The organism is Amycolatopsis nivea, assembly GCF_004522235.1.
In the GTDB taxonomy this organism is placed as follows: Bacteria; Actinomycetota; Actinomycetes; order Mycobacteriales; family Pseudonocardiaceae; genus Amycolatopsis; species Amycolatopsis nivea.
On the sequence record NZ_SDLT01000003.1, the window covers coordinates 169,386 to 226,567 of the forward strand.

Annotated in this window: 49 protein-coding genes, 2 tRNA genes and 1 riboswitch (1 of these 52 only partly in view); of the genes, 32 read left to right on the plus strand and 19 right to left on the minus strand. The window is 69.4% G+C overall.

What is annotated here, in order from left to right:
* Positions 1-295 precede the first annotated feature (295 nt).
* Positions 296-1,129 carry a TIGR03620 family F420-dependent LLM class oxidoreductase gene (locus EIZ44_RS04820; RefSeq protein WP_037811761.1) on the minus strand — a complete coding sequence of 278 codons (834 nt, stop codon included), beginning with the start codon at positions 1,127-1,129 and terminating at the stop codon, positions 296-298.
* A 206-nt stretch (positions 1,130-1,335) separates the two neighbouring features.
* On the opposite strand from EIZ44_RS04820, the gene EIZ44_RS04825 reads away from it, so the two are divergent.
* The 9 genes from EIZ44_RS04825 (at position 1,336) to EIZ44_RS04865 (ending at position 15,176) form a co-directional block, all read left to right on the plus strand.
* Positions 1,336-1,935 carry a TetR/AcrR family transcriptional regulator gene (locus EIZ44_RS04825; RefSeq protein ID WP_037811760.1) on the plus strand — a complete coding sequence of 200 codons (600 nt, stop codon included), beginning with the start codon at positions 1,336-1,338 and terminating at the stop codon, positions 1,933-1,935.
* A gap of 80 nt (positions 1,936-2,015) precedes the next feature.
* Complete coding sequence (gene serA / locus EIZ44_RS04830; RefSeq protein ID WP_037811759.1) at positions 2,016-3,614, plus strand: phosphoglycerate dehydrogenase; 1,599 nt, start codon at positions 2,016-2,018, stop codon at positions 3,612-3,614.
* A gap of 251 nt (positions 3,615-3,865) precedes the next feature.
* Positions 3,866-7,198: a S8 family peptidase gene (locus EIZ44_RS04835; protein WP_037811758.1), complete on the plus strand. Its 3,333-nt coding sequence runs from the start codon at positions 3,866-3,868 to the stop codon at positions 7,196-7,198.
* Positions 7,199-7,460: 262 nt separating this feature from the next.
* Entirely contained in the window at positions 7,461-8,501 is a 1,041-nt protein-coding gene (locus EIZ44_RS04840; RefSeq protein ID WP_037811756.1) for a 3-isopropylmalate dehydrogenase, read from the plus strand.
* A 4-nt stretch (positions 8,502-8,505) separates the two neighbouring features.
* A riboswitch (cobalamin riboswitch) is annotated at positions 8,506-8,633 on the plus strand.
* A 759-nt stretch (positions 8,634-9,392) separates the two neighbouring features.
* Positions 9,393-10,466 carry a FecCD family ABC transporter permease gene (locus EIZ44_RS04845; RefSeq protein WP_134727911.1) on the plus strand — a complete coding sequence of 358 codons (1,074 nt, stop codon included), beginning with the start codon at positions 9,393-9,395 and terminating at the stop codon, positions 10,464-10,466.
* Complete coding sequence (locus tag EIZ44_RS04850) at positions 10,467-11,255, plus strand: ABC transporter ATP-binding protein (RefSeq protein WP_134727828.1); 789 nt, start codon at positions 10,467-10,469, stop codon at positions 11,253-11,255.
* Positions 11,256-11,439: 184 nt separating this feature from the next.
* Entirely contained in the window at positions 11,440-12,252 is an 813-nt protein-coding gene (locus EIZ44_RS04855) for an ABC transporter substrate-binding protein (RefSeq protein WP_240691222.1), read from the plus strand.
* Positions 12,253-12,462: 210 nt separating this feature from the next.
* A complete protein-coding gene (gene cimA / locus EIZ44_RS04860) occupies positions 12,463-14,127 on the plus strand; it encodes a citramalate synthase (protein ID WP_134727830.1) in 1,665 nt (554 codons plus the stop codon).
* A 278-nt stretch (positions 14,128-14,405) separates the two neighbouring features.
* The gene (locus EIZ44_RS04865) at positions 14,406-15,176 is read left to right on the plus strand and encodes a fumarylacetoacetate hydrolase family protein (RefSeq protein ID WP_037811749.1); all 771 of its coding nucleotides are present in this window, start codon (positions 14,406-14,408) and stop codon (positions 15,174-15,176) included.
* Positions 15,177-15,898: 722 nt separating this feature from the next.
* Here the strand turns inward: EIZ44_RS04865 and EIZ44_RS04870 are convergent.
* On the minus strand, positions 15,899-17,137 hold the full coding sequence (locus EIZ44_RS04870; protein ID WP_134665566.1) for an FAD-dependent oxidoreductase: 1,239 nt from the start codon (positions 17,135-17,137) through the stop codon (positions 15,899-15,901).
* A 1,197-nt stretch (positions 17,138-18,334) separates the two neighbouring features.
* Here EIZ44_RS04870 and EIZ44_RS04875 point away from each other — a divergent pair.
* The 3 genes from EIZ44_RS04875 (at position 18,335) to EIZ44_RS04885 (ending at position 19,366) form a co-directional block, all read left to right on the plus strand.
* Positions 18,335-19,081, plus strand: a complete 747-nt coding sequence (locus EIZ44_RS04875; protein ID WP_439098583.1) for an HAD family hydrolase — start codon at positions 18,335-18,337, stop codon at positions 19,079-19,081.
* Between the two features lie 49 nt (positions 19,082-19,130).
* A tRNA-Gln gene (locus EIZ44_RS04880) sits at positions 19,131-19,202 on the plus strand.
* A 91-nt stretch (positions 19,203-19,293) separates the two neighbouring features.
* A tRNA-Glu gene (locus EIZ44_RS04885) sits at positions 19,294-19,366 on the plus strand.
* A gap of 75 nt (positions 19,367-19,441) precedes the next feature.
* On the opposite strand, the gene EIZ44_RS04890 is transcribed toward EIZ44_RS04885, so the two are convergent.
* On the minus strand, positions 19,442-20,497 hold the full coding sequence (locus EIZ44_RS04890) for an FAD-dependent monooxygenase (protein WP_134665562.1): 1,056 nt from the start codon (positions 20,495-20,497) through the stop codon (positions 19,442-19,444).
* 85 nt (positions 20,498-20,582) lie between these two features.
* Between EIZ44_RS04890 and EIZ44_RS04895 the strand changes: the two genes are divergently transcribed.
* Positions 20,583-21,071, plus strand: coding sequence for a TetR family transcriptional regulator (locus EIZ44_RS04895; protein WP_134665560.1), 489 nt, complete (start codon positions 20,583-20,585; stop codon positions 21,069-21,071).
* Here the strand turns inward: EIZ44_RS04895 and EIZ44_RS04900 are convergent.
* The 6 genes from EIZ44_RS04900 to EIZ44_RS04920 all read right to left on the minus strand — a co-directional run bounded on the left by EIZ44_RS04900 (position 21,068) and on the right by EIZ44_RS04920 (position 28,253).
* Positions 21,068-21,568, minus strand: a complete 501-nt coding sequence (locus tag EIZ44_RS04900; RefSeq protein WP_167753965.1) for a MarR family winged helix-turn-helix transcriptional regulator — start codon at positions 21,566-21,568, stop codon at positions 21,068-21,070. The two genes, EIZ44_RS04895 and EIZ44_RS04900, sit on opposite strands and share 4 nt — an antisense overlap.
* A gap of 156 nt (positions 21,569-21,724) precedes the next feature.
* Positions 21,725-22,633 carry a glycine betaine ABC transporter substrate-binding protein gene (locus EIZ44_RS45075; protein ID WP_037811741.1) on the minus strand — a complete coding sequence of 303 codons (909 nt, stop codon included), beginning with the start codon at positions 22,631-22,633 and terminating at the stop codon, positions 21,725-21,727.
* Positions 22,634-22,666: 33 nt separating this feature from the next.
* Positions 22,667-23,551 (minus strand): ABC transporter permease, encoded by an 885-nt coding sequence (locus EIZ44_RS45080; RefSeq protein WP_037811739.1) that lies wholly within the window; start codon positions 23,549-23,551, stop codon positions 22,667-22,669.
* Positions 23,544-24,770 (minus strand): quaternary amine ABC transporter ATP-binding protein, encoded by a 1,227-nt coding sequence (locus tag EIZ44_RS04910; RefSeq protein ID WP_051728871.1) that lies wholly within the window; start codon positions 24,768-24,770, stop codon positions 23,544-23,546. Before EIZ44_RS04910 ends, EIZ44_RS45080 begins: the two co-directional genes overlap by 8 nt.
* A gap of 729 nt (positions 24,771-25,499) precedes the next feature.
* Positions 25,500-26,123 (minus strand): HU family DNA-binding protein, encoded by a 624-nt coding sequence (locus EIZ44_RS04915; RefSeq protein WP_037811736.1) that lies wholly within the window; start codon positions 26,121-26,123, stop codon positions 25,500-25,502.
* A gap of 1,428 nt (positions 26,124-27,551) precedes the next feature.
* Positions 27,552-28,253: an IclR family transcriptional regulator gene (locus EIZ44_RS04920; RefSeq protein WP_009074079.1), complete on the minus strand. Its 702-nt coding sequence runs from the start codon at positions 28,251-28,253 to the stop codon at positions 27,552-27,554.
* Between the two features lie 145 nt (positions 28,254-28,398).
* Here EIZ44_RS04920 and leuC point away from each other — a divergent pair, with 145 nt between their 5' ends.
* From leuC to EIZ44_RS04935, 3 genes are all read left to right on the plus strand, one after another.
* Complete coding sequence (gene leuC, locus EIZ44_RS04925) at positions 28,399-29,823, plus strand: 3-isopropylmalate dehydratase large subunit (protein ID WP_134727832.1); 1,425 nt, start codon at positions 28,399-28,401, stop codon at positions 29,821-29,823.
* A gap of 23 nt (positions 29,824-29,846) precedes the next feature.
* Positions 29,847-30,449 carry a 3-isopropylmalate dehydratase small subunit gene (gene leuD / locus EIZ44_RS04930; protein ID WP_037811732.1) on the plus strand — a complete coding sequence of 201 codons (603 nt, stop codon included), beginning with the start codon at positions 29,847-29,849 and terminating at the stop codon, positions 30,447-30,449.
* A 242-nt stretch (positions 30,450-30,691) separates the two neighbouring features.
* A complete protein-coding gene (locus tag EIZ44_RS04935) occupies positions 30,692-31,333 on the plus strand; it encodes an HU family DNA-binding protein (protein WP_037811731.1) in 642 nt (213 codons plus the stop codon).
* A gap of 1,015 nt (positions 31,334-32,348) precedes the next feature.
* Here the strand turns inward: EIZ44_RS04935 and EIZ44_RS04940 are convergent.
* Genes EIZ44_RS04940 through cofC form a run of 3 tightly spaced genes read right to left on the minus strand, consistent with a single transcriptional unit; the run spans position 32,349 to position 36,395 of the window.
* Positions 32,349-33,296 carry an NUDIX hydrolase gene (locus EIZ44_RS04940; protein WP_037811730.1) on the minus strand — a complete coding sequence of 316 codons (948 nt, stop codon included), beginning with the start codon at positions 33,294-33,296 and terminating at the stop codon, positions 32,349-32,351.
* Positions 33,293-35,707 (minus strand): RNA degradosome polyphosphate kinase, encoded by a 2,415-nt coding sequence (locus EIZ44_RS04945; protein WP_199817566.1) that lies wholly within the window; start codon positions 35,705-35,707, stop codon positions 33,293-33,295. The genes EIZ44_RS04940 and EIZ44_RS04945 overlap by 4 nt, the downstream gene beginning before the upstream one ends.
* Positions 35,708-35,762: 55 nt before the next feature.
* Entirely contained in the window at positions 35,763-36,395 is a 633-nt protein-coding gene (cofC, locus tag EIZ44_RS04950) for a 2-phospho-L-lactate guanylyltransferase (RefSeq protein WP_134665553.1), read from the minus strand.
* A 176-nt stretch (positions 36,396-36,571) separates the two neighbouring features.
* Between cofC and EIZ44_RS04955 the strand changes: the two genes are divergently transcribed.
* From EIZ44_RS04955 to EIZ44_RS04965, 3 genes are all read left to right on the plus strand, one after another.
* On the plus strand, positions 36,572-37,285 hold the full coding sequence (locus EIZ44_RS04955) for a lysophospholipid acyltransferase family protein (RefSeq protein WP_240691229.1): 714 nt from the start codon (positions 36,572-36,574) through the stop codon (positions 37,283-37,285).
* Positions 37,285-38,310, plus strand: a complete 1,026-nt coding sequence (locus tag EIZ44_RS04960; protein ID WP_043835439.1) for an NAD(P)H-dependent glycerol-3-phosphate dehydrogenase — start codon at positions 37,285-37,287, stop codon at positions 38,308-38,310. The genes EIZ44_RS04955 and EIZ44_RS04960 overlap by 1 nt, the downstream gene beginning before the upstream one ends.
* Positions 38,311-38,851: 541 nt before the next feature.
* Entirely contained in the window at positions 38,852-39,331 is a 480-nt protein-coding gene (locus EIZ44_RS04965) for a cysteine dioxygenase (RefSeq protein WP_134727834.1), read from the plus strand.
* Here the strand turns inward: EIZ44_RS04965 and EIZ44_RS04970 are convergent, their stop codons facing one another.
* Genes EIZ44_RS04970 through EIZ44_RS04980 form a run of 3 tightly spaced genes read right to left on the minus strand, consistent with a single transcriptional unit; the run spans position 39,332 to position 41,521 of the window.
* The gene (locus tag EIZ44_RS04970) at positions 39,332-40,318 is read right to left on the minus strand and encodes an asparaginase (protein ID WP_134727835.1); all 987 of its coding nucleotides are present in this window, start codon (positions 40,316-40,318) and stop codon (positions 39,332-39,334) included. It abuts the gene before it with no gap.
* A 10-nt stretch (positions 40,319-40,328) separates the two neighbouring features.
* The gene (locus tag EIZ44_RS04975) at positions 40,329-41,150 is read right to left on the minus strand and encodes a class I SAM-dependent methyltransferase (protein ID WP_134727836.1); all 822 of its coding nucleotides are present in this window, start codon (positions 41,148-41,150) and stop codon (positions 40,329-40,331) included.
* Positions 41,147-41,521: a VOC family protein gene (locus tag EIZ44_RS04980; protein WP_134727837.1), complete on the minus strand. Its 375-nt coding sequence runs from the start codon at positions 41,519-41,521 to the stop codon at positions 41,147-41,149. Before EIZ44_RS04980 ends, EIZ44_RS04975 begins: the two co-directional genes overlap by 4 nt.
* A 138-nt stretch (positions 41,522-41,659) precedes the next feature.
* On the opposite strand from EIZ44_RS04980, the gene EIZ44_RS04985 reads away from it, so the two are divergent.
* On the plus strand, positions 41,660-42,361 hold the full coding sequence (locus EIZ44_RS04985; RefSeq protein WP_134727838.1) for a response regulator transcription factor: 702 nt from the start codon (positions 41,660-41,662) through the stop codon (positions 42,359-42,361).
* Positions 42,358-43,812: a sensor histidine kinase gene (locus EIZ44_RS04990; RefSeq protein WP_037811722.1), complete on the plus strand. Its 1,455-nt coding sequence runs from the start codon at positions 42,358-42,360 to the stop codon at positions 43,810-43,812. The genes EIZ44_RS04985 and EIZ44_RS04990 overlap by 4 nt, the downstream gene beginning before the upstream one ends.
* Here EIZ44_RS04990 and EIZ44_RS04995 read toward each other — a convergent pair.
* Positions 43,784-44,458: a pyridoxamine 5'-phosphate oxidase family protein gene (locus EIZ44_RS04995; protein WP_037811721.1), complete on the minus strand. Its 675-nt coding sequence runs from the start codon at positions 44,456-44,458 to the stop codon at positions 43,784-43,786. The two genes, EIZ44_RS04990 and EIZ44_RS04995, sit on opposite strands and share 29 nt — an antisense overlap.
* Positions 44,459-44,547: 89 nt before the next feature.
* Between EIZ44_RS04995 and pdxR the strand changes: the two genes are divergently transcribed.
* The 4 genes from pdxR (at position 44,548) to EIZ44_RS05015 (ending at position 50,091) form a co-directional block, all read left to right on the plus strand.
* Complete coding sequence (pdxR, locus tag EIZ44_RS05000; RefSeq protein ID WP_037811720.1) at positions 44,548-45,918, plus strand: MocR-like pyridoxine biosynthesis transcription factor PdxR; 1,371 nt, start codon at positions 44,548-44,550, stop codon at positions 45,916-45,918.
* Positions 45,919-46,024: 106 nt separating this feature from the next.
* Positions 46,025-47,551, plus strand: a complete 1,527-nt coding sequence (locus EIZ44_RS05005; RefSeq protein ID WP_134727839.1) for a serine hydrolase domain-containing protein — start codon at positions 46,025-46,027, stop codon at positions 47,549-47,551.
* Between the two features lie 6 nt (positions 47,552-47,557).
* Positions 47,558-48,655, plus strand: a complete 1,098-nt coding sequence (locus EIZ44_RS05010; protein ID WP_134727840.1) for a D-alanine--D-alanine ligase family protein — start codon at positions 47,558-47,560, stop codon at positions 48,653-48,655.
* Positions 48,656-48,750: 95 nt separating this feature from the next.
* A complete protein-coding gene (locus tag EIZ44_RS05015; RefSeq protein WP_037811717.1) occupies positions 48,751-50,091 on the plus strand; it encodes an MFS transporter in 1,341 nt (446 codons plus the stop codon).
* Here EIZ44_RS05015 and EIZ44_RS05020 read toward each other — a convergent pair.
* Entirely contained in the window at positions 50,072-50,611 is a 540-nt protein-coding gene (locus EIZ44_RS05020; RefSeq protein WP_134727841.1) for a DUF3515 domain-containing protein, read from the minus strand. The two genes, EIZ44_RS05015 and EIZ44_RS05020, sit on opposite strands and share 20 nt — an antisense overlap.
* 19 nt (positions 50,612-50,630) lie before the next feature.
* Positions 50,631-50,864, minus strand: a complete 234-nt coding sequence (locus EIZ44_RS05025; protein ID WP_037811714.1) for an Lrp/AsnC ligand binding domain-containing protein — start codon at positions 50,862-50,864, stop codon at positions 50,631-50,633.
* A gap of 137 nt (positions 50,865-51,001) precedes the next feature.
* Here EIZ44_RS05025 and EIZ44_RS05030 point away from each other — a divergent pair, with 137 nt between their 5' ends.
* The 5 genes from EIZ44_RS05030 (at position 51,002) to EIZ44_RS05050 (ending at position 54,589) form a co-directional block, all read left to right on the plus strand.
* Positions 51,002-51,961: a thiamine-phosphate kinase gene (locus tag EIZ44_RS05030; RefSeq protein ID WP_037811712.1), complete on the plus strand. Its 960-nt coding sequence runs from the start codon at positions 51,002-51,004 to the stop codon at positions 51,959-51,961.
* A gap of 20 nt (positions 51,962-51,981) precedes the next feature.
* The gene (locus tag EIZ44_RS05035) at positions 51,982-52,470 is read left to right on the plus strand and encodes a GNAT family N-acetyltransferase (RefSeq protein ID WP_134727842.1); all 489 of its coding nucleotides are present in this window, start codon (positions 51,982-51,984) and stop codon (positions 52,468-52,470) included.
* A 17-nt stretch (positions 52,471-52,487) separates the two neighbouring features.
* Positions 52,488-53,018, plus strand: a complete 531-nt coding sequence (locus EIZ44_RS05040; protein WP_134727843.1) for a gamma carbonic anhydrase family protein — start codon at positions 52,488-52,490, stop codon at positions 53,016-53,018.
* Between the two features lie 31 nt (positions 53,019-53,049).
* Positions 53,050-53,727, plus strand: a complete 678-nt coding sequence (locus EIZ44_RS05045; RefSeq protein WP_037811706.1) for a uracil-DNA glycosylase — start codon at positions 53,050-53,052, stop codon at positions 53,725-53,727.
* A gap of 73 nt (positions 53,728-53,800) precedes the next feature.
* Positions 53,801-54,589, plus strand: coding sequence for an alpha/beta fold hydrolase (locus EIZ44_RS05050; protein WP_037811704.1), 789 nt, complete (start codon positions 53,801-53,803; stop codon positions 54,587-54,589).
* A gap of 196 nt (positions 54,590-54,785) precedes the next feature.
* On the opposite strand, the gene rpmB is transcribed toward EIZ44_RS05050, so the two are convergent.
* Positions 54,786-54,977 (minus strand): 50S ribosomal protein L28, encoded by a 192-nt coding sequence (gene rpmB / locus EIZ44_RS05055; protein ID WP_009074135.1) that lies wholly within the window; start codon positions 54,975-54,977, stop codon positions 54,786-54,788.
* Between the two features lie 134 nt (positions 54,978-55,111).
* Between rpmB and EIZ44_RS05060 the strand changes: the two genes are divergently transcribed.
* Both EIZ44_RS05060 and recG read left to right on the plus strand, forming a co-directional pair.
* Complete coding sequence (locus EIZ44_RS05060) at positions 55,112-56,698, plus strand: DAK2 domain-containing protein (RefSeq protein WP_134727844.1); 1,587 nt, start codon at positions 55,112-55,114, stop codon at positions 56,696-56,698.
* Positions 56,699-56,700: 2 nt separating this feature from the next.
* Positions 56,701-57,182: the start of an ATP-dependent DNA helicase RecG gene (recG, locus tag EIZ44_RS05065; RefSeq protein WP_043835411.1), read on the plus strand. Its footprint extends 1,672 nt past the window's final position; the window shows 482 of its 2,154 coding nt (coding positions 1-482); its start codon is at positions 56,701-56,703; its stop codon lies beyond the right edge, outside the window.

Sequence of the window (57,182 nt, forward strand, 5' to 3'; positions counted from 1 at the left end):
GCCGCTCGACGGCGAAACGGTCCCGCCGGGGTCGCCCGTTCAGGGGAAGTGTTCGGCGGGAGCACTGCGGCGGGCACGGACGCGGGAGAATGTCGGTGATGGATGGAAAAGTGCCCATATGCAGGGGATGAGCGGATTCGCCGTTTAGTGGCGAATCCGTGGTGAGCAGGGGATTCGGCGTCTGGGGACGGCTTCGGCGAGTGCGGGGTCGAACCGGTAGCCGGGTTTCAGCGGAGATCTCGTGAGTAAGCCGAGTGGGGCTTTCGCGGGAAGCGCCGAAAGCCCCACCGGGGAATCAGGGAACCAGGTCGGCGAGGCGACACCAGCCGTCCACTGGGATCTCCGGTCCGTCGCCGAGAACTTGGACGCAGACGTGGTCCGCGCCGGCGTCGAGGTGTGCGCGGATTCGGTCGGCGACTTCCTGCTCGCTGCGGTAGGCCACGATCGCGTCGACCAGGCGGTCGCTGCCGCCGCCGGCTAGGTCTTCCTCGGTGTAGCCGAGGCGGCGCAGATTCGCTCTTTGGTGTGGGGCGAGCCGCACGTAGCCGGCGACGTGTTCGCGGGCGATTCGCCGCGCCCGCAACGGGTCCGGGTCGAGGACGACGGCTTGTTCGGCGGCGAGGTACGCGTCGGGTCCCATCGTTTCCCTGGCGAATGCGGTGTGCTCTGGAGGTACGAAGTACGTGTGTGCGCCGTCGGCCTGGGTCGCCGCGAGTTTCAGCATTTTCGGGCCGAGGGCGGCTAGAAGCCGACGTGGCCGGGCGTTGGAAGCAAAGTCCAGGTCGGCTGCGTCCATGGCGTCGAGGTAGTCCTGCATCGCGCTGCCTCCGCCGCCGGGCCGATGTCCGCCCAAGCCCAGCGTGAACCGTCCTGGGTGCGCCTCGGCCAGCGTCCGTCCAGCAGCTTCGGCGGACGCTGCTGACCGTTCGGAGAAGCGTGCGATCCCCGTCGCCACAGTCAACGTCGTGGTCGCCTCGAGCAGTAGCGCGGCCTGCGTGAGCGCCTCTCGGCCGCGGTATTCGCCGAACCACAGGGCAGTGAAACCCAGCGATTCGACCTCGCGGGCGGCCGTGCGTAATTCGCCGACTTCCTTGCCGTCAAAGGCAAACGTCCAGATCCCGACGGTCATCGGGTCCCGCCTTCCGCGGCGGCGGGAAGCTTCGCGAACAGATCCACATCAGACTCCAAGAAGGTCCTGGCCGCGGAAGCGCGGCGTGATCCCGGCGCAGCCAAGGCTGATACGTCCACTGAGGACGCACCGCAGAACCAGAGGCTGCCTCCGGTTAATGTACGGAGGAGGCCTCCGATTTGTCACGGGATAAACTCGGACCCGAGATGACCGACGTCAAGCCGATGCGCGCGGACGCCCGCCGCAACTACGACCGCCTGCTGGCCGAAGCGAGGCGCGCCTTCGCCGAACGCGGCGTCGACGCCTCGCTCGAAGACGTCGCCCGCAGCGCCGGCGTCGGGATCGGCACCCTCTACCGCCACTTCCCGACCAGGGAAGACCTGATCGAGACGCTGCTGCGGGACCGGTTCGACACCCAGGCGGAAAAGGCGCGTGAGCTGCTGCTCGCCGACGATCCGCTCGACGGGCTGTACACCTGGCTGATCGGCTTCGGCGAAACGTCCGCCGTTTACCGCGGGCTTACCGAAATGCTGGCCCACGCGTTCGACGATCCGAAGTCGCGGCTGCACGCCTCCTGCGAAGCGATGCGGGAAGCCGCGTCTCACCTAGTGGACAGGGCGCAAGCGGCCGGCGTTTTCCGCGCCGACGTGACGGTCCGGGAGCTGCTTTTGTTGCTGCACGGCGCTTCCTGGGCCGGATCCCACCTTCCGGGAGAAGGCGGTACAGAGCGCCTGATGGGGCTTGTCTTCACCGGATTACGAACAAGTGAACAGCGGGGGCAGCGGGCTGTCAGTGCCCCGCGTTAAACTCCCGCCAGTCCGGGCACAACGACGTGCGCCGCGAGAGAGCGTCCTCGATTTCGTGACCAGATAGTGGGAGCCGCATCGTGACCAAGCCCAGCAAACCCGTAGTCCTCATCGCGGAGAAGCTCGCGCCCTCCGTGCTGAGTGTGTTCGGTGACGAGGTAGAGGTCCGGCACGTGGACGGCACCGACCGTCCCGCTCTGCTCGAGGCGGTGAAGAGCGCCGACGCGCTTTTGGTCCGATCCGCCACCAAGGTCGACGCCGAGGTGCTCGGGGCGACCACTCAGCTGAAGGTCGTCGCCCGCGCGGGCGTCGGCCTGGACAACGTCGAGGTCCCGGCTGCCACCGAGCGCGGCGTGCTCGTGGTGAACGCGCCCACGTCGAACATCGTCTCCGCCGCCGAGCACGCGGTCGCGCTGCTGCTCGCGGTCGCCCGTCGCGTTCCCGCCGCCGACCAGAGCCTGCGCGGCGGCGAGTGGAAGCGCAGCTCGTTCTCCGGCGTCGAGATCAACGGCAAGACGGTCGGCGTCGTCGGGCTCGGCAAGATCGGTCAGCTGTTCGCGCAGCGGCTCGCGGCGTTCGGCGCGAAGCTCATCGCATACGACCCCTACGTCTCGGCCGCGCGCGCCGGCCAGCTGGGCATCGAGCTGGTCACCCTCGACGAGCTGCTGGAACGCGCGGACGCGATCTCCATCCACCTGCCGAAGACGCCGGAGACCAAGGGCCTCATCGACGCCGAGGCGCTCAAGAAGACCAAGCCAGGCGTGATCATCGTCAACGCCGCCCGCGGCGGTCTGATCGTCGAGGAAGCGCTGGCCGACGCGGTGCGCAGCGGCCACGTGGGCGGCGCGGGCATCGACGTGTTCGTCACCGAGCCGACCACTGAGAGCCCGCTGTTCAACCTGCCGAACGTCGTCGTCACGCCGCACCTCGGCGCGTCCACCGCCGAGGCGCAGGACCGCGCGGGCACGGACGTGGCGCGTTCGGTGCTGCTGGCGCTGCGCGGCGACTTCGTGCCGGACGCGGTGAACGTGTCCGGCGGGGGCGCGGTCGGCGAGCACGTGCGGCCGTACCTGTCGCTCACCCAGAAGCTCGGCCAGGTGTTGACCGCGCTGAACCCGAAGGCTCCGACGTCGCTGACCGTCGAGGTCAAGGGCGAGATCTCCAGCGAAGACACCGCGGTGCTGCAGCTGGCGGCGCTGCGCGGGCTGTTCGCGGGCGTGGTCGAGGACCAGGTCACCTTCGTCAACGCGCCGCGGCTGGCCGAGGAGCTCGGCGTGCAGGCGGAGCTGGTTTCCGAGTCGGAGAGCCCGAAGTTCCGCAGCCTGGTCACGCTCCGCGCGGTGCACGGCGACGGCGGGACGCTCACCGTGTCCGGTTCGGTCACCGGCAAGGACGAGGTCGAGAAGATCGTCGAGGTCAAGGGCAGGCACTTCGACCTCCGCGCCGAGGGCGACGTGCTCGTGATCGAGTACCCGGACCGCCCGGGCGTCATGGGCCGCGTCGGCACGCTGCTCGGCGAGGCCGGCATCAACATCGAGGCCGCGCAGATCAGCCAGAGCACGGACGGTTCCGACTCGATCATGCTGCTGCGCGTCGACCGGCACGTGGACGCTAACGTCCTCGAGCCGATCGGAGCCACCGTCGGCGCGCACACCATCCGCGCCGTCGACTTCAGCTAGTCCCGATTTCGCCGAACGGCCCCTTTCCCGGACTCCCGGGGAAGGGGCCGTTCTGTCGTTCGCCCACACCGGCAACATTCGGGTAACGGAGCTTTTTCCGCACGAAAGTAGGGGTTTCGGACAGTTAGGTTCTTGCCGCGAGGCTGAACCACGCGCCGTGAGAGCACGGTGCGGCGCCGGTGCTCACCGTCGGGGGTGCGAATGGGGAGCGCGGGCAGGTTCGTGATCCGGGCCTCGAGAAGGGGTTACTCATGAGCAGAACCCGGTTGCCCGGGTGGGCTGCCCGCTCGGTGGTCGTGGGTTCCGCGGTGGTGCTGGCGGCGGCTGTCGCCGTGCCCGCGGCGTCCGCGCAGGGCGCGCCGCTTGCCGAGCCGGTCGCTCCGGTGAAGGTCGACGCGAGCAAGGTCCAGGGCAAGCTTTCGCCCCGGCTGAGCGCGGCCCAGGGGCAGATCACCGCGTTCGTCGAGCTGGCCAAAAAGCCCGCGGTGGACGCGTTCAAGGAGGAGCAGGGCAAGGGCAAGGAGAAGGCCAAGCAGGCAGCGAAGGCGGCCAAGGCCGACGTCGCCGCGGCGGTCAGCTCCGTCGTCGGGCAGCTGCGGTCCGCGGACGCGGGCACGAAGCTGGTCACCCAGACGGCCAACGCGGTGCCCGGCGCCGTCGTCACCGCGGACGCGGCCAAGATCCGCCAGCTCGCGGAACGGCCGGACGTCGTCTCGGTGCGCACGGTCGTGCCGAAGAACCGCACCAACGCCAGCGCCGAACAGCTCACCAACACGCTTGCCAGCTGGCAGAAAACCGGCAAGTTCGGCGACAACATCCGCGTCGGCGTGATCGACGACGGCATCGACTACACCCACGCCGACTTCGGCGGGCCGGGCACGCCCGAGGCGTACAAGGCGGTCGACCGCGCCAAGCCGTCGCCGCTGTTCCCGAGCGCCAAGGTGGTCGGCGGCACCGACCTCGTCGGCGACGACTACGACTCGGCGGGCAAGACCGGTTCGCCGACGCCGGTGCCGGACCCCAACCCGATCGCGTGCGGCGAGCACGGCACGCACGTCGCGGGCACGATCGGCGGCTTCGGCGTGAACGCCGACGGCAGCACGTTCACCGGCGACTACAAGAAGCTGAACAAGAAGACGCTCGACGCCATGCGGATCGGGCCGGGCACCGCGCCGAAGGCTTTGCTGTACGCGATCAAGGTGTTCGGCTGCAAGGGTTCCACGAACGTCACGTCGCAGGCGCTGGACTGGGCGCTCGACCCGGACGGCGACGGCGACTTCACCGATCACCTCGACGTCGTGAACCTGTCGCTGGGCAGCGACTTCGGCGCTCCGGACGACCCGGACTCGCTGTTCGTGCGCAAACTCGCGCAGAACAACGTACTGCCGGTGATCTCGGCGGGCAACGGCGGCGACATCAACGACATCGCCGGTTCGCCGGGCAACACCCCGGAAGCGCTCACCGTGGCCAGCAGCCGCGACGCGGGCGAGCTGCGGGACGCGATCGAGGTCAAGGCCCCGACCGCCGGTCAGCAGCCTGGCCAGTACAGCCAGGAGTACACCGGCTACGACACCCTCGACCTCACCGCTCCGGTGGTGCCGATCTCGGCGAGCAACAACGCCGGTTGCGCCGCCTATGCGGCTGAGGACAAGGCAAAGGTCGCGGGCAAGATCGCGTGGCTGGAGTGGGACGACAACGACGCCACCCGTCCGTGCGGTTCCGCGGCGCGGGCTAACAACGCGCAGGCCGCGGGTGCCAAGGGCGTGCTGCTTTCGTCCACTGTGGAGCATTTCGGCGCGGGCATCGCTGGCAACGCGGCCGTTCCGATGTTCCAGCTCACCGGCAAGGCCACCCAGGCCGTGCGGGCGGGCCTGAGCGCGGGCACGCTGACCGTGCGGCTGTACGGAGCCGGCCGGACCACGCTGCAGACCTATGACCAGTCCATCGTGGACACTCCCAGCTCGTTCACCTCGCGCGGCGGACGCGGTCCGTCGGTGAAGCCGGACGTCGCCGCGCCTGGCGACACGATCACGTCGGCGTTCCGCGGCAGCGGCAACGAGCGGCTGGTCATCTCGGGCACGTCGATGGCCGCGCCGCACACGTCGGGCATCACGGCGCTGGTCCGCCAGGCGCACCCGGACTGGAGCGTCGAAGAGGTCAAGGCCGACGTCGTGGGCACCGCGGTGCACGACATCACCGACGGGGCCGGGCATACCTACGGCCCGCAGCGGGTCGGGGCCGGCCGGATCGACGCGAAAGCCGCGCTGGACAACCAGGTTCTCGCGTATGTGCAGGACGACCCGGGCGCGGTGAGCGTCACGTTCGGCACCGTCGAGGCGGCTGGGCCGGTCACCTTGAGCAAGACGATCAAGGTGGTCAACAAGGGCGTCAAGGCGGCCGAGTACTCGGTGGGCTACGAGGCGGTCAACAGCCTGCCCGGCGTTGAGTACACAGTGGACAAGAGCTCGGTGAAGCTGAACCCGCGCGGGGTCGCGACGGTGAAGGTGACGCTGAAGATCACTGACCCGAAGGCGCTGCGCAAGGTTCTCGACCCGACCATGGCGGCTTCGCAGGCCGGGCTCGCCCGGCAGTTCGTGGCGGACGCCTCGGGCCGGGTCGCGTTCACCCCGAAGAACGGCGCGACCGTTCCGCTGCGGGTGGCCGTGTACTCGTCGCCGAAGCCGGTTTCGGCGATCACCACCCCGGCCGGCGTGCGCTTCGGAGCGAACGCCGACCAGGCCGTGCTGAACCTCGGTGGCAAGGGCATCGACCAGGGCAGCGGCTCCCAGCGGTACCGCTCGCTGATCAGCGTCCTCGAGTTGCAGGCCGAATCGCCGCAGCTGCCGGAATGCGACTCGCACGTCACGTCCGACTGCACCCTCAACCGCACCGCGAAGGGCGGCGACCTGCGCTACGTCGGCGCGGCGTCGACGGCCCCGCTCGCCAAGGCGCAGGGGGAGCCGGAGAACGCGACGCTGGCGTTCGGCATCACCACCTGGAGCGATTTCGCGAACCTCGGCAGCAATACGGTGCCGTTCGTGGACATCGACACCACCGGCGACGGCAAGCCGGACTTCGAAACCTTCGTGACGAAGGCGACGGGGTCGGACGTGCTGCTCGTCAACACGGTGTCGCTGACCAAGCCGGGCAACCCGTCGGTGGACCTGCAGGCGATCAACGGGCAGCTCGGCGACGTCGACACCAACGTGTTCGACTCGAACGTGATGGTGCTGCCGGTCAGCATCGCCGCGCTCGGCATCGACCCGAAGGAGGCGTCGCACCGGATCAGCTACACGGTCGGCACCGCCGGGTACTACGTCGCTCCGGGTACCTCGAACGGGTTGATCGACCAGGTCAGCACTCCGCTGTCGTTCGATGTGCTCGCACCGGCGTACTCCGCGCAGGGCGGCGGCGACGCGGCGCTGGGCTACGTCGCCAAGCCGGGCACGGCTCTGGTGGTCAACCGCAACAAGGCCGCTGTCGCCGGGGACAAGGCGAAGGGCCTGCTGGCGATCGAGCACCACAACGCGGCCGGGCAGCGCGCCTCGGTCGTGCGGATCGAATCGCAGTTCCCGCGCGGCTGACCTGGTTCACCCTTTGAGGGGAACTTGAAGGGTGCCGCGCAGGCGGCCGCATAGCGGGACGCGGGGGCTTGCCCAGGCTGTCCGGCCTGGGCAAGCCCCCGTTTCCGTTCGCCCGAACGGGTGTCTCACCCTGTGGGAGGATGCGGCATAAGGGTGGTGCGGCTACGGCACCTTGTCTACGGCCGGTAACCTTCCGCTGCTGGCGTTTTTGTGCGAATGGGCCATCGGTGCGCCCGGTGGCCTGGGCTACGGAGGTGTGTGGATGCGGCTCGCGGTGATCCCAGGGGACGGGATCGGGCCCGAGGTGGTCTCCGAGGCGCTCAAGGTGCTCGGTGAGGTAGCACCGGCGGCGGAGATCACGAACTACGACCTCGGCGCCTCGCGGTGGCACGCCACCGGGGAGCTGCTCCCGGAGTCGGTGCTCGGCGAACTGCGCCAGCACGACGCGATCCTGCTCGGCGCGGTCGGCGACCCGACGGTGCCCAGCGGAATCCTCGAGCGCGGCCTGCTGCTGCGGCTGCGGTTCGAGCTGGACCACCACGTGAACCTGCGCCCGGCGCGGCTGTACCCCGGAGTGCGCGGCCCGCTGGCCGACGCCGGGGACGTCGACATGGTCGTGGTGCGCGAAGGCACCGAAGGCCCGTACGCGGGCAACGGCGGTCTGCTGCGCAAGGACACCGAGCACGAGATCGCCACCGAGGTCAGCGTCAACACGGCCTTCGGCGTGCGGCGCGTGGTCGCGGACGCGTTCAACCGCGCCGAAGAGCGGCCGCGCAAGCACCTCACGCTCGTGCACAAGACGAACGTGCTGGAGCACGCCGGTTCGCTGTGGTCGCGGATCGTCGAAGAGGTTTCGCTGGAGCACCCGGACGTCACCGTCGCGTACTCGCACGTGGACGCCGCCACGATCCACCTGGTCACCGACCCGTCGCGGTTCGACGTGATGGTCACCGACAACCTCTTCGGCGACATCATCACCGACCTCGCGGCCGCGGTGACCGGCGGCATCGGCCTCGCGGCCAGCGGGAACCTCGACATCACGCGCCGGAACCCGAGCATGTTCGAGCCGGTGCACGGCAGCGCTCCGGACATCGCCGGCCAGGGCCTCGCGGACCCGACCGCCGCGGTGCTCTCGGTGTCGCTCCTGCTGGACCACCTCGGCCAGAAGGAAGCGGCGCGGCGGATCGAGGCCTCGGTGGCGTTCGATCTCGCCACGCGCGACCAGTCGTCCCCCGGCGCGACCCAGGCGATCGGCGACCGCCTCGCGGCGCTCGTTTCGTCCAACGCGCGTCAGGCCGGCTGACCGCCTGACTTTCTCGGACCCCCGCCGCGGAAGCCGGTCGAATTCCGGCGCTGACCCGCAACGGTAGGCCTTCGGCTCCCTCTCCCGGGAGCCGAAGGCGAGCCCGATACCGGCGGAGGTTCCTCGAACCTCGTCCCCTCCCGTCGTGGTCTGCGGGAGACGACACTCCCGCCGCCGGCGGCTGCCGTCTTTTGCGGGCCCAATGTCTCGATTGGGTCGTCGCCGGTGGTTTCTTCTGAAGGACGTTCTGCTTCCCCCGAGCCTGTGGTCGACGAGGCCCGGGATTCGCCGGTTTCTGGCGACGGTGGTTCTGGTGTTTCGCCGTCCAGTGGCGATGGCGGTACGCGCGGCTTGAGCCGACAGGGTGGTCCTCCTGCTACGGCGGATTCGCCACTTCGCGGCAACTCGGAGCAGTGCGGTGGGCCGCCGATCGGTGAGTTGCAGGCCGACAACTCGGCTCGCCGTGAGTTGGGTGGCTCCGGGGCTCGCGATGTCTCGCCGTTGGATGGCCAATCCTCGGGGGAGGGGCGGGGTTCGCCGTTGAGTGGCGAACCTCAGAGCAGGCCGGATGTGTCGCCGCGGACGGGCGAATCTCAGAGCCAGCGGGTGACGTCGCCGTTGGTTGGCGAATTCGAGAGCGAGCGGGTCGCGTCGCCGTTGAGTGGCGAATCCCCGAGCGAACGGGCTGTATCGCTGTCGAGTGGCGAACTCGAGAGCCAGTGGGTTGTGTCGCCGCAGATTGGCGAACCTGAGAGCCAGCCGGTTACGTCGCCATTGAGCGGCGAATTCGAGAGCGAGCGGGTCCCGTCGCCGTCGAATGGCGAACCCCAGCACAAGCAGGTTGTGTCGCCGCGGATTGGCGAATCTCAGGGCCAGCAGCCTGCGTCGCCGTTGAGCGGCGAATCCCAGGTCGGGGCCGTAGCCGTTCAGCGGCGACGGCCGTTGACGCCGGTGCTGCTCGGGCTTGGGGTGGCGTTGCTCGGGTCGATTGTCATCGCTGTCGGGTTCGGGACGGTGGCGGTACCGGTCACTCACACGTGGGCCTTTCTCCGCGCGGGGCTGTTCGGCGGGACGATCAGCCCGGACGAGGTCGGGGAGTACCGGATCATCTGGGACCTTCGGCTTCCTCGCGTTCTGCTCGCGGTGGTCGTCGGTGCGGGGTTGTCGACAGTGGGCGTCGCGATTCAAGCGATGGTGCGCAACGCGCTCGCCGAGCCGTACGTGCTGGGGATTTCTTCTGGCGCGTCCGTCGGCGCGACTGCGGTGACGTTGTTCGGCGTCTTCGCGTCGCTCGGGATCTACGCGTTGTCGGTCGGGGCGTTCGTGGCCGCGCTCGCCGCGACTTTGATCGTTTATCTCGTCGCCCGTACGCGGCAAGGACTCACACCGCTGCGTCTGGTGCTCACCGGAACGACGTTGTCTTATGGGTTCTTCGCGATTACCACGGTCATCGTCTTCCAAGCGCCGAACGGCGAGGCCGCGCGGTCGGCGCTGTTTTGGCTTCTCGGCAGTCTCGCCGGCGCGAATTGGGGCACGCTGCCGGTCGCCGCGATCGTGGTGGTCGGCGGGGTTTTGTTGTTGCTGGCGCTGGCCGGTCGGCTCAACGCGCTCGCCATGGGCGACGAAGCGGCGACGACCCTTGGCGTTGACGTCGGGAAACTGCGGATCCTCCTGTTCATCGTTTGCGCCGCTATGACGGGGGTTCTGGTGGCGGTGAGCGGGGCGATCGGGTTTGTCGGGCTGATTCTTCCGCATCTGGTGCGGCTGGTCGTCGGTGCCGATCATCGCCGGGTGCTTGCCGTGGCACCGCTGGCCGGCGCGGTTTTCCTGGTGTGGGTGGACGTCGCGGCGCGGGTGCTCGCCGCACCCGAGGAGTTGCCGATCGGGGTGCTGACCGCGGCGGTCGGGGTACCGGCCTTCCTGCTGTTGATGCGTCGTCGCGCCTACGTGTTCGGAGGTGCGTGAATGGACCTCTCGCTCGACGGCGTTAGCGTGACCGCGGCCGGTCGCACGCTGGTCGAAGACGTGACCCTCGAAGCACGGCAGGGCCAGTTCGTCGGACTGCTCGGCCCGAACGGCAGCGGAAAGTCGACGACCTTGCGCGCCGTCTGCCAAGTGCTCAAGCCGTCGGCCGGAGCTGTTCTGGTCGACGGCCGGCCGTTGGACGGTCTGGCACCGCGGAAGCGGGCGCGCGCGATCGCCGCGGTCGCGCAGGAATCGCACGCGGAGTTCGACTTCACCGTCGCCGAAGTGGTGGCGATGGGTCGAATGCCGCATCACGGCCTGCTCGACCGTATGAGCGCGGCCGACCACCGGTTGTGCGCCGACGCGCTGGCTCAAGTGGGCCTGGCGCACCTGGCCGAGCGAGGCGTGCTCACCTTGTCCGGCGGCGAACGGCAACGGGTGCTGATCGCGCGTGCACTCGCGCAGCAGCCCCGGATCCTGGTGCTCGACGAGCCGACCAATCATCTCGACATCCGGCACCAGCTCGAAGTCCTCGCGCTCGCACGCACCAGCGGGCCTACGGTGCTGGCCGCACTTCACGACTTGAACCTCGCCGCCGCCGTGTGCGACGTGGTGCACGTGCTCGACCACGGCCGTCTCGTCGCGAGCGGAACCCCGGCCGAGGTGCTCACGCCCGCTCTGCTCGCCGAGGTGTTCGGCGTGCGCGGGCATGTGGTGCCGCATCCCGCTACGGGCCGTCCGCAGTTGTTGTTCGACCTGCTCGAGTCCCAGGAGGACAGTCATGCGTAGGACAGTCGCATTGCTCGTGACGGTCGCCCTCGTCGCCACCGGATGCGGCGCTCAAGTGTCCGAAGGGGACAGTCGAGCGGCCCCGGCCGGGTTTCCGGTGACGGTGACCAATTGCGGTTCGTCGTTGACCGTGTCCAAACCTCCTTCTCGGGTCGTGACGAATGACATCGGCATCACCGAGTTGATGTTCGCGCTCGGCCTGGGCGACCGGATGGCCGGTTACGTGGTCGACAAAGGACAGTCCGGCGGCGTCGCCTCGTCGCCGTGGAAAGCCGATTTCGCCAAGGTGCCCAAGCTCGCGGAGAAGATCAACCGTGAGGTGGTGCAGGGCGCGGGAGCGGACCTCGTGTTCGCGGGCTGGAACTACGGCTTCTCGGAAGCAACCGGGTTCACTCCGGACTCCCTCGCGAAGCTGGGCATCTCCAGCTACTTGCTCACCGAGGCCTGCCGCAACGGCAATGGCAAGCAACGGGGCATCATGCGACCGCTCGACGCGCTGTACACAGATATGCGCAATCTGGGGAAAATTTTCGGAATCAGTGATCGTGCAGAACGTTTGATCGAAGAGTACCGCGCACGGGTCGCCGCTGTCACGAACGCGGTCCCGGCGGGACGGCCGAAACCCAAGGTGTTCCTCTACGACGACGGCCGTGACCAGCCATTCACCTCCGGACGCAACGCGGGCCCGGACGAAATCATCACCAAATCGGGTGGTGCCAACATCTTCGCCGACCTCAACGACAGCTGGACCAGTGTCAGTTGGGAAGCCGTGATCCAGCGAGCGCCGGACGTCATCCTCATCAACGACTACGGCGGCGAGGTCGGCAGTGTGGCCGATAAGGAGAACTTCCTCCGCTCGCGTCCCGGTCTGCGCGACATCCCGGCGGTGAAGGAAGGACGCTTCTTCGCGCTGCCGTACGCGGCTTTGGTGGAGGGGCCGCGAAATGCCGCTGCGGTCGAGGAATTCGGCCGCTACCTGGCGAAACTGCCCGGCTGACGACTCTCAGAAGGTGGGATGCTTCGCCCGGCGTTTGGAAGCCGGGCGAAGCTGTGGCATGATGGCCGACATGACCGCCATCTCCGTCATTATTGCCTTGCGCGCCGGATAGACGCTCCACAAGAGCTACCGGCGCGCAACCTCTCGCACCCATGCGGGAGGTTTTTTTGTTGCCTGGACCAGGTTCTGCCCCGCCACAAGGAGAACACCGTGACCCGCACGGAACCCGCCGGCACGCCGCTCGGCGATGCCTTCCACCTCTACGACACCACTTTGCGCGACGGTGCTCAGCGCGAAGGGATCACCTACTCCGTCACCGACAAGCTGGCCGTTGCGCGGCTGTTGGACGAACTGGGTGTCGGGTTCATCGAGGGCGGCTGGCCGGGTGCGTTGCCGAAGGACACGGAGTTCTTTTCCCGCGCGGCACAGGGAGAATTGCCGCTCAAGCACGCTGCGCTGGTTGCGTTCGGATCCACCCGCAAGGCCGGAACCGCGGCTGACAAGGATCCGCAGGTCCGTGCGCTCTTGGACTCGGCGGCCCCGGTCATCACGTTGGTGGCCAAATCGGACCTTCGGCACATCGAGCGGGCGCTGCGGGTCGATGTCGACGAGGCGTGCGCGATGGTGCGGGACACAGTCGCTTTCCTCGTCGGCGAAGGACGTCGCGTTTTCCTTGACGCAGAACACTTTTTCGACGGTTATGCCTTCTCTCCCGAAACCTCGCTGCGGGTGCTCGACGCTGCGGCGCACGCTGGCGCGGACGTTCTCGTGCTGTGCGACACCAACGGTGGGCAGCTGCCGCTGGGGCTTGCCGAAACCGTAGGCGAGATCAAGGAAAAGACCGGATTCCGACTCGGAATCCATTGCCAGGATGATACTTCCTGTGCCGTAGCGAACTCTGTCGCCGCGGTACAGGCCGGTGCGACGCACGTGCAATGCACCGCGAACGGCTACGGGGAGCGGGCCGGCAACGCCGACCTGTTCGCCGTAGCGGGAAACCTCGTGACCAAGCTCGGAATGGACGTCCTCCCGACCGGAGGAGCCGCCGAGCTCACTCGCGTCTCCCATGCTTTGGCCGAAATCGCCAACCTCGCACCCGACACCCACCAGGCTTACGTCGGGTCGTCCGCTTTCGCCCACAAGGCGGGGCTGCACGCGAGTGCGATCAAGGTGGATCCGTTGTTGTACAACCACATCGATCCGTCTTCCGTCGGCAACGGCATGCGAGTACTGGTCACGGAGATGGCCGGCAGGGCCAGTCTCGAGCTCAAGGGACGTGAACTCGGGGTCGACCTTGCCGGCCGGCCCGACGCACTCACGAACGCGGTGCGGAAGGTGAAAGAACTCGAATCGGAAGGCTGGTCGTTCGAAGCGGCCGACGCGTCGCTGGGGCTGTTGCTGCGCCGCGAGGTCGAGGAGGTTTCCGGCGAAAAGTCGGATCCGCCGCCGTTCGAGCTCGAGTCGTACCGGGTGGTGCTGGACCATCGCCAGGACGGCGAAGTCGTCTCCGAGGCGACGGTGAAGGTGCACGTCGCGGGCGAGCGAGTCATCGCGACCGCCGAAGGAAACGGTCCGGTGCACGCCCTCGACGCGGCGCTGCGCCAAGCGCTGACGCCGTATCTGTCCTGGTTGGACAGCATGGAGCTGGCTGATTACAAGGTGCGGATCCTGCCGTCGAACCCAGGGACGGACGCTGTCACTCGGGTGCTTCTCGAAACTAGTGACGGCGAACACGAATGGACGACGGTGGGAGTGCACGGCAACATCGTCGAGGCGAGCTGGCTGGCGTTGTGTGACGCGTTGGTGCACAAGAGCCTGGCAGTCGCGTCGGAACCGTCGGTGCCCGAGCTGGGGGTGGCTGCTGTGGGCGGGTGATTCCGGCTTTCCCGCTGGGGGCGTTGAGGCTTTCGGGTCTGGCCTTCGTGCGGGTGGTATTGCGGCTCACAATCGGGTCGTTGGTGGCCGTGCGTGCTGGTGGTAGGGCTGGTTTGTTCGTGCGGTCGTTTCTGGCGGGCGCGATGGGTCCTTTCGCCCCGGTTGTGTCACGGCCGGTCACCTGGTGCGAGGGGTCCGTTCGCGCGGAATTGAGCGAGGGGGACTGTCGCGCACGCTCGGGGTGCGCGACAGTCGGTGGGGGTACGTAGACTGGTGCTGTGCGTCTAGCTCGTATTGCTCATCCCAGTGGTGTCGCGTTCGCTTCGATCGAGGGGGACGGCGACGATGCCCAGGTCCTCGAGATCGCGGAACATCCGTTCGGCCAGCCGAACTTCACCGGCAAGCGCTGGCCGCTCGCCGACGTCCGGCTGCTCGCGCCGATCCTGCCGTCGAAGGTGATCGCGGTCGGCCGGAACTACGCGAAGCACGCGGCGGAGTTCGGCAACGAGGTGCCGTCCGCGCCGATGCTGTTCATCAAGCCGTCTACGACGGTGGTCGGGCCGAATGCTCCGATCCGCCGTCCGTCGGACGTCGGACGCGTCGACTTCGAGGGCGAACTCGCGGTCGTCATCGGACAGCCGGTCAAGAACGTGCCCGCGGCCCGCGCGGCCAGTGCGATCCTCGGCTACACGGTCGCGAACGACGTGAGCGCGCGCGACCTGCAGAAGTCCGACGGCCAGTGGGGTCGGGCGAAGGGGTTCGACACGTTCTGCCCGCTCGGTCCGTGGATCGACACGTCGATCGACCCGTCCGACCTGGCGCTCCGCAGCGAGGTCGACGGCGAACTGAAGCAGGACGGACGTACCTCCGACCTCGTGCACAAGGTGCCCGAACTGGTCGAGTTCGTGTCGCGGGTGATGACGCTCCTTCCCGGCGACGTGATCCTCACCGGCACGCCGGAGGGGGTCGGTCCGATCGTCAACGGGCAGTCGGTGTCCATCACGATCGACGGCATCGGGACTCTGACGAACCCGGTTCAGGACCTCTGAGCTGGGTGTCGCCGTTTTGTGGCGACATCGGGTTGGGCGGGTTCGGGTGTCGCCGTTTAGTGGCGACATCGGCTCGGCGGAGTGCGTTCGGGCGTTGCCGTTTAGTGGCGAATCCCTGGTCGGGGCTGGTTTTCTGGCTGCCGGGGTGATGCTGCGGCGGCTTGGGCTGTTGCCGCTCGGTGGCGAGCGGGTGGCTAGTGCCTGGGTTGGTGGCAGCCGTTGCCGTTGAGTGGCGAGAGGTGACCGCTGCTCTGGCGGGAGCGGCGGGTGTGGTTGCCGTTGAGTGGCGAATGGTCGCTGGCGAGTGGTCGGCGCTGTCGCCGCGGGGCGGCGAGAGGTGACTGGTGCTCGGGCTGGTTAGTGGTCAGCGCTGTTGCCGGTAAGTGGCGAATGACCGCTGGCGCTTCGCTTGCCGAGCGGTCGGTGCTGTTGCCTCGGAGCGGCGAAACACGATCGGTGCTGAGCTGGCTGGGAGTCGGTGCTGTTGCCGGTAGGTGGCGAGAGCGCAGCTGATCGTCAGTTGGCGAGTTGGTGGCGTTGTGGCCGCTGGGTGGCGAGAGCGCTGATGGTCAGTCGGCGGGTCGGTGGCGTTGTTGCCGTTGGGTGGCGAAACCCATTCCTGTTTCCGGCTTTGCCCACCGGCGGGTGATGCCGGTGGGCGGGTGCGTCGCGTGGGCGAGAGGTGCTCGGTCTTGCCGGTTGGTGGCGAGTCCAGTGAGGGCTTAGCGGCTGGCCGGTTCTGCTGGGCGGCGGGCGAAGGCTGGGGCGGATTCCCGGCGGATGCCTACGCCGATGAGGTACGCCGGGACTCGGGCGAGTTTCGGGAAGCGCCTGAGCAGGGCGATCAATTGTGCGGGCGGGCCGTCGGCGTGGCCGGTCATTACGGGGCCCATCACGCGGCGGTGAAGTAGGCGTTGCAGGCCCTGAACGGCGACGGTCGGCAGGAGGCGACGGCGGCGGACGGCGGTGAGGTCCTTTTCGGTCGGTTTGCCGCGGAGGAGCGGCTCGGCCAGTAGCCTCGCGGCCGCGACGGCGTCTTGGACTGCCAGGTTGATTCCGACGCCGCCGACTGGGGACATCGCGTGGGCGGCGTCTCCGATGCACAGCAGGCCGTCGACGTGCCAGCGGTGCAGGCGGTTGAGGCGGACGTTGAGGAACTTGACGTCGTCCATGGACTTCAGTTCGTGCACTCGGTCGGCGAATTCCGGGCAGACCTCGGTGACGTCGCGGCGGAAGCTTTCGATGCCGGCGTCTTTCAGGTCCTTGCCCTTCGGCGTGAGGTACGCGATCTGGTAGTAGCCCTTGCGTGGCAACGGCACTGCGAAGCGGTGGTTGCGCATCCTCGGCATGAGCGTGGCTTCCTGTTCCTCGGGCTTCCGGGAGAGGCGGAACCACCAGGCGTCGAACGGGGTGTAGTACTCGCGCGGGGTGAGGCCGGCTGAGCGGCGGGCCAGGGACCAGCGGCCGTCGGCGGCGAGGACCAGGTTGGCTTTCAGTTCGCCTTCGGTGCCGTCTGCGGTGCGGTAGCGGACGCCGGTGACTCGGCGGCCTGAGCGGAGCAGGCCGGTCATTTCGGTTTCGAGGCGCAGGGTGAAGGTCGGCTCCTTCTGCGCTGTCTCGGCGAGCAGGTCCAGGAAATCCCATTGGGGGACCATCGCCACGTACGGGCGGGGGACGTTCAGCAGGGACATGTCGGCGAGGGTCAGCGCGTCGCCGTCGGGGGTGGGGAGTCCGACGGTGGTCACCTTGGTGTGCGGGAGCGCTTCGAATTTCTCGCCCAAGCCCAGTTCGTCCAGGAGCCTGAGGGTGGACGGGTGGACGGTGTCGCCGCGGAAATCGCGGAGGAAGTCTGCGTGCTTTTCCAGCACGGTTACCTCTACGCCTGCTCGGGCCAGCAGCAAACCCGCCACCATGCCTGCCGGTCCGCCGCCGACTATGACGCAGCCCGTGTGCTCGGTCATCTTCCCCAGCTCCCTCTTATTCATCGCCTGTTGAATAACACCGAGGATGCACCTTGGGCGGAGGGCGCGTCAAGTCGGCCGATGGGGTGGGGGTCAGGCGTGGGGTGGGTGTCGGGGAGTGCGGTTGGGGCCGGAGCTGGTGGAGGCTCCGGGGCGGGGCGGGGCGGGACGAGGTAGGCGAGGCAAGGCGAGGCGAGGCAAGGAAGACGAGGCAGGCAAGGCGAGGCGCGGCAAGACGAGGCAGGCAGGGCAAGACGAGGCAGGCAGGGCAAGACGAGGCAGGCAGGGCAAGACGAGGCAGGCAAGGCATGGCGAGGAAGGGATGGCGAGGGAGGGATGGCGAGGAAGGCATGGCGAGGAAGGAGAGGGGGCAGGAGAGGGGCTGTCTCAGCGGCGATGGGCAGCAATGACGCGGTCGAGAGCATGTTTGCCAACCGGGGATCGTGATCAGGATCGGCTTTGCCCGCCCGGGATCGTGGGTGGGATCGGCTTTGCCCGCCGGGGATCGTGGGTGGGGTCGGTTCTGTCCACCGGGGATCGTGGGGCGGGATCGGCGGAGCGCGGTGTCTTCAGGGAGAACGCGGAACTGTCACTGGCCGGTGTCGGCAGCGGAGTTGATGCAGTCCGCGGGAGGCCAGAATGTGGGGAGTTTGCGTAATGGCACGTGGTTCGCGTATGTGGATCTCCGGCGGGATGACGGGTCGCTGCCATCTGGCCGGAAAGATCACGGCGACGGTATTTCCGGAAAGGATTTCGGGCGGTTAGTTCGGTCGCGGAACTTATGCGTGGTTGTTGTTGCTTTGAGGACAGTCACGGCTGAGGGCGGCCGACTTTGTGAGCGGGGAAAGGGTTGTGGCTACAGGGTTTCGCGGCGGAAGCGGGAGGGGGCAGTGGGCGGGCACCGAGGGGGACCGTTCGGAATTGGTAAGTTTTCGAAGGGGAGCGTGGAGTAAGCGGCTTTCACCTGCTCGGCCCTCTGGGGCGGTGGTGAACGTCACGGGGCGGACACTTTGTGCACCGGCGGTAGAGCCGGTCAGCGGCAACGGCTCTGGGGTAATCACCTTTTTGGCCGCGTTGCGAACGCGGCGAGTGCCCTAGCCTCACGGGGTGGATTTCGCCCCGGCCGCTCTGTCGCGTGCTCGTACTGCCCCGCCGGCCGCTGCCGGTCGCGAACCGTGGGCTCCTCCTGAGTTGAGTCTGGTTTGCCTCGACATCGATGACACGTTGATCGACTGCACCGCCGCGATCCGGCGTACGTTGCACGCGCTCACTGGGCGCGACGATCTTTGGCCGTTGTGGGATTTGATCACCGAGGAGCACGTCGCGCTCGTGGTGGCGGGGAAACTCGGTTACGACGTCATGCATCACCGGCGTACTGAATGTTTCCTCGCCGAGTTGGGGATCTTCGGCGACTCCGCGCAAGTGAGCGCGTTCGAGGCGCGCCGGCGGGAGATTCTGGCTCGGTCCTGGCGGTTGTTCGACGATGTTCTTCCTTGCCTGGAATGGCTGCGCGCCGCGGGGCTTCAGCTGGCCGCCGTGACGAACGCCTCAGGGGTTCATCAGCGGCAGAAAATCGCGGAACTCGGGCTGGCGCCGTATTTCGACCACGTCGCGATCGCGGGCGAGGTCGGGGTCGCGAAACCCGATCCGGTGATGTTCCACTCGGTCTGCCTGGCGCTGGACTGCCCGCCGGAACGCACGGTGCACGTCGGGGACAAGCTCGACACCGACGCGATCGGCGCGTTCGAAGCCGGGCTCGGCGCGGTCTGGCTCGATCGCGACGGGACCAGTCGCACCGGCGAGCGGGCGCCTGAGGGGGTGCACACCGTGGCGGGGCTCGGCGAGCTTCCTGAGCTGCTGGTTTCGGAGTACGCGACGGTCGGCGTGCCTGCCCCGCGCGCGGCGGGGACCCCCGCTGCGACCGGCCGCGGCGGGATGTTCTAGTATTTCTTCTCGTGCGGCACTGACCTGGGCAACCGGGAAAGTACCTCACTGGGGTATGGTGTAATTGGCAGCACGACTGGTTCTGGTCCAGTTAGTCTAGGTTCGAGTCCTGGTACCCCAGCTGCAGAGAGGACCCCCTCTCGGAAGTGTGAAAATCGCTTCTGGTAAGTTCTCTCTCGCAAGAAACGCCCCGGAAACGGGGAAGTTCCTAAGCCCCCGTCGTCTAGCGGCCTAGGACGCCGGCCTCTCACGCCGGTAGCGTGGGTTCGAATCCCATCGGGGGTACAGCCAGCCCGGTTGATCGATTAAAGATCAACCGGGCTTTGTTGTATTCAGCGGGAAAACCCGGGCAATCCACGATCACTCCTGCGCGCCGCCGAACATCGCTGCCGCCGCGCGGCCATTCGCCTGGTTTTCGGTCACATACGGCCGGAGTTCGGCCTCGTACTTGGCGAAAGCTTCCGGGTACGCCGCGTCCGCCAAGCGCCGGGCCAGCGAACGGGCGCCGAGCAGGGCCTGCGAGGTGCCCATGCCCGCCGTCGGCGCGGCGCAGTATCCGGCGTCTCCCACCAGGGCGATGCGGCCGGTCGACCAGTGGTCCAGGTGTACCTGAGTGCTCGAGCTGAAGTAGAAATCCGCGGCCTCCGACATCGCCTCGAGGAGGCGCGGCGTGTGCCAAGCGTCACCGGCGAAGGCGGCGCGGGTCGCTGCTTCCTGGTCGGCGCGGGGGAGACGGTCCAGGGCTCCTGAGGTCGTTCCGAAGGACAGGCTGACCGTCAAGCGGTCGGGGTCCGCTGAGTTGAACAAGTAGACCGCGGTGCCGTCGGCGGTGCGGAGGAGGCCGCTGTGGTCCAAGTTCAGGAAGTTCGGCATGGTGAAGCCCGCGCCCGAGAGGCCGAGGTGCTGCAGCACTGCTGAGTGCGGGGCGAAGGCCAGTTGGCGGACCTTCGAGTACACGCCGTCCGCGCCGAAGACCAGGTCGTAGGTCCCCGTGGAGCCGTCGGTCAGTTCGGCGGTCACGGCGGCCTCAGTTTGCGTCAGCGACGTGATCGAGGTGCCGAAGCGGTACTCGACATGATCGACAGTCAGGGCGTACAGCAGCTCGTTCAGGACGTGCTTGGGCACCTCCAGTTCGCCGGCGAAAGCTTCGGCGGGCAGCAGGTCTACCTGGGTGCCGTCGCGGTCGACGATGGCCGTGCCGGTCATTTTCGTGTCGTGCCGGCGGACGTCGTCGAGGATGCCCAGCTCGGCGAGGACATCGAAGGCGGCGCCGCGGAAATCCACGGCGTAACCGGTGTGCCGGAGGGCGGGGGCGCGTTCGACGATCGTCACGCGGTGGCCGGCGCGGGTGAGCAGCTCGGCGAGGGTGGTGCCGGCGACGCCGGCGCCGGAGATCAGGACGTTCGAGGAGGTCATGGGAGAGACCGTAGCCAAGGTTTGTCCATTTGGTCAAACCGTTTGGATAAACCATCTGGACAAGACTTCGGCTAGGCTGGGCGCCATGGGTAATCGCGAGGATCTGCTGGCCGGGGCGAAGCACTGCTTGATCGAGCGGGGCTGGGGCAATACGACGGTGCGCGACATCGCGGCCGCGGCGGGGGTCAGTCACGCGGCGATCGGCTACCACTTCGGGTCGCGGGACGCGTTGCTCACGCAGGCGCTGGTCGCGGCGGTCGACGAGCTGGGCGGTCAGGTCGCGGATTCGTCCTTCGACCTGTCCGAGCAGGGGCTGAGCCGGCTGATCGACAGTTTCGGCGAGCACCGGGCGCTGTGGGTCGCGCAGTTGGAAGCGCTCGTGCAGGCCGAGCGGTCACCGGACGTGCGCCGGCATCTCGTGCAGGGGCTGCGGGAGGCGCGCGCCGGGGTCGGCGGGGCGGCGCAGAGCGCGTTGGTGATCGGGCTGATGGTGCAGTGGCTGCTCGACCCGGAGGAGGCCCCGTCGGCGAAAGAAGTGACCGACGGGATTCGCGCGGTGGCGGCGGAAAGCTAGACCCAGACGGCGTCGGCCGGGTTTCCGGCGGGCGGTTCGCCGCCCGCTTCGGCGAACGCGGTCAGCGCGTCGACCAGGCCGCGGCGGGCCGATTCGGGCATTTTCTCCACGACGGCGGCGATTTCGCGTCGCCGCCGTTGGGTGACGACGCGGACGATCCGGTCGCCTTCCTGAGTGAGTTCGATGACGACCTCGCGCCGGGACGACGGGTTGCCCAAACGGGCGACCAGTTCGACGGCGACCAGCCGGTCGATCATCCGGCTCGCGGTGGACGGCGTGACGCCGAGATGTTCGGCGAGCGCGGCCTGTTTCAGCGGGCCGCGGGAATGCAGCACCACCAGGAGCCGGAATTGCGGCATCGTGATGAGGTCGCCGACGGAGGCGATGGACCGCGCGGACACCGCGACGAGCAGCCGCGAAGCGGTGAGCACGGCTTCGGTGACCGCGTCGACGTCGTCGGGTACGTCGGTGCGAGCGGAGATCGGCGCGCGAGACATATGCCCAGTGTGCCGCATCCCGCGGCGGATTCCGCTCGATAACGGTGCTGGGCAACGAATCAGGGGGAATCGGGCCGTCCCGGCTGCCCGACCGGCGGAAAAAAGAAACGACCCCGCGTCCCGGCGAACGGGAGGCGGGGTCGTTCCGGAGCCTGCTCAGAGACCGGCGAAAGCCTGGTCCACGAACTGCTTGTGCTGATCCGCCCACTGCTTGGCGGCGGTCTTTTCCTGGCCCTTCGGAGCCTTCTGGATCGCGTCCTCGAGCGAACCGAGGTCCTCGTCCGACATCTTCAGCTTCTTGGCCACGCCGGCGAGCGCCGGGAAGTCCTTCTCGAAGCCCTTGCGGCCCAGCGCGTGGATCTGCTCGCCCTTGCCCATCGCGCCCTTCGGGTCCTGGAGATCCTTGAGCTGGTAGCGCGAGTACGCCCAGTGCGGGTGCCACAGCGTCACGACGATCGGCTTCTTAGCCTTGATCGAGCTGTCGAGCGCGGCCAGCATCGCGGTGGTCGACGAGTTCTGCAGGGTCATCGCGCCGTCGAGGCCGTACTGCGGGATCGCGTTCTTCTGCACGATGCCCGTCTCGCCCGCGCTCGCCTCGATGCCGGTGATCTTGCCGCCGAACATGCTCGCCTTGTCCTTGAGGTCGGCGATGCTGTTGACGTCCTTCACGTAGTCCGGAACGGCGAGGTTCAGGGTCGCCTTGTCGTACCAGACGCCGAGGTCTTCGAGCTGGTTCTTGTACTGGTCCCAGTACTGCTTGTGCGTCGCGGGCAGCCACGAGTCGAGGAACAGGTCGACGTCGCCCTTCGCGAGGCCCGCGTAGATCGGGCCGACGTCGAGCATCTGCGTCTTGACCTTGTAGCCCTTCTCCTCCAGCACCGCCTGGTACAGGTTGGTGAGGGCGACGTCCTCGTCCCAGTTGATGTAGCCGATGGTGACGCTCTTGGCTTCCTGGCTGTTGCCCGACTGGGACTCCCGGCCGCCGCACGCCGCGGTGAGGCCGACCAGGGCCGTCACGGCGGCGCCGATGGCGATGATCCGGCCGAAGCGTTTCGATGTGCGCACTCGTTCGTCCTTTCTCGTTGCGGTGGAGGTGGATCAGGCCGCGTCGGCCCGGCGGAGGGCGCGGCCCACCGCCGAGCGCGCCCCGAGCGAAGAGGTGAGCCGGTCGAGATAGATCGCCAGCACGACCACGCTGAGACCGGCTTGGAAACCCAAGTCCAGCTTGAGGCTCGTGACCGCGGCGTACACCTCGGCGCCGAGTCCCGGAGCGCCGACCATGCCGGAGATCACGACCATCGACAGCGACAGCATGATGATCTGGTTGATCCCGGCCATGATCGACGGCATCGCGAGCGGGATCTGGATCTCCCGCAGGATCCGCCGCGGCGGCGAGCCGAACGCCTCGCCTGCCTCGACCATTTCCGGGTCGACCTGGCGGATGCCGAGTTCGGTCAGCCGCACGCCCGGCGGCAGCGAGAACACGACAGTCGCCACCACGCCCGGCACCGCGCCGATCGAGAAGAAGAAGATGACCGGGATCAGGTACACGAACGCGGGCAGCGTCTGCATGAAGTCCAGCACCGGCTTCACGATCCGACTCACTGTTTCGTTGCGCGCGGCCGCGATCCCGACCGGCACTGCGATCACCACCGCGACCACGCCGGAAATCAGCACCTGCGAAAGGGTCTGCATCGCGGAGGGGAACTCGCGGAGGCTGTCGATGAGCGCGAACCCGATCGCCGAGCCGAGGCCGAACTTCCAGCCTCGCAGCCACCAGCCGAGCGCCGCGAAGATCACGAGCAGCACGGGCCACGGCACCCAGGTCAGGGCCGAGGAAAGGCCGTTGATCGCACCGCTGACGACGGTTTCGACGAAATCGAAGAACGGGCCGATGTTGCCCTGCAGCCAGTCGATGATCGCCTTGAACCAGGTGCCGACGGGAATCTGCGGCAGATCGCCGAAGAGGACGCTGTCAGACACGGGCGTTCACCTCCTGTTCGTCGTTTTCTCCTGAGCTCAGCGCGTTCAGCAGCGCCTCCCGGGTCACCGCGCCGAGCAGCGCGCCCTCGGCGTCGACCACCGCGAGCGGCGCGGGCGCGGAAGCGGCGTGGCCGAACAGTTCGGCCATCTGGGTTTCCGGGCTGGTGCGCGCGGCGGAACGGTCGACGAGGCCGGCGATCGTTTCCGTGCCGTTGTCGGCGGCTTCGCTCACCGCGCGCCGGTCGACCGCGCCGGCGAACTTGCCGTCCTCGGTCACCAGCACGCCGGAGAGTTCGTTCCGGCGCATCGTTTCCAGCGCTTCGGCGACGGTCGTGGCCGGGGTGAACGAGATGTCCGCGGGCGCCATCACGGCGGACGCGGTGAGCACCCGGGAACGGTCGACATCGCGGACGAACTTCGCGACGTATTCGTCGGCCGGTTCGGTGAGCATCTCCTGCGCGGTCGCGACCTGCACGATCCGGCCGTCGCGCATCATCGCGATCCGGTCGCCGAGGCGCATGGCCTCGTTGAGGTCGTGCGTGATGAACACGATCGTTTTGCCCAGCTGCCGCTGCAGCGTCAGGAGCTGGTCCTGCATCTCCTTGCGGATCAACGGGTCCAGCGCGCTGAACGCCTCGTCCATCAGCAGAATCTCGGTGTCCGCGGCCAGCGCGCGGGCGAGGCCGACGCGCTGGCGCATCCCGCCGGAAAGCTGACCGGGCAACCGGTCCTCCCATCCGGTGAGCCCGACCATCTCGAGTGCTTCGGCGGTGCGTTCGCGCTGCCGCTCGCGCGGAGCGTTCTGCACGCTCAGCCCGTAGGCGACGTTCTCCGCGACCGTGCGGTGCGGGAACAGCGCGAAGTGCTGGAACACCATGCTCATCCGCCGCTGGCGCAGCTCGCGCACCTCGCTCGCGGACTTGTCGGTCAGGTCGATGTCGTCGACCAGCACCCGCCCGGAAGTGGCCGGGAGCAATCCGTTCAGCGTGCGCAGCAGGGTCGACTTGCCCGAACCGGACAGTCCCATCACCACGAAAATTTCGCCGCGCTCCACGGTGAAGGAGGCGTCGATCACCGCCGCGGTCACGCCGGGCAGCTCCAATTCGGCGCGGTCGGCGCCGTTCTCCAGCTTGCCGACCGCTTCTTCCGCCCGGCGGCCGAACACTTTGTACAGCTTCTCCACACGAACTATCGGCACAGTCGTCTCATGTTCTCGCATTCGGGGTCCTTGCCGGGCGTCATGATTGCATAGACCAACAGTGATCGGAGCCGATCGCGCGACCGCTTCACCGATGACGGCCGGTTTTCGTGGCCCGGCACCCACTTTCGCGGGCGCGGTGCGCGCGCCCGCGAGACACCGGTGCGGCGGCGGGGAAAAGACGGTGTGCGCTGGCGAAACCAGTCCGGATTCGCCGGTTCGCCCGACTGGATTACCGGTGGCGACAGTGCGTGGTTGTCACGTTCGCATAACAACCCGAAAGTCTGTTGTGGACCTTGCGCGGCCTGGGTGATCGCGGACACCTGGCGGCCACGCATGGTGCCGGGCCGGACACGGCAAGGAAACCCCGGAGACCGCTTCGCGCGGGCGTTCGCACTTGCTTGGGGGAACAGGTGATCGACTGGAGGCGGCGGCGAGATGGCCGGTGCGATCGGGAAAACGCAGAGGCGTTCCCTCGATTTCCTTCGCGCTGCGCGGTTGTGGTGCGGCGGGGACAATGCCCGCCGCTGCGACCCAGCTGTCGCTTCACGGTCCGGGAGAGCCGTACGGGCAAGCGTGCCAACGGATCTTGACGGTCGACGCGCTGCTGGGGAATCGGGGTCGTCCGTGCGCCGTTTGCTCCGAATGCCGGAGAGCGCATGCGGCGCGGGAAAAAAGGGCAGAGATGCGGCAAGCCCCGCCCGGGGAGAAGCCGGGCGGGGCTTGCGGTCTGCTTCCGGAGAAGCGGAGTTACTTCTTCTTCGCGGCCGAGGTGCGCTTGGCCGGAGCCTTCTTCGCGGTCGCCGTGGTCTTCTTGGCGGCCGGCTTGGCGGCGGCCTTCGCCCGCGTGGTGGTGGCCTTCGGAGCCGCCTTGGCCGCGGTGGCCTTGGTGGCGGTCGCCTTGGCGCGGGTGGTGGTGGCCTTCGCGGCGGTGGCCTTGGCGGGAGCCTTGGCCGCGGTGGCGCGGGTGCGGGTGGCGGCCGGCTTGGCGGCGGTGGCCTTGGCGCGAGTGGTGGTCGTCGCCGTGGCGCGGGTGGCGGTCGCCTTCGCGGTGCTGGCGGTCGCACGCTTCACGGCAGTCGCCTTCGGCAGCTTCTTGGAGCCGGAGATGACGTCCTTGAACGTGGTGCCCGCGCGGAACGCCGGAACGTTGGTCTTCTTGACCCGCACGGCTTCGCCGGTGCGCGGGTTGCGCGCGGTGCGGGCGGCACGAGCGCGCTTTTCGAAGACACCGAAGCCGGTGATGGTGACCTTTTCGCCCTTGTGGACGGTGCGGATGATGATGTCGACGAGACCGTCGACGGCTTCCGCTGCTGCCTTCTTGTCGCCGATGCGCTCCGACAGAGCTTCGATCAGCTGGGCCTTGTTGGCCATTCCAGTTCCTCCAACCAGAACTTGTTTTATACGGCCATACAGGCCGAACGCAGTCATTATCACCCATAGACTTCGCAAGTCCAATCGGGACCTGCCTTTTTCGTTGCCGTGTCGGCTAACCGGAGAGCGGGCGAGCCGCCCGAAGCGCCGGATTCTTTCACTGGCCGGAAGACCCGCGAGAGTGCTTGCGGCACCGGCAAAGTCGCATGTGGACAGCCGCTGGCCTGCGGTTTTGCCTTTTCTTGAGGTGTCGTGGCTGGGTCCGGCGGCGGTGCTCGGACGACCCGTGCAGCGGCCGGACGGTCTACTGAGGACGATCGAAGACCGCGCGAAAAAGGCTGCCTCGCACGGGCGTGGCGGAGCGGGGGCTGGGCGACAGAGGCGTTCCGCGGGGCGTCGTGGTTGGCGGCGGGGAGGGTCTGCGGGAGGGGCTCGAGGTCGTTCGATCGGGTGCGGCGGCGGGGGCGGGGAATCGTGCGGCGGGGCGGAATCGTTCGCGGTGCCGGGTTTGGGTTCGGCTGCGGGGTGCGTTGGGTTCGCGGGACGTCGCGTCGGTGGGATCGGTTGTGGGGGAAGGGCGGTTCTTGGCGGGGTGGCGGAGAGGCGGTCGGGGCTTTGGGTTCGTCGCGTGGGGCGAGGGGAGCGGCTTCGCGTTAGGGGAGGGCTGTCGGGGAAGGGTTGAGCGGCGGAGTCGTTCCTCGGGTGCTTCGGCGGTGGCGCTTGGGGTCTGGCTGTCGGGCGGGGTGTGTTCGCGGTAACCGCGTCAGGGTTGTCGATGGGAAAGGCTGCCTCCTGCCGGTGCGGTGGAGAGGCGGTTGGGGTGGGCGGGCTTTGGATTCGGGTCTGACAGGCGTCGATGTGAAAAGGCCGCCTCCCGCCGGGGTGGAGGAGAGGCGGTCGGGGCTTTGGGTTCGTCGCGTGGGGCGAGGGGAGCGGCTTCGCGTTAGGGGAGGGCTGTCGGGGAAGGGTTGAGCGGCGGAGTCGTTCCTCGGGTGCTTCGGCGGTGGCGCTTGGGGTCTGGCTGTCGGGCGGGGTGTGTTCGCGGTAACCGCGTCAGGGTTGTCGATGGGAAAGGCTGCCTCCTGCCGGTGCGGTGGAGAGGCGGTTGGGGTGGGCGGGCTTTGGATTCGGGTCTGACAGGCGTCGATGTGAAAAGGCCGCCTCCCGCCGGGGTGGAGGAGAGGCGGTCGGGGCTTTGGGTTCGTCGCGTGGGGCGAGGGGAGCGGCTTCGCGTTAGGGGAGGGCTGTCGGGGAAGGGTTGAGCGGCGGAGTCGTTCCCCGGGTGCTTCGGCAGTGGCGCTTGGGGTCTGGCCGTCGGGCGGGATGTGTTCGCGGTAACCCGCGTCAGGGGGCGTCGATGTGAAAAGGCCGCCTCCCGCCGGGGTGGCGGAAGGCGGCCTGGGGTTGGCGCGTGGTGGGAGGCGGGCGTTAGAGGCGTTCCTGGAGCGCGTCGGCGGCGGCGAGGAGATCGGCCGCCCACCGGGCGCCGGGCTTGCGCCCTATGCGTTCGATCGGGCCGGAGACCGATACCGCGGCGACGACGGTTCCGGAGGAATCGCGCACCGGGGCGGAAACGCTCGCGACGCCGGGTTCGCGTTCGGCGACGCTTTGCGCCCAGCCGCGGCGGCGGACTTCGAGCAGAGTGCGTTCGCCGTAAACCGCGTCGGCGAGGATCGTCCGTTGCGTGTGCGGATCCGACCACGCGGCAAGGACCTTCGCGCCCGAGCCCGCCGTCATCGGCAGGCGCGAGCCGATCGGAACCGTGTCGCGCAAACCGCTCGGCGGTTCCGCGGTCGAAACGCACACGCGCTGCACGCCGTCGCGCCGGTAAAGCTGAACGCTTTCGCCGGTGATGTCCCGGAGCTTCGGCAGCACCGAACTCGCCGCGTCGAGCAACGGGTCGGTCGAGCCGCCCGCGAGTTCGGCGAGCGCGGTGCCCGGCCGCCAGCGCCCGTCCGGGCCGCGCCGCAACAGGCGATGCACCTCGAGCCCGACCGCGAGCCGGTGCGCGGTCGCGCGCGGAAGCCCGGTGCGCGTGCACAGTTCCGCCAGCCCGCACGGGTCCTCGGCGACGGCCTGCAGCACGGCCACGGCTTTGTCCAGTACTCCGATACCGCTATGCTGTCCCACGACGCGATACTATCTTCCCGCAGTGTGGGAAGTCCAGAATCTGGGAAAAACGAAACCCGGGCCCGCGGCCAGCCGCGGCTCGCCCCTCCTCACCGGCTCTGTCCGGGTTCCGTGCTCCCGGCCGATCCCGTGGAAGGAGCCGGAGATGACCACCCCCACCGGCAAGGCTCGTACGCTGGCGGAGAAGGTGTGGGACAGCCACCTCGTGCGCCGAGGCGAAGGCGCCGAACCGGATCTGCTCTACATCGACCTCCACCTGGTGCACGAAGTGACCAGCCCGCAGGCGTTCGACGGACTGCGGCTGGCCGGGCGGCAGGTGCGCCGCCCCGACCTCACCATCGCCACCGAGGACCACAACGTCCCCACCGTCGACATCGACCTCCCGATCGCCGACCCGGTCTCCCGCACCCAGGTCGACACGCTTCGCCGCAACTGCAAGGAGTTCGGCGTCCGGCTGCACCCGATGGGCGACGCCGAACAGGGCATCGTGCACGTGATCGGACCGCAGCTCGGGCTGACCCAGCCGGGCACCACCGTGGTGTGCGGCGACAGTCACACCTCGACGCACGGCGCGTTCGGCGCGATGGCCTTCGGCATCGGCACTTCCGAGGTCGAGCACGTGCTCGCCACCCAGACGCTGCCGCTGCGGCCGTTCAAGACGATGGCGATCAACGTCGACGGCACGCTGCAGCCGGGCGTCACCGCGAAGGACGTGATCCTCGCGGTGATCGCCAAAATCGGCACCGGCGGCGGGCAGGGCTACGTCCTCGAGTACCGCGGCAAGGCCATCGAAGACCTGTCGATGGAAGCCCGGATGACCATCTGCAACATGTCGATCGAGGCGGGCGCGCGCGCCGGCATGATCGCGCCGGACGAGACGACCTTCGCCTACCTCAAGGGCCGTCCGCACGCGCCGAAGGGCGAGGAGTGGGACGTCGCCGTCGCCGCCTGGCGCGAGCTGCGCACCGACGAGGGCGCGGAATTCGACGCCGAGGTCCACCTCGACGCGGACCAGCTGACGCCGTTCGTGACCTGGGGCACCAACCCGGGACAGGGCCTGCCGCTGGGCGATTCGGTGCCCGACCCGGCCGCGATCCCGGACGAGAACGCGCGCTTCGCCGCCGAGAAGGCGCTGTCCTATATGGATCTGAAGCCGGGCACGCCGCTGCGCGAGATCGCGGTGGACACCGTTTTCCTCGGGTCCTGCACCAACGGCCGGATCGAGGACCTGCGCGCCGCGGCCGAGGTGCTGCGCGGGCGCAAGGTGGCCGATTCGGTCCGGATGCTCGTGGTGCCCGGTTCGATGCGGGTGCGCAAGACCGCCGAAGAGGAAGGCCTGGACAAGATCTTCGCCGAGGCGGGAGCCGAATGGCGGCAGGCGGGCTGCTCCATGTGTCTCGGGATGAACCCGGACCAGCTCGCCCCCGGCGAGCGGAGCGCGTCCACCTCCAACCGCAACTTCGAGGGACGGCAGGGCAAGGGCGGCCGCACGCACCTCGTCTCGCCGCTCGTGGCCGCCGCCACCGCCGTGCGCGGGACGCTGTCCTCGCCCGCCGACCTGCCCGCCTGACTTCCCCGAGAGGAGCTCCCACCATGGAACCGTTCACCCAGCACACCGGGATCGGGGTCCCGCTGCGCAGGTCCAACGTGGACACTGACCAGATCATCCCGGCCGTCTACCTCAAGCGCGTGACCCGCACCGGATTCGAGGACGGGCTGTTCGCCGCCTGGCGCGGCCAGGAGGACTTCATCCTCAACCAGGAACCGTTCAAGAACGGGTCGGTGCTGGTCGCCGGGCCGGACTTCGGCACCGGTTCGTCGCGCGAGCACGCCGTGTGGGCGTTGATGGACTACGGCTTCCGGGTCGTCATCTCGTCCCGGTTCGCCGACATCTTCCGCGGCAACTCCGGCAAGGGCGGCCTCGTCGCCGCGCAGTGCGAGCAGTCGGATGTCGAACTGCTCTGGAAGCTGCTGGAGAACGAGCCCGGCACCGAGGTGTCGGTGGACCTCGAAGCCAAGACCGTGCGGGCCAAGGACTTCACCGCGCCCTTCCAGATCGACGACTACGTCCGCTGGCGGCTGCTCGAAGGACTCGACGACATCGCGCTGACTCTGCGCCACGCGGGGGACATCGACGAGTTCGAGTCGAAGCGGCCCTCCTGGAAGCCCGCGACGCTTCCCGCCGCGACCTCCTGACCTGCGCCGCCGGGGCCGGATTCCCTGCTCGGAAAGGGAATCCGCCCCCGGCGGGCCCCCTCTTCGCCCACGCCAAACGGAGCCTCCCGGACCCGGAAACGGGTCCTTCGGGAGGGCGGAACCGTTCCCGCCGCAAGGGAAAATTTCGCGTGCCGTTTGGAATTTGTGCTGTCTTGGTAATACCGTGTGCGTTAGCCGGCCGACCTGGCCGTGGACGAAGAGTTCTTCTTGGAGGGACTGGAATGGCCAACAAGGCCCAGCTGATCGAGGCGCTGTCGGAGCGTCTGGGCGACAAAAAGGTTGCTTCGGAGGCCGTCGACGGTCTCGTCGACATCATCATCCGGACGGTCAACAAGGGCGAAAAGGTGAACATCACCGGCTTCGGGGTGTTCGAGAAGCGCGCTCGTGCCGCCCGCACCGCGCGCAACCCGCGCACCGGCGAAGCCGTGCGAGTGAAGAAGACGAACGTTCCGGCGTTCCGCGCGGGCACCACGTTCAAGGACGTGATTTCCGGTTCGAAGAAGCTGCCGAAGGCCACGGCGGCGAAGCGGGCCACGGCCAGCACCGCGAAGGCGACCACCACCCGCGCCGCCTCGACCACCGCCACGCGCAGCACCCGTGCCACGGCGGCGAAGCCCGCCGCCACGCGCACCCGCGCCACCGCGGCCAAGGCTCCCGCCAAGGCCACCGCGGCCAAGACGACGACGCGCGCCACGGCCGCGAAGTCCACCACCACCCGCGCCAAGGCGGCCCCGAAGGCCACCACCACGCGGGCGAAGGCCGCCGCCAAGCCTGCCGCCAAGACCACCGCGGCAGCGAAGAAGACCACGGCCGCGGCCAAGAAGGCCCCGGCGAAGCGCACCTCGGCGGCCAAGAAGAAGTAACAGCCCCGGTATTCGTTGCTTCGCGGCAGGGCCCCGACCTCGGGTGAGGTCGGGGCCCTGCCGCGTTTTCGGGGGCTTGGGCGGCTGGACGGGCGGAGTCTGGCGGGGAGTGGTGAGGCGTTGTGGGGGCTGGGGTTTCGGCTGGGCTGAGCGGGGAGTCGGGGCGGGGTTGTTGTGCGGGCGCTCGGCTGGGCGGCGTGTTTGGGGCGGTGAGTCGGCGCAGGGGTTGCGGTGCTGGCGTGGGGTTGGGGTTTCGTCTGGGTGGGTGCTTCGCGCGGTGAGCAGGGGCAGGGTTGTTGTGCTGGTGCGGGTTAGGTTGCGGCTGCGTGGGGTGCTTCGGGCGGGGAGTCGGACGAGGTTGCGGGGGCTGGGATTGTGGCTGGACGGCGGCGGGTCGCGGGTGGCTGAGGGGTGCCCGGACGAGCGGACCGGGCGCGTTGCGGGGATGGCGCTGCGGGGGCGATTGCGGTGTCGACCTGCTGCGAGAGGGCGGGCGAGCTGTTGTGGCGGGCGGGTTTCGAGGCGGGGCGAGCGGTGGTCAGCCAGACCCCGTTGTGGTCGCGGGGTTTCCGGGCGAGGCGGGACAGCGGGGCAGGCGAGCCGGTGTGGCGAGTCTCTCCGGAGGTCGCGAATTCGCTGCCCCGCCAGGGTTGCCGGAGCGCCTGCCCGGATGGTGTTGGGGCAGTGGGAAGACAGCGTTTCCCGAGGTCGGCGGCCTGTTCGGGCTCCGGGGAGAACCCGCCGAATTGCTGATAAGACAACAGATTCGGGGCCGTCCGGGAAGGCGATCGGATTCCCCGAAGAGGTCGGTCCGGGAGGGCTAATCCGACGCCCGGAGATAAATCCCCGCCGGGGGTAAATAAACCCCGCGAGCGTGTCTCGGACGTCGCTTATGCCGGACCCGCGGATAACTGCTGAGCGGCGCTCAGCAATACCGGTCTCTATATAATCCGAATCGCCGAAGAGCGCGCACGAGAAGGGGCCCGGCGCGCACGCCGGGCCCCTGGTGAAAAAATCAGCCTGCCGAAGGCACCGGAGCGGGCAGCGGGCTCGGGTAATAGTCCGCGCCCACCAGAACCGGTCCGTCGTCGCCGGGGGAGAACGACAGGACCCACAGCGAGCCCTTCTTGCTCGGCACCACCCCGTCGCGGGCGGCGGGCAGTTCCAGGCCGTCCCGGTCCGCCAGCGCGCTCACCAGGTCCGGGATCACCCCGCCCTGGCTGCTGATCAGCGGAGTGCCCCCGTCGGCCGCGATCGCCAGCAGGCGGCGGATTCCGAGCAGCGGGTCGGGCCAGTAGCCCTCCTCCGACAGCAACGGCTCGTGCCGCACCTCGACGCCGAGTGCGTCCGCGATTCCGCCGACGGTCTGCACGCAGCGCAGCCGCGGTGCGGAGAACACCCGGTCGGGGCCGAAGAGCGGCAGCAGGTCTCGCAGTGCGGCCGCTTGGCGTTGGCCGGCTTCCGACAGCGGGCGGAGGTCGTCGTCGCCGGTCCAGTCTTCGCGTTTGCCCGCTTTCGCGTGCCGCACCAGCAACACCGTCGTCGGCGCGGGCGGGAGGGCGCAGAACTCGCGCAGCACCCGGACATCCGCCGGCCGGGTGAGCAGCTGCTCGGCCGCGATCGGGTCCAGCCAGCGCAGTTCGTCGACCTCTTCGTTGGGTGCGAAGGCTCCCTCGACGGCTTCGCCGCTGAAGTAGTCGACGCTCTTGCGCAGCAGCCGCCCGTTGTTCTTCGCGGGGACTTCGTACCTCGTCTGCGCGACATAGCGGCCCAGCACCGCGCGGAACCCGGTCTCCTCGGCGATCTCGCGCACCGCGGTGGCCGCGATCGTTTCGCCGGGGTCGACCTTTCCCTTCGGCAGCGACCAATCGTCGTAGCGGGGCCGGTGCACGACGGCTACCTCGATCCCCGCCCCGGCACGGCGCCAGAGCACCGCGCCCGCGGCCCGGACGTCCACGCTCATCCGACGGCCCCGTGCAGCTTCGCGAGTTCGAGCTGGTGGTCGCGCACCTGCGAACCGGCGGCCGGGAACGGCTGCCATTCGCCCGAGGAACTGAGCACCCAGCAGCGCGTGTGCGGATCGAGCGCCGAATCGAACACCTCGTCCAGCTGCCGTGTCAGCCTCGGGTCCTTGACCCGCACCAGCGCCTCGATCCGGCGGTCGAGGTTGCGGTGCATCATGTCCGCGCTGCCGATCCAGTGCGTGCCGCCCGCCCGGAAGTTGAACACCCGCGAATGCTCCAGGAACCGGCCGAGGATCGAGCGGACGCGGATGTTCTCGCTCAAGCCCTCGACGCCCGGCTTCAGCGAACAGATCCCGCGCACCACCACGTCGACCGGAACGCCTGCCTGCGACGCGTGGTACAGCGCGTCGATCACCTGCTCGTCCACGAGCGAGTTGCACTTGATCCGGATGCCCGCGTCGAGCCCGGCGCGCGCGAGTTCGATCTCCTCGCCGATCGCGCGCACGATGCCGCGGCGGATGCCGTGCGGCGACGTGAGGATCGTGCGGTAGGTGTCCTGGCGCGAGTAGCCGGTGAGGACGTTGAACAGGTCGGTGATGTCCGCGCCGATGCTCGGGTCCGCGGTGAGCAGGCCGAGGTCCTCGTACAGCCGCGCGGTCTTCGGGTTGTAGTTGCCGGTGCCGATGTGGCAGTAGCGGCGGATGGTCGAACCCTCCTGCCGCACCACCATCGACACCTTGCAGTGCGTTTTGAGGCCCACCAAGCCGTACACGACGTGCACGCCCGCGCGTTCCAGCGTGCGCGCCCAGGTGATGTTGGCCTGCTCGTCGAACCGCGCCTTGATCTCCACCAGCGCCACGACCTGCTTGCCCGCCTCGGCGGCGTCGATCAGCGCGTCCACGATCGGCGAATCGCCCGACGTCCGGTACAGCGTCTGCTTGATCGCCAGCACCTTCGAGTCGGCCGCGGCCTGTTCGATGAACCGCTGCACGCTCGTGGAGAACGAGTCATACGGGTGGTGCACCAGGACGTCGCCCTCGCGCAGCGTCGCGAACACGCTCTTGGGCGTCTCGCGTTCGCCGAACGCCGGATGCGTCGCGGGCACGAACGGCCGGTCCTTCAACTCCTTGCGGTCGACCGCGGACAGCTGGAACAGGCAGGTGAGGTCGAGGAGACCCGGCACCTCGACGACGTCCTCGGGATCGACTTCCAGCTCGCGCAGCAGCAGTTCGAGCATGTGCTCGCTCATGTCCTGCGCGACCTCGAGCCGCACCGGCGGGCCGAACCGGCGCTGCGCCAGCTCGCGTTCCAAGGCCTGCAACAGGTCCTCGTCGCGGTCTTCCTCGACCTCGAAGTCGGCGTTGCGGGTGACGCGGAAGACGTGGTGCTCGGTGACCTCCATGCCGGTGAACAGATCGCTCAGGTGCGCGGAGATCAGTTCCTCGAGCGGCAGGAAGGTCGCGGTCCGGTTGCCGCGTTCGGTTTCCACGCGCATCAGCCGCGGCACGTTGCTCGGCACCTTCACGCGCGCGAACCGTTCGAGCCCGCCCTGCGGATCCCGCACCGTCACCGCGAGGTTGAGCGACAGCCCCGAGATGTACGGGAACGGGTGCGCCGGGTCGACCGCGAGCGGCGTGAGCACCGGGAAGATCTGCTCGGAGAAGTAGCTCGACAGCCGGAGCTGGTCGGCCCCGGACAGGTCGGACCAGCCGACGATCCGGATGTCCTGCTCGGCCAGCTGCGGGCGCAGGTGCTCCTTGAACGCGGCGGTGTGCCGCTCGACCAGGTCCTGGTTGCGCTTGGCGATGTAGTCCAGCTGTTCGCGCGGCGTGAGCCCGTCCGCGCTGCGCACCGAGAGGCCGGTGCCGTCGCGCCGTTTCAGCCCGGCGACCCGGACCATGTAGAACTCGTCCAAATTGGACGCGAAAATGGCGAGGAACTTGGCCCGTTCGAGCAGCGGCTGCGATTCGTCCTCGGCCAGCGCGAGCACGCGGGCGTTGAAGTCGAGCCAGGACAGCTCGCGGTTGAAATAACGGTCGTCGGGAAGCGACTCGACGGCGGTGGGCGCGGACGTGACGGCGGGCGGGGCCGAGGGGACGGAGCGGAATTCCTCGCCGCTCTCGGTCGTGGTCCGGCGCGATCGCGCGGCGGCGGGCGGCGCGGCGGGTTTCTTCGCCGAGGTGCGCAGCGCGCTCGACGAGGCGGTTTTGCGCTTGGCCGGTTTGTCTTTGTCCTCAGCCGGAGCCGCCTTGGGTTTTGCCCGGCGGGCCGCCGCGGCGTCGCCGTTCCCGCGCGAGGTCGCCTTCCCGCCCGCGGTGCGCGGGGCCGGGGACGAGGGGGACGCGCTGCTGCCGCTCTTCACGCGCCGCCGGGCCGGAGTGCTGCCGTCTTCTGTGCTCACGCTGCCCATTGTTCACTACGAAGCCGCGGTTTGCGCAGGCCGCGATGAAGGTCGAGTGAACACGTCAGCGCAATTGCGTCCGTTCGGCCGGGAGCAACGCCGCGGTGCGCTTCCCGAGACCGAGTCGCGCGGCGTGGCGCAGATCATCTTCGGTGTCGACGTCGCTGCGCAGCGACGGCAATGCCTGGGTGAGCGGAATCGCACCGGACGCCCGATGCAGTTCCGCGGAACCGGCACCGAAGTGCGGGTCGAGCGGTTTCCCCGGCGCGGACAGCAACAGCGTGGTCCCGGTGCCCTGCCGGTCGAAGACCACCGCGCGCCGGCCGGCGGCTTCGGTGAGCGCCTGTTCCAGATCCACCGCGCGCAACGCGGGGAGATCCGCTTGGAGCGCGCCGACGACTCCGTCCGGCGCGTCCGCGCGCAGCAGCTCCGCGCCGTGGCGCAACGCTTCGTTGAGCCCGCCGCCCGCCGGTTCGGCGACCAGTTCGACGCCGAGACCGGCCAATTCGGACAGCGCGGCCGGATCGGAGGTGACGACGAGCACGCGGCGGACGCGGGCGACCGACGTGACCGCGGCCAGCGTGTCGCAGGCCAGCGCCAGCACCAGTTCGGCGTGCCGGTGCGCGGCGACCGCGCCGCGCAGCCGCGACTTGCCCGCGCCCGGCGGTTTCAGCGGCATGACCAGGTCTGCGTCCACCTGTCCATCTTTACCCGAAACCGCTCGCGCGCGTGCGTGAGTGCACCCTCCCTGGACTGCGCGAACCGGCGCGCGGCAGGATCACCCGGAGCAGAGGCGACCCGAGGAGGAGAACTGTGGCACGGCGTGAGAAGGGCGGATTCTGGGTGGGGCTGGCCGCCGCCGCGTTCTACCCGATGACCGCGATCGGCAAGCGGGTGTACCTCGGCGCGGAGAAAATCCCCCGGCAAGGGCCCGCGGTGCTGGTGATGAACCACATCTCGCACCTCGACCCGCCGGTCGACGCGGTGTTCGTGCACCGGCAGAAGCGGGTGCCGCGGTTCTTCCTCAAGGCGAGCCTGAAGAACGTGCCGGTCTTCGGCCGGATCGTGACCGGGTCCGGGCAGATCCCGGTGGCGCGCGGGTCGAGCGCGGCGGGCGACAGCCTCAAGGCCGCGCACCAGGCGCTCGAAGAGGGCAAGGTCATCGTGATCTACCCCGAGGGCACCATCACGAAGGACCCGCTGGGCTGGCCGAAGGAGGCTTACAGCGGCGCGGCGCGGCTGGCGCTGCAGAACGACGTGCCGGTGATCCCGATCGCGCGCTGGGGCACGAACCAGATCTTCAACGGCTACACCAAGAAGTTCACGCCGTTCCCGCGCAAGACGGTGACGCACCTGGTCGGCGACCCGATCGACCTGTCGCGGTTCCGCGGCGCGAACCCGCGCAGCGCCTCGACGCTGCGCGAGGTCACCGCGGTGCTGATGGACGAGGTGACCCGGCTGCTGGCCGAGATCCGGCAGGAGGAACCGCCCGCGAAGAAGCCGGAAACGGACGCGGCGGCGGACACCAAGGCGGAGATCACCGCCGAGCCCAAGGCGGAGGCCGAGAAGCCGGAGGACGGTGCCTGATGGCGGGTTTCGCCGCCGACGTGCAGCGGGTCACCGTGCTCGGCGCGGGTTCGTGGGGCACCGCGTTCGCGAAGGTGCTCGGCGACGCGGGCCGGGACGTGACGATGTGGGCGCGCCGGGAAAGCGTCGCCGAGGAAATCCGGGAGCGGCACACCAACGAGTCGTATCTGCCGGGAACGACGTTGCCGGACCGGATCACCGCGACGTCCGACGCGGCCGAGGCGCTGGACGGCGCGCAAGCGGTCGTGCTCGGGGTGCCGAGCCAAAGCCTGCGCGCGAATCTCACCGGCTGGCGGCCGCTGCTCCCGCCCGAGGCGATCCTGGTCAGCCTCGCCAAGGGCGTGGAACTGGGCACGCTCAAGCGGATGAGCGAGGTGATCGCCGAACTCGCCGAAGTCGATCCGGGCGAGATCGTGGTGGTGTCCGGGCCGAACCTGGCCCGCGAGATCGCCGCCGGGCAGCCCGCCGCCGCGGTGCTCGCGTGCGCCGACCACGAGCGCGCGAAAGCGGTGCAGCAGGCGACGTCGAACCAGTATTTCCGGCCCTACACCAACACCGACGTGGTCGGCTGCGAGCTCGGCGGCGCGTGCAAGAACGTGATCGCGCTCAGCTGCGGGATGGCCGCCGGGATGGGCTTGGGCGCGAACACGATGGCGACGCTCATCACGCGCGGACTCGCCGAAATGGCGCGGCTCGGCGCGAAACTCGGCGCGGACCCGCTGACCTTCGCCGGACTCGCCGGGCTCGGCGACCTGGTCGCGACGTGCTCGTCGCCGTTGTCGCGCAACCGCACCTTCGGCGAACGCCTCGGCCGCGGCGAGACGCTGGCCGAGGCGCAGGCGGCGACCGGCGGGCAGGTCGCGGAGGGTGTCGCGTCGTGCTCGTCGATCCGCGAACTGGCGCAGCGCCACGGGGCCGACATGCCGATCACGGACGCGATGTACCGGGTGTGCCACGAGGGCGTCGACCCGCGGCAGGCCGGCGCGGAACTGCTCGGGCGGTCTCGGAAGCCGGAGTGGCGCTGAGACTTGTGAGTGGCGGTGCCGGTTAGAACCGGCATTGCCGCGCACGAGGGTGTGAGGGGTGGCGGCCTCGGGGAAAGCTCGATCTGGTGAGTGGTGGTGCCGGTTAGAACCGGCATGAACACTCACGAGCGGCGAGGGCTTGTGGGGCTGAGCACGCTCGGCTTGGCGGTGGCTGGGGTCTCGTGAGTGGCGGGGCCGGTTAGAACCGGCATTGCCGCGCACGAGTTTCGAAGGCGGGAAGCTCGGCCTGGCGAGCGGGCTGGGTGTCGTGAGCGGCGCTGCCGGTTAGAACCGGCGTTGCCGCGCACGAGCGGGTGCGCCAGGGTGTGAACCTGCGCTCACCTGGGCGGTCCAGGGGGTGAGACGGGTTGACCGGGCGGTCCGGGGCTGGTTCTCTGTGCGGCATGCTGACGTGCGAGATGACGATGCGGCCGGGGTCTGACGACCTCCGCCCCGTCATGGGCATGTCGTGTCGCTGTTGTCGGTGAAACCGTCCCGGCCCAGTTCGACACCCATCTTCTTCCCGTGAGGACTTCTTTTCATGTTCGCCGTTCCGGACAACACCCTGCTGCGTCCCGAGAACCCCGCCCTGCGGCATCCGGTCCGCGTCGCCGTCGACGTGGCCGCTGACCGGGAGCGCTGGGGCGCCCTGCTGCGCTACGACCCCGACCAGCGGTTCTCCGCCCTCGTCGAACGCACCGAGGACCAGGAGATCTGGCTGCTCAGCTGGCTTCCCGGCCAGCACACCGACCTGCACGACCACGCCTTCTCGACCGGCGCGTTCACCGTCGTGTCCGGGCGGCTGACCGAAACCGTCGCGCGGCGCGCCCCTGGCGGGCGTGCGGTGACCGAGGTGCACGGGCTGTCCGCCGGGCAGTCGCGCGTGTTCGGGCCCGGCTACGTGCACGAGGTGCGCAACGACGGCCCGGACCCGGCGATCAGCGTGCACGTCTACCGCCAGGGCGGCCGGCAGATGCGGTCGTACCAGGCGAATCCGGTCGACGGGCCGTTCCGGGCGTGATCAGCGGTCGAGGTCGCCGCGCAGCCTGAACTGCCGTTCGATCTCCTCCCGGGAGACGCCCGCCGCGAGCAGAACCTGCAGCAGGATCCGCGATTTCCGCGGGCAGAGCCAGCCGGCCATCGTCGCGCCCATCCGGATCAGGCTCGATTCGGAGCCGTGAAACCCGTAGGTGCCGCGGAAAGTCGGGCCCGCGCCGGTCCGGGACGCGACGACCACCGGTACTTCGGCCGCTGCGATCACGTCCGCGGTTCCGGTCGACACGTGTCCGACGCCGTTCGCGGCCACCACTACGCCGCGCGCGCCGCCCTTGAGGACCAGCGACAGCAGTTCGCCCGAGTCTTCGAGACCTGATTCCAGCAGCGGAACGAGATCGACGGTTTCGGCTCCCGGCAGCACCGGCAGGCGCGGCGGCGACGGGTGGAAGTAGTGCACCGCTCCTTCGGCGACCATGCCGAGCGGGCCCGCCGGCCGCGACGAAAACGTTTCGACGTGGCTGGAATGCGTCTTCCGAACCCAGCGCGCCGCGTGCACGTCGTCGTTGAACGCCACCAGCGCGCCCCGGCCGCGGCTGCGCGGATCGGCGGCGACCGCGAGCGCGGCGAGGATGTTCGCCTGCCCGTCCGGGCTGGGCAGGCTCGGGTTCCGCATCGCGCCGGTGATCACCACCGGTGCGTCGGACGGCCACGTGAGGTCGAACAGGTACGCCGTTTCCTCCAGCGTGTCCGTGCCCTGCACCACCACGAGACCGTCCGCGCCCGCCTCGATCTGCTCGACGCCCCACTGCCGGGTCCGCGCGAGCGTCGCGTAGTCCATCGACGAACTCGACAGCCCGGCGAGCGTCGCCGCGGTGATCTCCATCGGCAGCCGGGAACCCAGGTCCCCCAGCAGGTCCTCGGCGCTGAGCCGCGGCACGACGCCGTCTTCGATCGAACGTCCGGGAGCCATCGAGATGGTGCCGCCCAGCGCGGCGACGGCGATGCGAGTCATGCCCCGCACTCTATGCGGGGCGCCGCGCCTGCAGGGTGTAGCTCGCGGCGATCCGGCGCGGGTTGTCCCGCAACCGCCATTCGCCGCCCCCGGCCTCTTCCATCTCGTTGGGCAACGCGTTCCACGCCGCGGTGTCGTGCTCGGTCAGCCCGGTCAGGATCAGGCCATGGTCGAGCAGCGCGGTGACGATCTCGCCGAGCGAATGGTTCCAGCTGTGCGTGGTCGTCGTGCGCAGCGGTTCGTCCGTGTCGACGTAGGTGGTGTCGTCGCTGAACACGAGCGGTTCGTCGTGCTCGAAGTAGTCGTACTTCGGCCACGCGCGTTCGGATTCGTCGTCGAGCGTCCACAGCATCGGATGGCCTTCGCGCATGAAGAGCCGTCCGCCGGGCCGCAGCAGCCGCGCGACCACCTCGGCCCACGGCGCGATCTTCGGCAGCCAGCAGATCGCGCCGATCCCGGTGTACACCAGGTCGAACGCGTTTTCGCCGAAGACTTCCACCGCGTCGTAGACGTTGGCCTCGTGGTAGTCGATGTCCGCGCCGGTGGCGTCGGCGAGCTCGCGCGCCTCGGCGAGCGATGCCGGGGAAAGGTCCAGACCAGAGATCTTGGCCCCGAGCCGGTGCAGCGACAGCGTGTCCGTGCCGATGTGGCACTGCAGGTGCACGGTGCGCAGCCCGGAAACGTCGCCGAGCCGCGGCTGGTCGAAGCGCACGATCTGGCTCAGGTGCGCGGGATCGGCCTTGAACTTGTCGAACTCGTAGTACGCCGAGCGCGCGTGGATCGGCGCGCGGTCGTCCCAGTTGGCGCGGTTGATCTCGAACGAATCGGTCACGCCATCTCCGCCAGGCTGCGCTCGACGCAGAACTCGTTCCCTTCGGGATCCCGCAGCACGATCCAGCCGCCGCCGTCCTCGCGGCGGTGGTCGGCATGCAGCGTCGCGCCCAGCTTGAGCAGCCGCTCCACCTCTTCGTCACGGGTCCCGCCGTCTGGCTTCAGGCAGACGTGCAGCCGGTTCTTGACGGTCTTGGGTTCGGGGACGGCGATGAACAGGAGAGTGACGCCGGACTCGAGCCTGATGCCGATCTCCGGATCGCCTTGCCGGTCGTCCTCGCCGACCGGGCGGCCGGTCACCTTGGTCCAGAACTGGGCCAGAGCCCACGGGTCGGCGCAGTCGACGGTGATGTTGTCCACGTACGAGGTCATCGGGCTCCTTGTGCCAGGGTTGCTGCCGGTCCGGAGTCTGCCCGGAATGCCCGATGCGCGCGACAGGTTTCCTGTCGAGTCGCTGTCAGCCGGGGGTTCGGCTCGCGCGCCCGCGCGGACGTCGCGGAGGATGGCGGGGTGGAGAACCCGAACCCGGTGCGGCTGCTCGTCGTGGACGACGAGCCGCACATCGCCGACCTGGTCGCGACCGTCGCCCGTTACGAGGGCTGGCAGGCCGTGACGGCCGGTTGCGGCGCCGACGCGCTCGCGCGCGCCGCGGAGTTCGCTCCCGACATCGTCGTGCTCGACCTCATGCTGCCCGATTTCGACGGCTTCACCGTGCTCGACAAGCTGCGCGAGAAACACGACGCGGTGCCGGTGGTGTTCCTGACCGCCAAGGACGCGACCGCCGACCGCATCGCCGGACTCACCCGCGGGGGTGACGATTACCTCGTCAAGCCGTTCTCCGTCGAGGAGTTGATGGCGCGGCTGCGTGCGGTGCTGCGGCGGACGTCCGAGAAGCCGGATACCCGCACGGTGGTGCTGCAGGTGGGCGATCTCACCCTGGACGAGGAGACGCACGAAGTCCGGCGCGGCGGCCAGCTCGCCGAGCTGACGCCGACCGAATACGAGCTGCTGCGTTACCTGATGCGGCGTTCGCCCGCGGTGCTCACCAAGGCGCAGATCCTCGACCACGTCTGGGAGTACGACTTCGGCGGACGGTCCAATGTGGTCGAACTCGCGATCTCGCGGCTGCGGCGCAAGCTCGACACCGAGGCCGAACCGCTGATCCACACCGTGCGCGGCGTCGGGTATTCCGTGCGACAGGCGGGCCGGTGAACCGGGTCGGGCGCTGGGCTCGCCGGTGGTACCGGGCTTGGCGCGCTTCCCGGCTCGGCACGCGGCTGGCGTTCGGGCTGGGCGCGTTGTCGCTGGTGGTGTTCGCGATCGTCGGCGCGCTGACCGTCGAGCTGATGCACGATTACCTCAACCGGCGGCTCGACGAGCAGCTCAAGACGAGCCAGGTCGCGCAGGTGCCGCATCTGCGCGAATCGAAGGACAATCCGGAAGTCGTCTACTCCTGGTACTCCGCGGTTTTCGATGTGCGGGAGGGGCACGCCGTCCCGCAGCCGGGAAGCACGTTGCCGAACGACGTGCGGCCGTTGGCGCAGGTCGCCGAAGAAGCGACCAGCGGCGACCTGTTTCGCACGATCGCCTTGCCCGGTCAGGGTTCTTACCGCGTCCGGGCCTGTCCGGTGGAGACCTCGCAGAACGGGACCGGCACCGTGCTGTTGAGCGCCGCGCCGCAAGCCGATCTCGACAACACCGTGCAGCAGCTGATGTTGATCGAAGTGCTCGCGTTTCTCATCGCGTTGGCGATTCTCGTTGTCGCGGGCCGCGTGGTGCTGCGGCGCGGATTGCGTCCGTTGTCGGACATGGCTGGCACGGCGCACGACATCGCCTCGCACGACCTCACCGCCACGGCGGATTTGCCGGTGCGCGCGTCCGGCACGGGTGGCGGCGCGGAGGTCGAGGAGCTGCGGACGGCGTTCAACTTGATGTTGAGCCACATCGAATCCTCGCTGGCCGCGCGCACCGAGGCGAACGATCGGCTGCGCAGGTTCGTCGCCGATGCTTCGCATGAGCTGCGGACGCCGTTGACGTCGATCCGCGGCTATGCCGATCTTTTCCGTTACGCCGCCGCGAACGAACCCGAGGAACGCGAGGCGCACCTGGAGAAAATCCGGGCCGAGACCGCGCGGATGAGCGTGCTGGTGGACGATCTGCTGCTGCTCGCGCGGCTGGACGCGCGCGACGTCGAACCGCCGGTGCGCCCGCAGCGGATGGATCTCACCGAGATCGCCGCGGCCGCCGCGGACGCGTTCCGGGCCGGTCGGCCGGGACATCCGCTGACGGTCTCGATTCCGGAGGAACCGGTGTTGCTGCACGCGGATCCGGCGCGGCTGCGGCAAGTCCTGGACAACCTGCTCGCGAACGCCGCGGTGCACACCGCGGAGGGAACGCCCGTGGAGTTGGCGGTGACGGTGGCCGACGGGATGGCCGTCGCCACCGTCACCGATGACGGACCGGGGATTTCCGCAGCGGATCAGCAGCGGATTTTCGACCGGTTCTATCGCGTCGACAACTCCCGCACCCGGGCCGCTGGCGGCACCGGGCTGGGGTTGTCAGTGGTGCATTCGCTCGTGGTGGAGCACGGCGGGACGGTCTCGCTGGAGAGCCGCCGCCCCGGGCGGACGGTATTCACCGTGCGGTTGCCGCTGCCTTCGTGACGCGTGCGGTGACGTGTTCGGGCACGGTCCAGCCGGGCGGCAGGTCAGCGGACGGTTCCGGCTCGCCGAAGACCGTGCGCACCGGCAGTACTCCGGCCCAGGCGGCATTTGCGGTGACGTCTTCGGGCTCGTCGTCCGGTCCTTCGGCGCGGAGTTTCACCGACGCTTCGGCGAGGTCGAGCGCGATGACCGACACCGCGGCGAATTCCTTCTTGTTCACCGCGCGAGCGTGCTCCCACGAACCGGGGGAGAGGTGGTCGGTGAGCACGTGCAGGCCGCGCATCTTCTCGTCCGGGTCGGTCACCAGCCGGGCCTTGCCGAGGATCACCGCGCTGCGGTAGTTGACCGAGTGGTTGTTCACCGAGCGGCAGTAGACGATGCCGTCGAGGAGGGTGACCGTCACGCACACGTCGGTTTCCCCGGTCGCGGCTCGCAGACTGGCCGCGCCCGTGGAACCATGCAGGTACAGGGTGTCGCCGTCGCGGCCGTATCCGGTGGGCAGCACCAGCGGGACGCCGTCGCGGACCACGCCGAGGTGGCAGATCAGCGCCTCGTCGAGCACGGCGTGCAGGACCGCGCGCTCGCTGGCGGCGCGGTGGCGTTTGCGGCCGAGCGTGGTGCGTTCGGTGGGCGAAAGGCTGCTCATGCGTTCAGTGTGCGGCGGCCAAGTGGCTACGTTGAATGTCCACTTCTTCTACACTTGAGAAGTCCACTTCGCCGTAACGGAGGTCCGCCGTGTCCTACGCCGACACCGCCCTGCCGGTCAGTCTCGACCGCGAAGCGGCCACCCCGCTGGCCGTGCAGTTGGCCGACGCCTTGCGCGAAGCCGCGGCCGGCGGGCATCTCCGCGGCGGCGACCGGCTGCCGTCCACGCGCGCGCTGGCGGAACGGCTCGGCGTCTCGCGCACTGTCACTTCGGCTGCGTACGAGCAACTTCACGCGGAAGGCTGGATCGCCGGCCGACACGGCTCCGGCACCTACGTGACCACTCCGCCGACCCGCGCCGCCGCGTCCGTCACGGTGCCCGGTTCGCTGCTCGCCGAGGCGGAACAAGCCCCGTTGCTGGACCTCGCGCCGGGTACGCCGTGGGCTGGCGGCCTCGACCGCGCGGCCTGGCGGCGAGCGTGGCGGGCCGCCGCCGATCCCGAGCCGCTCACGCGCGCGCACCGCGCCGGGTTGCCGGAATACCGCGCGACCGTGTCGGAACACCTGCTGCGCCACCGCGGTCTGGCCGCCGGTTCGGTGCTCGCGACCGGCGGTACCACTGCGGCTGTCGTGGAACTCGCCGCTGCCGTGCTGCGCCGAGGTGCGGTCGTGGCCTTCGAGGAACCGGGTTATCAGCGTGCGGTGCAAGCGTTCCGGCAGGCCGGGCTCACCGTTGTCGGCGTTCCGGTGGACGAGGAAGGTCTTCGTCCGGACGCGATTCCCGCCGGGGCGCGCGCCGTTTATTGCTCGCCCGCGCACCAGTACCCGATGGGCAGCCGGATGAGCGCGGCCCGCCGCGTGCAGCTCGTGGAACGCGCTCGCGCGGAAGGCATGCTGGTCATCGAGGACGACTACGACGGCGAGCTGCGCTTCGACGTCGCCCCGCTGCCGATGCTGGCCGCGCTCGCCCCGGACGTCGTCGTGCACCTCGGCACCACCAGCAAAATCCTCACCCCGACCCTCGGCGCGGGCTGGCTCGTCGCGCCCGCTTCGGTGGCCGATTCCATTCTGGCGTACCGGGATCTCACCGGAACCCGTCCGTCGCCGGCGGGGCAGCGGGTGCTCGTCGAACTCGCCCGGACCGGCGATCTGGGCCGGCACCTGCGGAAGCTGCGCCGGGAAATGGCCGAACGCCGGACGGTGCTGGTGACCGCGCTGTCGAACGCCGGAATCCCGTTCGTCGGCGACGACGCCGGCGCGCATCTGGTGGTGCGGACGGAAAGCGCCGAGACCGAGGCCGAGTTGATCGCCGCGGCGGAACGGCATTCGATCCGGCTCGACGGGCTGGCGCGGCATTTCGCCGGAACGCCGACGGTGCACGGCATCGCGCTGGGTTACGCGGGCTGCTCGCGGGAAGCGTTGATGGCCGCGGTGCCGACGCTGGTCGATCTTCTCCGCTGACTACGGGGGCCAGCCCTACCTTCGGTCCGCCGGTCAGCTTCATGGTGCCGGATCCGCTGCTCCGCGAGGCTTTTGCCGATCAGTTCGGCGCGCGGAGGAGTGCGGGATGACTTGGCGGATCCGGGTAGCAGCGATGGCGACCGCGATGCTGGCGGTGTTCGCCGCACCGGCCTCAGCGCAGCCAGCAGACACTGCGGTAGCGCACTTGCGTGAAGAACTGGCGGGCGGTCCGCCGTCGTCCTACGCGCTGGTGCCCGCGGACGGCAAGGTGACGACCGGCGCGGTCGGCCCCGACGTGACGCCGCAGTCGCCGTTTCTGCTTGGCTCGCTGAGCAAATCGTTCACCGCCATGGCAGTCATGCAGCTCGTCGACGCGGGCAAAGTCGGCCTGGACACCCCGATCACCGCGTACCTGCCGTGGTTCCGCACCGCCGGATCCAACGATCCGATCACCGTGCGGCAGTTGCTGAACCAGACCAGCGGGCTGCCGACCGAAGCGGGCACCGTCGACCTCTATGAGCCGGAAACCACGCTGGAACAGCGCGTCCGCGCACTCGCCGACGTCGTCCCGGTGTCTCGCCCAGGCACCGCTTTCCACTACTGCAACAAGAATTACGCGACGTTGGGTCTGCTGGTCGAGCAGGTTTCCGGCCAGAGCTACGCCGACTACCTCAAAGCGCACGTCCTCGCCCCGCTCGGCATGAACCGCACCTTCACCAACCTCGCCGACGCCCGTCGCGCGGGTCTGATCGAGGGCTCGTCGGTGCTGTTCGGCCTGAACGTGCCGATGGAAACACCGGATTTCCCGGGCGCGCTGCCTGACGGCTACCTGGTCTCGACCGCCGAGGACCTCAGCCACTACCTCACCTTCCAGATGACCGGCGCCTACCGCGGCGTCCGTCCGCTGTCCGCCGAAAGCCTGCGCCTGATGCACAGCGCGGCCGTCCCGACCGGCGACGACCACGCGATCGACGGCATCGACCACTACGGATCCGGCTGGGGCACCGGCACTCTCCACGGCCAGCCGGTCGTCCAGCACGACGGCGACCTGACCCGCTACCACGCCAACCTGGGCTTTCTGCCGAACCAGCAGGTCGGCCTGGTGGTGCTGACCTCGCGCAACCCGGTCCTGCTGGACAACGGCGCGCCGTTCCACCACACCCTCGCGATGCTCGCGGGCGCACCGGCCCCGGAGATCGGCAACGGTTTCCTGCTCACCTACGGCGTCATCGACGGCGTCGCTCTCCTGGCCCTCGCCGCGATGGTTTTGGCGACCCGCCGACAGATCCGTCGCGCGCGAAAACTGCCGGAACTCTTGCGGGACAAGGGTTTTCGCCGGGTAGCGGTGCGGCCGCTGGTCGGACATCTCATCGCCGCAGCGGCGCTGTACGCGGCGGTGTTCGTCGGAGTCGGCCTGCTCAGCTACGGCGGCTGGCTGCCGGTGGACGTCGCGTTCCAGACGCTGCCGGACTTCACGGTCCTCGTCCTGGCCGGGACAGCGTTCCTCGCGGTGCGCGGGTTGGGGTGGTTCGCGCTGGCCGCCTCGCGGACTCGCCGACCAGCGGCTCGACCCTCCCGACCAGCGCAGACACCCCCGGCGCGCGCTGTTGACGAGGCTCACCCGGTACGGTGACCGGCTATGAGCGCTGAAAAGATCCGGGTCGCGGTCGTGTTCGGTGGCCGCAGCAGCGAGCACACCATCTCGTGCCTGTCCGCGGGCAGTGTGATCTCGAACCTGGATCCGGACCGCTTCGAGGTGCTCCCGGTCGGCGTCACGCCGAACGGCGGCTGGGTGCTCGGCACCGGCGACCCGAAGCAGCTCAGCATCCAGGGCCGCGAGCTGCCGTCGGTCGAGTCCGGCCGCGCGCTCGTGCTCGCCGGCGACCCGACCAGCCGCGAGCTGCGCACCGTCGACCCGGGCCAGGCCACCGAGGTGCTCGGCACCGTCGACGTCGTCTTCCCGGTGCTGCACGGCGCCTTCGGCGAGGACGGCACCATCCAGGGCCTGCTCGAACTCGCCGACATTCCGTACGTCGGCCCCGGCGTGCTCGCCAGCGCGGCCGCGATGGACAAGGAATACGCGAAGAAGCTGCTCGCCGCGGAAGGGCTGCCGGTCGGCACCTACGCCGCGCTGCGCCGCGGACAGTCCACTTTGGCCGAAGCGGACCGGGAACGCCTTGGCCTGCCGGTGTTCGTGAAGCCCTCGCGCGCCGGTTCGTCGGTCGGGATCTCCCGGGTCGCCGACTGGGCCGGCCTGGACGCCGCGATCGAACTGGCCCGGCGCACCGACCCGAAGGTGCTCGTCGAGGCCGCGGTGCGCGGGCGCGAGGTCGAATGCGGCGTGCTGGAATTCCCCGACGGCCGCGTCGAGGCGTCGCTCCCGGCGGAGATCCGGGTGCTCGCCGAGGGCGAGGACGCCTGGTACGACTTCGAAACCAAGTACCTCGGCGAGGACGCCGAACTGGACATCCCGGCCAAACTGGACGACGCGCTCACCGACCGGCTGCGCGCGATGGCCGTCGAGGCGTTCCGCGCGCTCGACTGCCAGGGCCTCGCCCGCGTCGACTTCTTCGTGACCGAGGAAGGCGACCTGGTGATCAACGAGGTCAACACGATGCCCGGGTTCACCACGAAGTCCGCCTACCCGAAGATGTGGGAGGTCACCGGGGTGGACTACCCGACGCTGCTGTCGACGCTGATCGACACCGCGCTCGCGCGGGGCACCGGCCTGCGCTGACCGCCGCGACCGCGGCGCGCGCGGCCGGACCAGGCCGGCGACCTTACGATGGCCCTCGAACGAACGGCCTGTCCCCACCGTAAGGAAAACAGCGCGTGCAGATCGCATCCCGGCTCGACCGGCTCCCGGTCACCCGGCGGCACCGGTACTTCGTCGCAGTGGTCGGCATCGCGACCTTCTTCGACCTCTACGACCTGTTCCTCGCCGCGACCATCAGCACCGTCCTCACCAAGGAGTTCGGCGTCACCCCGACGACGCTGAAGTACGTCCTGGCGTCGGCGTTCGTCGGCGCGTTCGTGGGCGCGGTGTTCCTCGGCAGGCTGGCCGACCGGCTCGGCCGGCGCCGCGCGTTCCTGCTCACCCTGGGCCTGTACTCGGTGTTCACGCTGCTCGGCGCGTTCAGCACGGACGTGTGGATGCTGGTGATCTGCCGGTTCATCGCCGGGATCGGCATCGGCGCGGAACTGCCGGTCGCTGACGCCTACCTCGCCGACCTGCTGCCCGCGCGCGCCCGCGGCCGGGCGACAGCCTGGGCTTACACCATCGGCTTCTGCGGCGTCCCCGCTGCCGGATTCCTCGCCCGTGCGCTCGTCGGGCACGCGCCGCTCGGCATCGACGGCTGGCGCTGGCTGTTCGTGATCGGTGCGCTGGGCGCGGCGGTCGTGTGGGCGCTGCGGTTCACGCTGCCGGAATCACCGCGTTGGCTTGCGGCACAAGGAAGAATCGGCGAAGCGGACGAGGTCGTGCGCAAGCTCGAAGCGAGCGCGCCGCAGCCGTTGCCCGAACCGGAGCCGGAACCACCCGCGCCCGAACCCGTGCGCGCGTCGGCATTGCTGCGTCCGCCGTGGTTCCGTCGCACGGCGATGCTGTACGTCTTCCAGCTGCTGCAATCGTTCGGCTACTACGGATTCGGTTCGCTGGTGCCGATTGTGCTGGCCGCCAAGGGTTTCGGCCTCGTCACGTCGCTGACGTTCAGCGCGCTCACCTTCCTGGGCTATCCGATCGGCTCGGCGCTGTCCATCCCGATCATCGAACGGCTGGAACGCAAGTGGCTGATCGTCGCGAGCGCGGCGGCGATGGCGGTGTTCGGGCTGGCCTTCGGCTACGCGACGTCCGGCGTGCTGATCGCGGTGTTCGGCTTCTGCTACACCGCCGTCAGCAACGTTTTCTCCAACGCCTTCCACACCTACCAGGGCGAACTGTTCCCGACGTCGCTGCGCGGCACCGCCGCCGGTTCGGCCTACGCGTTGTCCCGGTTGGCGACGGCGGCGATGCCGTTCGTGCTGCTGCCGGTTCTGCATTCGGCGGGTGCGACGACGATGTTCGCGGTGGTCGCGGGTGCGATGGTGCTGCTGATGGTCGACGTGGCGGTGCTCGGCCCGCGTACTACTGGCGAGTCGCTGGAGACGATCGCGGCTAGAACTTCAGAGGCTTGACGGGCAGCTTGGCGGAGATAGCGTCCGAAATGGCCTGCAGCGGTCCCGTCCCGGCGCTTGCCGGGACGGTCAGCGCGACGTAGACCGGCCGGTCGACCGCGTACCAGGTGGCCGAACCGCCCTGCTCGATCTGCAGCCACTGCACCTTGTTGACCACGCGCAGCTGCGCGGTCTGGGTGAGCTCCGGCGGGCGTTCGAGGCCGCAGCGCAGCACGACCGGATCCGGTTCGCCCCACGCGACGGTGGCCTTCGGCGCGGGCTCGGCGAGCGTGCGCGGCGACAGTTCCTTGCCGTTCGACGTGAGCGTGGCCGGGACCCCGGCGATCAGCTTCGCGCAGTCCGGCGACCCGGCCTGCGGCGCGGGAACGGACACGAGCGCGAGCGGCTGGTTCGGATCGGGCTGTCCCGAAGAGCTCTTCGTCAGCGCGACGACCGCGACCGCGACCGCCAGCGCGGCCACGAGCAACGACGCGGTGACGAGGACGACCTTCGGAGGAGCCCCGGTGTCGGTGTCTGCCACCGCCTCAGTGGACCACGGCTCAGAGATGCACGACCGGGCAGGTCAGCGTGCGCGTGATCCCCTGCACGTTCTGCACGCGGGCGACGACGAGCTGGCCGAGCTGGTCCACCGTGTCCGCGGCCGCGCGCACGATCACGTCGTACGGGCCGGTGACGTCCTCGGAGCTGGTCACGCCCGGGACCCCGGCGATCTCCGCAGCCACCGCGGCCGCCTTGCCGACCTCGGTCTGGATGAGGATGTATGCGTGGACCACGGCGTGCCCTTTCGTCGGTGGCGGTCTAGTCGAGGTAGGAACGGTGTAGGAAACGTAGCGCCAGCCCTGGGAAAAACCTAGGGGATCCGATTGTCGGTGGCCGATCCGACACAGGCGAGGGAAACAGGAGGTGACCGGTGTCACCGGACGAGCACTCGGTGGCCGCGACAGGCGAGTTCGGCCTGATCCGGCGGGTCACCGAAGGACGCGCGCAGCCGCCGTCGACACTGCTGGGCCCGGGCGACGACGCGGCGGTTCTCGCCGCGCCGGACGGCCGCGTGGTCGTCACGACCGACGTGCTGGTCCACGGCGTGCACTTCCGGCTCGACTGGTCGAGCCCGGAGCAGGTCGGGCGCAAGGCGGTCGCGGTGAATCTGTCCGACGTCGCGGCGATGGGCGCGAAACCGACGTCGGTGGTCGTCGGGATCGCGTGCCCGGCCGACACCCCGGCGCAGGTCGTGACCGAGATCATGGACGGCATGTGGGCCGAGGCGAACGCGGCCGGGATCGGGGTGTCCGGCGGCGATCTCGTGAGCGCGGACCAGCTCGTGATCAGCGTCACCGCATTGGGCGACCTCGAAGACCGCGAACCGGTGACCCGCTCCGGCGCGCGCCCCGGCGACGTGCTCGCGGTGTGCGGGCGGCTCGGCTGGGCCGCGGCCGGGCTCGCGGTGCTGCGCCGCGGATTCCGGTCGCCGGTCGGCGTGGTGAACGCGCAGCGCTGCCCGGAACCGCCGTACGCGGCCGGTCCGCAGGCCGCGCACGCCGGTGCGACGGCGATGATGGACGTGTCCGACGGGCTCCTCGCCGACCTCGCGCACCTGGCCGCGGCTTCCGAGGTCGGGCTCGACGTGCAGACCGCGTTGCTCGAGGTGCCGACGCGGCTGAAGGAGGTCGGCAGCGCGCTCGGCGCGGACCCGATGCAGTGGGTGCTGACCGGCGGCGAGGACCACGCGCTGGTCGCGACGTTCCCGCCGTTCGACGACCTGCCCGAGGGCTGGCGCAAGATCGGCGTGGTCACCATGCCCGGATCCGGCGTCACCGTGGACGGGCGCGAGTACGACCAGCAGGGCGGCTGGGAGCACTGGCAGCAGTGATCCTTCATTAGGCTGGCGCCGTGGACATCCGTGCCGTCGCCTTCGACCACCCCGACGCCGCCAAGCTGATGGCCGAGGTGCAACTGGAGTACGTGCGCCGCTACGGCTCCGAGGACGAGACCCCGATGGACCCCGCGGAGTTCGCGCCGCCGCGGGGCCTGTTCCTGGTCGGGTACCTGGACGACGTGCCGGTGGCGTCCGGCGCGTGGCGCGCGCACGACGGTCCCGAGCCGACGTTCCGGCCCGGCGACGTCGAGCTGAAACGGATGTACGTGGTCGAATCCGCGCGGGGCCGCGGGTTCGCCCGCGCGATGCTCGCCGAACTGGAGCGCACCGCGGTCGCTGCCGGACGCCTCCGCGTCGTGCTGGAGACGGGCACCGAACAGCCGGAAGCGATCGCCCTCTACCGTTCGTCGGGCTACGTCGAGGTCCCGGCTTTCGGTTATTACGGCGAAATGCCCGAAAGCCGGTACTACGGCAAGGATCTGGCCCGCGACCGACAACACTGAACGACCCGGAGGCGGCATTGGCCATCTACGCGCTCGGCGACCTGGTCCCGACCATCCACCCGGACGCCTACGTCCATCCCGACGCCACCGTGATCGGCGACGTCCGGATCGGCGCGCGCGCCTCGGTCTGGCCGCAGACGGTGCTGCGCGGCGACCACGGGTACATCGAGATCGGCGAACGTTCGAACGTGCAGGACGGCTGCGTCGTCCACTGCACCGCGCGGCATCCGACGATCGTGGGCCCGTCCTCGGCGGTCGGGCACGCGGTGCACATCGAGGGCGCGACGATCGGCACCGGCTGCCTGATCGCGTCGGGTTCGGTGGTGCTGAACGGAAGCGTGATCGAGGACGGCGGCATGGTCGGCGCGGGCGCGGTGCTGTCGTACGAATCGCGCGTCGGCACCGGCGAGATCGCACTGGGAGTTCCGGCGAAAACGCGGCCGAACAAGTCGTTTTCCGAAGACCAGATCGCCGCGGTCGTGGATTCCTACGTCCGGCGCGGAGCCCGGTTCCGGGCGGAGTTGCGCAGGCTGGACCCGCCCCGGTGACCTCGGGCACGTGGCGCTAGGCTCGCGGGCCGTGACTGGACGACCGCTGGACGAAATCGTCGAAGCCGGCTGGGCGAAAGCCCTTGAACCAGTGGCCCCGCAGGTCGCCGCGATGGGGGAGTTCCTCCGCGCCGAGATCGCCGCGGGCCGCACCTATCTTCCCGCGGGCGAGCACGTGCTGCGCGCGTTCAAGCAGCCGTTCGACGACGTCCGCGTGCTGATCGTCGGCCAGGACCCGTACCCGACGCCGGGGCACGCGGTCGGCCTGAGCTTCTCGGTGGCCCCGGACGTGCGGCCGATCCCGAAGAGCCTGATCAACATCTACCAGGAGTACTGCGAGGACCTCGGCCATCCGACCCCGTCCAACGGCGATCTGACCCCGTGGGCGGAGCAGGGCGTGCTGCTGCTGAACCGGTCGCTCACCGTGCAGCCGCACAAGTCGAACTCGCACCAGGGCAAGGGCTGGGAACAGGTCACCGAGCAGGCGATCAAGGCGCTCGCCGCGCGCGGCGGACCGCTGGTGGCGATCCTGTGGGGCCGCAACGCGCGGAACCTGCGGCCGATGCTCGGCGAGGTGCCGTGCATCGAATCGGCGCACCCGAGCCCGCTTTCGGCGCGCAACGGCTTCTTCGGGTCGCGGCCGTTCAGCCGGGCGAACCAGCTGCTGGTCCAGCAGGGCGCGGAACCGCTCGACTGGAAACTTCCCTGACGCGGCGTGTCCAGTTCCGGCGATCGGCGCCGACCACCAGGGTAAGCAGCGACTGAAACCCTGGAGGAACGCCATGACCGCCACCGTCACGTCCGCCGACGGCACCCCGATCGCCTTCGACACCTACGGCACGGGTTCGCCGGTGCTGCTGGTCGGCGGCGCGGTGAACGACCGCACGACCGTCGCCGCGCTCGCCGCGGTGCTCGCCGACGCAGGTTTCACCGCCGTCGCCTACGACCGGAGAGGCCGCGGCGACAGCGGCGACGCGCCGGTCTACGCCGTCGAGCGCGAGATCGACGACCTCGAGGTGCTGATCGAGGCCGTCGGCGGCTCGGCCGCGGTGTTCGGCCACTCGTCCGGCGCGATCCTGGCCCTGGAAGCGGCGGCGCGCGGACTGCCGATCACGAAGGTGGCGGTGTACGAACCACCGTTCATCGGCGACGACCGCCCACGGCCGGCTGAAGACCTGGTGGACCGGGTCAGCGCCTGCCTCGCCGACGGCGACCGGGACGGCGCGGTCGAGTTATTCCTGGTCGAGGGCACCGGGACCCCGGCCTCGGTGGTGGACTCAATGAAGTCCGCGCCGGTGTGGGGCTGGTTCGTCGGACTGGCGCACACGCTGCCGTACGACCTGACCGTGTGCGGCCGCGGCAACTACCTGCCGACGGACCGGCTGGCGGCGATCACCGTCCCGGTGCTGTCGCTGTCCGGCGGCGCGGGGGAGGCGTGGATGACGTCGTCCGCCAAAGCCGTGGCGGGCGCGGTCGCGCATGGGCGGTATGAGGAGATCCCGGGGCAGGACCACGGGGTGCTGAACGCGCCGGAGTCCCTGCGAGAGGTGCTGGCGAACTTCCTGCGGTGACGAAAAAGGGGCGGGTGCCGAAGCACTCGCCCCTTTCCTCGCCCCAGCTCAAGTTCCGACCCCAAGGCGACCCAACGCGGGGGTCCAGGGGGCTTGCCCCCTGGCGGGGGCCCGGGGGTTCGACCCCCGGAAGACACCTGAGCGCAGAAAAATGGCGAGTGCTCTCCACGAGCACTCGCCACCCTGAAATCTGAACTCAGCCGCGTACGACCTTGCCAGCCTTGATGCACGAGGTGCAGGCGTTCAGGCGCTTGCGCTGGGACACGCCGACCTTCGCGTGCACAACCTGGATGTTCGGGTTCCACCGGCGGTTGGTACGCCGGTGGGAGTGCGAGACCGACTTGCCGAAGCCGGGTCCCTTGCCACAGACGTCGCACACGGCAGCCACGTCGAACTCCTCTGGATATGGGACAAAGAATGCGCGCCCGAACGTGCCGGGCAACTCGACCATAGTAACGAGTGGTCTCGGGGGGCTTGCCGCGGGGTCGTTACCCTCGCGGGGACCGGCTAGGAGGTTACGGGGTGCGGGTGCTGGACGCGGCGGCGGTGTCGGGCTGGGCGGCGGCCTCTGTGCGCAGCTTGGACAGGCTGCGCGCGGCCATCGACGGCATCAACGTCTACCCGGTCGCGGACTCGGACACCGGCTCCAACCTGCTGTACACGATGACCGGCGCGCAGGAGGCGCTCGCCGCGGCGGAACCGGCCGACGCGGCTGAGGCGCTGGCGGTGCTGGCGCGCGGGGCGGTGGCGCACGCGCGGGGCAATTCGGGAGTGATCCTGTCCCAGGTCATGCGGGGGATGGCGGACTGGGCGGCCACTGGCGGCGACCTTGACGGATCGGGTCTCGCCGCTGCGCTGGGGCACGCGGACCAGGCCGCCACGGGCGCGGTCAGCAGGCCGGTCGCCGGGACGATGCTGACCGTCCTGCACGCCGTTGCCGCCGCCGTCCGAGACACGACGCGGACGTTGCCCGAGGTCGCGCGCGAGGTCGTCACCGTGGCCGCGGCGGCGCTGGAGGAGACGCCCAAGCAACTGCCCGCGCTGGCCAAGGCGGGAGTCGTCGATGCCGGGGGGCGCGGGTTGGTCGCGGTGCTCGACGCGCTGGCCGGGGTGATTACCGGCGAACCCGAGGATCCCGGGCACGACCTGAAGGCGGTCGCTGCGCTGCCGGAGCAGGCGCCGTACGCGTGGGAGGTCATGTACTTGCTGGACGAGGTCGACGAGGACCGGCTGCCGGCGTTGCGGAAGGAACTGAGCGGGTTCGGCGACAGCGTGACCGTGGCGGGCGACGGTTCGGGCAGCCACGCGGTGCACGTCCATTGCGCGGACATCGGCGCGGCCATCGAAGCCGGGCTGCAGCTGGGCAGGCCGCGGAAGATCCGGGTCGAACCGCTGATCACGCCGACGCCGATCGAACCCGGTGGCGGTATCGACCGGTCTGTGGTCGCGGTGGTGCGCGGCGGCGGGCTCGCCGAGCTGCTGCGCGCCGAGGGCGTCGCTGTGCTGGCGGTGCCCGAGGGCGAGACGCCGAGCGTCGAGGACATGATCGGGCTGTTCAACGAGGCGGCCGGACAGCATCTGAGCGTCCTGCCGGGCGGGCCGGATCTCACCGCGGCCGCCGACACCGCCGCCGGGCATCCGATGGCGGGCGAGCGCGACGTCGTGGTGATCCCGTGCGCGTCGCCGGTGCAGGTGCTGGCCGCGCTCGCGGTGCACGACAGCGGACGCCGGGTCAACGACGACGTCGTCGCGATGGCCGAGGCGGCCGCCGCGACCAGGCGTGGCGAGCTGCGGATCGCGCACGAGGAGTCGCTAACCTGGGTGGGCCGGGCCCAGTCCGGCGACGTGATCGGCCTGGTCGACGACGAGGTGGTGCTGATCGAGCCCGCCCCGGCGTCGGCGACGAATCTCGTCGCGGCGGCGGTCAGCGTGCTGAACCGGATGCTGGCGCTCGGCGGCGAGCTGGTCACCGTCCTGAGCGGGGCGGACGCTCCGCCGAGGGTGGCCGCCGAGCTCGCCGAGCAACTGCGGCTGGAGCACCCCGAGGTGGAGTTGACGAGTTACGCCGGCGGGCAAAACGACGCTGTGCTGCTGATGGGGGTCGAATAATCATGGCCGGGCTTCGCGACAAGCTCCCGCTGCTGCTGGGCGCGAAAACGGCGAAGGCGCTCTCGAGTGCGCTCGACATCGAGACGGTTTCCGATCTGCTGCGCCACTATCCGCGCCGCTACGCCGAACGCGGCGAGCTGACCGACATCGCCGGGCTGGAGCTCGGCGAGCACGCGACCGTGCTGGCGCGGATCGAGAAGATCAGCAAGCGCCGGATGAAGTCCCGCAACGGCACCATCCTCGACATGGTGATCACCGACGGCAAGCGACGGCTCGCGTGCGCGTTCTTCAATCAGGCGTGGCGCGAGAAGGAGCTGGCCCCCGGCAAGACCGGGCTGTTCGCGGGCAAGGTCACCGCGTTCCGGGACACGCTGCAGCTGGCCAACCCGGAGTACGAACTGCTCGACGCCGAACGCGAGGCCGAGGCGGTCGACAATTTCCTCGCCGAGATCATCCCGGTTTACCCGGCGGCGCAAGGCATGCC

What these genes read in the sequence shown, in the direction of transcription:
- EIZ44_RS04820 (WP_037811761.1), bottom strand. Translation starts at nt 1,129, where the DNA reads ATGACCGTCGGGATCTGGACGTTTGCCTTTGACGGCAAGGAAGTCGGC.
- EIZ44_RS04825 (WP_037811760.1), top strand. Translation starts at nt 1,336, where the DNA reads ATGACCGACGTCAAGCCGATGCGCGCGGACGCCCGCCGCAACTACGAC.
- EIZ44_RS04835 (WP_037811758.1), top strand. Translation starts at nt 3,866, where the DNA reads ATGAGCAGAACCCGGTTGCCCGGGTGGGCTGCCCGCTCGGTGGTCGTG.
- EIZ44_RS04840 (WP_037811756.1), top strand. Translation starts at nt 7,461, where the DNA reads ATGCGGCTCGCGGTGATCCCAGGGGACGGGATCGGGCCCGAGGTGGTC.
- EIZ44_RS04850 (WP_134727828.1), top strand. Translation starts at nt 10,467, where the DNA reads ATGGACCTCTCGCTCGACGGCGTTAGCGTGACCGCGGCCGGTCGCACG.
- EIZ44_RS04855 (WP_240691222.1), top strand. Translation starts at nt 11,440, where the DNA reads ATGTTCGCGCTCGGCCTGGGCGACCGGATGGCCGGTTACGTGGTCGAC.
- EIZ44_RS04870 (WP_134665566.1), bottom strand. Translation starts at nt 17,137, where the DNA reads ATGACCGAGCACACGGGCTGCGTCATAGTCGGCGGCGGACCGGCAGGC.
- EIZ44_RS04890 (WP_134665562.1), bottom strand. Translation starts at nt 20,497, where the DNA reads ATGACCTCCTCGAACGTCCTGATCTCCGGCGCCGGCGTCGCCGGCACC.
- EIZ44_RS04895 (WP_134665560.1), top strand. Translation starts at nt 20,583, where the DNA reads ATGGGTAATCGCGAGGATCTGCTGGCCGGGGCGAAGCACTGCTTGATC.
- EIZ44_RS04900 (WP_167753965.1), bottom strand. Translation starts at nt 21,568, where the DNA reads ATGTCTCGCGCGCCGATCTCCGCTCGCACCGACGTACCCGACGACGTC.
- EIZ44_RS04910 (WP_051728871.1), bottom strand. Translation starts at nt 24,770, where the DNA reads ATGCGAGAACATGAGACGACTGTGCCGATAGTTCGTGTGGAGAAGCTG.
- EIZ44_RS04915 (WP_037811736.1), bottom strand. Translation starts at nt 26,123, where the DNA reads ATGGCCAACAAGGCCCAGCTGATCGAAGCTCTGTCGGAGCGCATCGGC.
- leuC (WP_134727832.1), top strand. Translation starts at nt 28,399, where the DNA reads ATGACCACCCCCACCGGCAAGGCTCGTACGCTGGCGGAGAAGGTGTGG.
- leuD (WP_037811732.1), top strand. Translation starts at nt 29,847, where the DNA reads ATGGAACCGTTCACCCAGCACACCGGGATCGGGGTCCCGCTGCGCAGG.
- EIZ44_RS04935 (WP_037811731.1), top strand. Translation starts at nt 30,692, where the DNA reads ATGGCCAACAAGGCCCAGCTGATCGAGGCGCTGTCGGAGCGTCTGGGC.
- EIZ44_RS04940 (WP_037811730.1), bottom strand. Translation starts at nt 33,296, where the DNA reads ATGAGCGTGGACGTCCGGGCCGCGGGCGCGGTGCTCTGGCGCCGTGCC.
- EIZ44_RS04945 (WP_199817566.1), bottom strand. Translation starts at nt 35,707, where the DNA reads ATGGGCAGCGTGAGCACAGAAGACGGCAGCACTCCGGCCCGGCGGCGC.
- EIZ44_RS04955 (WP_240691229.1), top strand. Translation starts at nt 36,572, where the DNA reads ATGACCGCGATCGGCAAGCGGGTGTACCTCGGCGCGGAGAAAATCCCC.
- EIZ44_RS04960 (WP_043835439.1), top strand. Translation starts at nt 37,285, where the DNA reads ATGGCGGGTTTCGCCGCCGACGTGCAGCGGGTCACCGTGCTCGGCGCG.
- EIZ44_RS04965 (WP_134727834.1), top strand. Translation starts at nt 38,852, where the DNA reads ATGTTCGCCGTTCCGGACAACACCCTGCTGCGTCCCGAGAACCCCGCC.
- EIZ44_RS04970 (WP_134727835.1), bottom strand. Translation starts at nt 40,318, where the DNA reads ATGACTCGCATCGCCGTCGCCGCGCTGGGCGGCACCATCTCGATGGCT.
- EIZ44_RS04980 (WP_134727837.1), bottom strand. Translation starts at nt 41,521, where the DNA reads ATGACCTCGTACGTGGACAACATCACCGTCGACTGCGCCGACCCGTGG.
- EIZ44_RS04995 (WP_037811721.1), bottom strand. Translation starts at nt 44,458, where the DNA reads ATGAGCAGCCTTTCGCCCACCGAACGCACCACGCTCGGCCGCAAACGC.
- EIZ44_RS05005 (WP_134727839.1), top strand. Translation starts at nt 46,025, where the DNA reads ATGACTTGGCGGATCCGGGTAGCAGCGATGGCGACCGCGATGCTGGCG.
- EIZ44_RS05010 (WP_134727840.1), top strand. Translation starts at nt 47,558, where the DNA reads ATGAGCGCTGAAAAGATCCGGGTCGCGGTCGTGTTCGGTGGCCGCAGC.
- EIZ44_RS05050 (WP_037811704.1), top strand. Translation starts at nt 53,801, where the DNA reads ATGACCGCCACCGTCACGTCCGCCGACGGCACCCCGATCGCCTTCGAC.